This is a genomic window from Rahnella inusitata, from assembly GCF_003263515.1.
Taxonomy (GTDB): domain Bacteria; phylum Pseudomonadota; class Gammaproteobacteria; order Enterobacterales; family Enterobacteriaceae; genus Rahnella; species Rahnella inusitata.
The window spans coordinates 1-40,543 of the sequence record NZ_JYDE01000030.1 but is presented as its reverse complement, the minus strand read 5'-3'; the positions used below and the strand labels follow the sequence as shown (position 1 = coordinate 40,543).

Annotated in this window: 29 protein-coding genes and 1 pseudogene; 17 read left to right on the top strand and 13 right to left on the bottom strand. The window is 52.1% G+C overall.

Going from position 1 to position 40,543, the window contains the following annotated elements; genetic code table 11:
• Nucleotides 1-22 precede the first annotated feature (22 nt).
• Both TU92_RS22555 and TU92_RS16980 read right to left on the bottom strand, forming a co-directional pair.
• Entirely contained in the window at nt 23-157 is a 135-nt protein-coding gene (locus TU92_RS22555; RefSeq protein ID WP_274611815.1) for a hypothetical protein, read from the bottom strand.
• Between the two features lie 49 nt (nt 158-206).
• Complete coding sequence (locus TU92_RS16980; protein WP_112168369.1) at nt 207-488, bottom strand: DUF1435 domain-containing protein; 282 nt, start codon at nt 486-488, stop codon at nt 207-209.
• 279 nt (nt 489-767) lie between these two features.
• Between TU92_RS16980 and TU92_RS16975 the strand changes: the two genes are divergently transcribed.
• Complete coding sequence (locus TU92_RS16975; RefSeq protein ID WP_112168368.1) at nt 768-1,862, top strand: GGDEF domain-containing protein; 1,095 nt, start codon at nt 768-770, stop codon at nt 1,860-1,862.
• Between the two features lie 382 nt (nt 1,863-2,244).
• Here TU92_RS16975 and rhaR read toward each other — a convergent pair whose 3' ends face one another.
• Both rhaR and rhaS read right to left on the bottom strand, forming a co-directional pair.
• Nucleotides 2,245-3,096: an HTH-type transcriptional activator RhaR gene (gene rhaR / locus TU92_RS16970; RefSeq protein WP_112168367.1), complete on the bottom strand. Its 852-nt coding sequence runs from the start codon at nt 3,094-3,096 to the stop codon at nt 2,245-2,247.
• Nucleotides 3,097-3,178: 82 nt separating this feature from the next.
• Complete coding sequence (rhaS, locus tag TU92_RS16965) at nt 3,179-4,006, bottom strand: HTH-type transcriptional activator RhaS (protein WP_112168366.1); 828 nt, start codon at nt 4,004-4,006, stop codon at nt 3,179-3,181.
• Nucleotides 4,007-4,349: 343 nt separating this feature from the next.
• Between rhaS and rhaB the strand changes: the two genes are divergently transcribed.
• From rhaB to rhaM, 5 genes are all read left to right on the top strand, one after another.
• Nucleotides 4,350-5,834, top strand: coding sequence for a rhamnulokinase (gene rhaB, locus TU92_RS16960; protein WP_112168365.1), 1,485 nt, complete (start codon nt 4,350-4,352; stop codon nt 5,832-5,834).
• Nucleotides 5,831-7,087, top strand: coding sequence for an L-rhamnose isomerase (locus tag TU92_RS16955; protein ID WP_112168364.1), 1,257 nt, complete (start codon nt 5,831-5,833; stop codon nt 7,085-7,087). The genes rhaB and TU92_RS16955 overlap by 4 nt, the downstream gene beginning before the upstream one ends.
• 55 nt (nt 7,088-7,142) lie before the next feature.
• The gene (rhaD, locus tag TU92_RS16950) at nt 7,143-7,967 is read left to right on the top strand and encodes a rhamnulose-1-phosphate aldolase (protein ID WP_112168363.1); all 825 of its coding nucleotides are present in this window, start codon (nt 7,143-7,145) and stop codon (nt 7,965-7,967) included.
• Between the two features lie 134 nt (nt 7,968-8,101).
• On the top strand, nt 8,102-9,250 hold the full coding sequence (gene fucO / locus TU92_RS16945) for a lactaldehyde reductase (protein WP_112168362.1): 1,149 nt from the start codon (nt 8,102-8,104) through the stop codon (nt 9,248-9,250).
• A 53-nt stretch (nt 9,251-9,303) separates the two neighbouring features.
• Complete coding sequence (rhaM, locus tag TU92_RS16940) at nt 9,304-9,618, top strand: L-rhamnose mutarotase (protein ID WP_112168361.1); 315 nt, start codon at nt 9,304-9,306, stop codon at nt 9,616-9,618.
• Here the strand turns inward: rhaM and TU92_RS16935 are convergent.
• Nucleotides 9,593-11,812, bottom strand: coding sequence for a YgiQ family radical SAM protein (locus tag TU92_RS16935; RefSeq protein ID WP_112168360.1), 2,220 nt, complete (start codon nt 11,810-11,812; stop codon nt 9,593-9,595). The two genes, rhaM and TU92_RS16935, sit on opposite strands and share 26 nt — an antisense overlap.
• A 345-nt stretch (nt 11,813-12,157) precedes the next feature.
• On the opposite strand from TU92_RS16935, the gene TU92_RS16930 reads away from it, so the two are divergent.
• Together TU92_RS16930 and TU92_RS16925 are read left to right on the top strand one after the other, a co-directional pair.
• A complete protein-coding gene (locus TU92_RS16930) occupies nt 12,158-12,787 on the top strand; it encodes a carbonic anhydrase (protein WP_112168359.1) in 630 nt (209 codons plus the stop codon).
• A gap of 20 nt (nt 12,788-12,807) precedes the next feature.
• Nucleotides 12,808-14,283 (top strand): SulP family inorganic anion transporter, encoded by a 1,476-nt coding sequence (locus tag TU92_RS16925; RefSeq protein ID WP_112168370.1) that lies wholly within the window; start codon nt 12,808-12,810, stop codon nt 14,281-14,283.
• Between the two features lie 85 nt (nt 14,284-14,368).
• Here TU92_RS16925 and TU92_RS16920 read toward each other — a convergent pair whose 3' ends face one another.
• The 3 genes from TU92_RS16920 to TU92_RS16910 all read right to left on the bottom strand — a co-directional run bounded on the left by TU92_RS16920 (nt 14,369) and on the right by TU92_RS16910 (nt 18,921).
• Entirely contained in the window at nt 14,369-16,021 is a 1,653-nt protein-coding gene (locus TU92_RS16920; RefSeq protein ID WP_112168358.1) for a glycerone kinase, read from the bottom strand.
• 144 nt (nt 16,022-16,165) lie between these two features.
• Nucleotides 16,166-17,533 (bottom strand): L-serine ammonia-lyase, encoded by a 1,368-nt coding sequence (locus TU92_RS16915; RefSeq protein WP_112168357.1) that lies wholly within the window; start codon nt 17,531-17,533, stop codon nt 16,166-16,168.
• Nucleotides 17,534-17,637: 104 nt separating this feature from the next.
• Entirely contained in the window at nt 17,638-18,921 is a 1,284-nt protein-coding gene (locus TU92_RS16910; protein WP_112168356.1) for an HAAAP family serine/threonine permease, read from the bottom strand.
• 663 nt (nt 18,922-19,584) lie between these two features.
• Here TU92_RS16910 and yfiR point away from each other — a divergent pair.
• From yfiR to yfiB, 3 genes are read left to right on the top strand one after another with little or no spacing between them, the layout of a single operon-like run.
• Nucleotides 19,585-20,097, top strand: coding sequence for a regulatory sequestration protein YfiR (yfiR, locus tag TU92_RS16905; protein WP_244207755.1), 513 nt, complete (start codon nt 19,585-19,587; stop codon nt 20,095-20,097).
• A gap of 2 nt (nt 20,098-20,099) precedes the next feature.
• The gene (dgcN, locus tag TU92_RS16900) at nt 20,100-21,380 is read left to right on the top strand and encodes a diguanylate cyclase DgcN/YfiN (RefSeq protein ID WP_112168354.1); all 1,281 of its coding nucleotides are present in this window, start codon (nt 20,100-20,102) and stop codon (nt 21,378-21,380) included.
• A gap of 14 nt (nt 21,381-21,394) precedes the next feature.
• Nucleotides 21,395-21,892 (top strand): outer membrane lipoprotein YfiB, encoded by a 498-nt coding sequence (gene yfiB / locus TU92_RS16895; protein ID WP_112168353.1) that lies wholly within the window; start codon nt 21,395-21,397, stop codon nt 21,890-21,892.
• A 48-nt stretch (nt 21,893-21,940) separates the two neighbouring features.
• Here the strand turns inward: yfiB and TU92_RS16890 are convergent, their stop codons facing one another.
• Nucleotides 21,941-22,813, bottom strand: coding sequence for a LysR family transcriptional regulator (locus TU92_RS16890; RefSeq protein WP_112168352.1), 873 nt, complete (start codon nt 22,811-22,813; stop codon nt 21,941-21,943).
• 103 nt (nt 22,814-22,916) lie between these two features.
• On the opposite strand from TU92_RS16890, the gene budA reads away from it, so the two are divergent.
• The 5 genes from budA (at nt 22,917) to TU92_RS16865 (ending at nt 28,967) form a co-directional block, all read left to right on the top strand.
• Nucleotides 22,917-23,699: an acetolactate decarboxylase gene (budA, locus tag TU92_RS16885; RefSeq protein WP_112168351.1), complete on the top strand. Its 783-nt coding sequence runs from the start codon at nt 22,917-22,919 to the stop codon at nt 23,697-23,699.
• Between the two features lie 27 nt (nt 23,700-23,726).
• Nucleotides 23,727-25,403, top strand: coding sequence for an acetolactate synthase AlsS (gene alsS, locus TU92_RS16880; RefSeq protein WP_112168350.1), 1,677 nt, complete (start codon nt 23,727-23,729; stop codon nt 25,401-25,403).
• A 194-nt stretch (nt 25,404-25,597) separates the two neighbouring features.
• Nucleotides 25,598-27,022 carry a DNA cytosine methyltransferase gene (locus TU92_RS16875; protein WP_112168349.1) on the top strand — a complete coding sequence of 475 codons (1,425 nt, stop codon included), beginning with the start codon at nt 25,598-25,600 and terminating at the stop codon, nt 27,020-27,022.
• Nucleotides 27,023-27,027: 5 nt separating this feature from the next.
• Nucleotides 27,028-27,495: a very short patch repair endonuclease gene (locus tag TU92_RS16870; RefSeq protein WP_112168348.1), complete on the top strand. Its 468-nt coding sequence runs from the start codon at nt 27,028-27,030 to the stop codon at nt 27,493-27,495.
• Between the two features lie 155 nt (nt 27,496-27,650).
• On the top strand, nt 27,651-28,967 hold the full coding sequence (locus TU92_RS16865) for an MvaI/BcnI family restriction endonuclease (RefSeq protein WP_112168347.1): 1,317 nt from the start codon (nt 27,651-27,653) through the stop codon (nt 28,965-28,967).
• A 91-nt stretch (nt 28,968-29,058) separates the two neighbouring features.
• On the opposite strand, the gene TU92_RS16860 is transcribed toward TU92_RS16865, so the two are convergent.
• Nucleotides 29,059-30,195, bottom strand: a complete 1,137-nt coding sequence (locus TU92_RS16860; RefSeq protein ID WP_112168346.1) for a porin — start codon at nt 30,193-30,195, stop codon at nt 29,059-29,061.
• Nucleotides 30,196-30,823: 628 nt separating this feature from the next.
• Here TU92_RS16860 and TU92_RS16855 point away from each other — a divergent pair.
• Nucleotides 30,824-31,156: a hypothetical protein gene (locus TU92_RS16855; RefSeq protein ID WP_112168345.1), complete on the top strand. Its 333-nt coding sequence runs from the start codon at nt 30,824-30,826 to the stop codon at nt 31,154-31,156.
• A 381-nt stretch (nt 31,157-31,537) separates the two neighbouring features.
• On the opposite strand, the gene TU92_RS16850 is transcribed toward TU92_RS16855, so the two are convergent.
• From TU92_RS16850 to TU92_RS16840, 3 genes and pseudogenes are all read right to left on the bottom strand, one after another.
• On the bottom strand, nt 31,538-38,242 hold the full coding sequence (locus TU92_RS16850) for an Ig-like domain-containing protein (RefSeq protein ID WP_168990328.1): 6,705 nt from the start codon (nt 38,240-38,242) through the stop codon (nt 31,538-31,540).
• Between the two features lie 1,012 nt (nt 38,243-39,254).
• Nucleotides 39,255-39,671, bottom strand: coding sequence for a DUF6088 family protein (locus tag TU92_RS16845; RefSeq protein ID WP_112168343.1), 417 nt, complete (start codon nt 39,669-39,671; stop codon nt 39,255-39,257).
• Between the two features lie 51 nt (nt 39,672-39,722).
• A pseudogene (locus TU92_RS16840) lies at nt 39,723-40,498 on the bottom strand (DUF4942 domain-containing protein).
• Nucleotides 40,499-40,543 lie beyond the last annotated feature (45 nt).

Here is a 40,543-nt window from a genome sequence, read left to right as displayed (position 1 = left end):
CTAGCTTCAGGTGTTAGTGTTCTTACGGACGTGAGGGTTCAAGTCCCTCTCTTCGCACCACATGAATCTGTTCTTCCGCTTTCCCTTCCTGCATCAACTCTCTTGTTTTCAAAAAGTAAAAAATCCCTGCGGCTTTGTTGTGTTTTCTGTTTTTCATTTCGCTCATTCCTTCTAAATAACAATCACTTATTGTTTGTCTCACTCCACTATAGACTAAAATTCAATGTCACAGCGGCCAGACCGCCAGCCAGCGCCATAAAAGAAGGCAAAAGCATATAGTGGCGCAACGTGCGGTGGAACAGCATACCCAGCGTGACCAGCATTGCTACCACCACCAGCACGCGCAGCTGATCGAGCGTCATATGCGTCATCGCCAGCAGCGGCATCAGCGCACAAGGCAACAGCACGCCCCAACCACTGGTCAGACGCTTACCCAGCATCCACACAACTGCCCAGATCCCACACGCCATGACAATCGCCGGTATCATAACCCTGCTCCAAACAATGATAATGAGAACCAATATCATATAGGATTTTTTCTCATTTACCACCTATTTGCGGCCTGCCACCTCGTTGAGGTGACACTTACAGATAAAAGTGCTAATTTTAAGGCCGTCAAAAAGATATTCGTTGCATACAAAATTTATACAAATCTAATAATTACGCGTAAAAACCATTAGCCTGCCGCAGGAAATTAATAGCGGCATAGGGCGAGAAGATTTTTTATCTTTTCAGACCAACGACACACGAAAAATAGAGTAAATTTGATGATATCTCATTCCTATGATGAGTTGCTAAAAAGCAAACATCGACTGGCTATGTTGTTATTCTTTTTTTTAAATAGTGCCACTGCGCTATTTTCTATGGTTTATCCTCCGGAGAAAGCGACGTCGACACCTGCTCCGCTGGTGATTATTTTTGTGCTTTGCTGTGCCGGATTAGTATTCTCTTTTTTCTCAAAGAAAAATTACTCGGCCCATCTGAATGTGTGCTCGATAATTATCGGATTATTTTGGGCGTGGCTCATTGCATTAAGGTTTCAGGAAATTGGCGAAGTCGATAAAAACTATCTCCTGGTCAGTTTGCTCAGTATTTTCTTTATCAGCGCTATTGCGCTGTCAGATAATTTCCTCGCTTTTTGCCTCCACGCAGTACCAGCGACGCTTTGCGTCGTGTTTTTGGATGATTTTCAGCACGTTGGCCGTATTTTATTCACCGTTTCGCTGCCGCTGATTGGCCTGTGGTTGCATCACCTGATGCTGCGCCGCAGTGATGAATTCACCCGCAGGATGCTGGCGAATCTCTACAGTGAACGGGAAAAGTTTAGCGATCTCAGCATGCTGGATCCGCTCACCGGACTGTACAACCGGCGCGGGCTGCAGAACAAGCTGGAGACGCTGTTCAGTCAGGCCTCGGGCCATTACGTGATGCTGCTCGATATCGATCACTTCAAGGCCTATAACGACAACTACGGCCACAGCATGGGCGATCAGGCGCTGGTGCGGGTGTCAGCGGCGATACGCGACGCCGTGCGATCACGGGATGTCGTCGTGCGCTACGGTGGCGAGGAGTTTCTGGTGCTAATGTCCAACGTGCAACAGGAACACGCCGTACGCATGGCCGAACGTATTCAGAATAAAGTGTTGGGGCTGAATATCCCGCATCTTTTTAATGCCGAAGTCTCGACGCATGTCACGGTAAGCGCCGGGCTGGCGGCGCTTGAAGACGGTAACTTTATTCATGCATTAGGTCAGGCCGATGTTTCACTGTATAACGCCAAAAACAGTGGCCGTAATAAAATATTCTATGCGTGGGAAGCAACTGAAAAACCACAAACATTGAGCGAAGAAAAATTGGCCTAAAAAGTAACATTAATAACAATGCGTTTATTGTTATTAATGTTATTCCTCTGACATTCTTGCTCATCCCTATTTATCCGTAACGGTAAAAAATTCATATTTTCTGCATAAACATTCAAACGATAACCGGAAAAAAGGGGAGGCTGAGGGATAAGCATCCCGTTTAATGTCACGGGCAAAAGCCACTTTTCTTTTTTCTTGTTTTATAGCCCGCTGACCCGCCGTAAATAATGCCAAATAAAGATATTCCTAAAGCATTAAAAATTCGACTAACTCCATCTGATCAGACCCTTTTTTTTAATTTGCGCACAGCATGGCGATACACCCTAATTTATTGTTTTAAATAGATATTAGGATGCCGTATCAAACAGTGAAGTGCCTCGCCCTATCTTGCGATGCCTGCCTGAGAGGTAAAACGCTGCCGGTAATCGCGCGGTGATACGCCACAGGCGCGGTTAAATACCACTGAGAAGTAATTACTGTCATCGAAGCCGCACTCCGCCGCAACATCACTGATCGTCATATTGCCGTAGCGCAGTAAACTCATTGCCCGGCAAATCCGCAGTTGCCGCAGATAGTGCGTCACGCTCATGCCGGTGTGTTGCTTGAACAGCGCCCTTAAAGCACGGGGGTTGAGCTTATGCTGGCGACAAAACGTCTCCAGATGGAAAGGCTCGGCGATCCCCGCACGCAGCGCCATGAGCAATAAATCCAGCTGATGGGCATCGGGCAGTACGCCGCTGTCTGGCTGATGACGAAAGCGCAGCAGCAAAAGTGAAAGCTGCATCAGCAGGGCTTCGCTCAGCTGTACCGACAGTGCTTCAGACTTCATGCACTCTTTCGCCAGCTCATCGACTTTATCTCTCAATACCGACATCCCGAGCGTACTCAGGCGCCAGTAACGCTGACCTTGTGGGGTATCTTCACCGGGCAGCAGTTGCTCCCAGTCAGCCGCCAGCCGGAAGCGTTCGCGGCAGTACAGCACGTTATCCAGTGCCAGCATATTGGCAGATTCGTAGCTGTGACGATCTTTGGCGTTGATATAAAACAGGTCGCCGCAGGTGATGGGATAAGGAATGTCGTTCCAGATATGTACGCCGTTGCCGCGCCAGACAATGACCAGCTCGTCGAAATCATGATCGTGACTGGGAAAATCCGCCTGCGGATGGCGTTCGGCCACCACGACAGAGTTCATGCCGGTCAGAAAGAAGTCATTTTTATTCAATTTCAGCGACATAGCAGCAATCTCAAACCCGTTTGACAACAAGATAAACGAGGCGGCTCAGGCACGCATTGCCGTGAGCCGCGAGAGGTGTCGCTTAACGTAACTGGTCACGCATGAGTTTTGGCGACACCGAAAATTCCCGACGGAACTGCGTCGAAAAGTGGTTACTGTCACTGAACCCGCAGGCATAGGCAATATCGGTAATACTTTGATCGCTATGGTGTAAACGGCGGCGCGCCTCAAGCAGGCGCAGACGGTTCAGATAGCGCTGCGGCGTCAGACCGGTGTAATGCTTCATCTGCCGGTGCAGGGTGCGCAGCGCCAGAGAAAAACGTTCGGCGGCCTCAGTCCAGTTAACTTCTTCACTGTAATGTGACTGGAGCCATTGCAACAGTTGATTGACCTTGTTTTCAGAGGTGTCTCGCAATTGTGGCTGGAAACAGTCCTGATACAGCAGGATCAGCAGCTGTAAAAACAAGCTTTCGCGCGTGGCGATGTGTTCCATCTCAATGCTGTCTGGCAGCGCTTCCAGCTGCGCGATGCACTCCAGCACCTGCGCCAGAACATGCGGGCTGAGCTGCCAGTGAATTTGCGACTGATAATGGTGTTCCTGTGGCAGAAAATGGCCGACGTCCTGGATAAACCGGAATGCTTTAGGTGAGCGGAACAACACGTTGGTGAGGCGCAGATTCTCCACGTTTTCAAACAAGTGGTGATCGCTGGCACGCACAAAACAGACGGTGCCAGCGGTCAGGGTATGGGGATGGTCATTAAAGATGTGCACGCCTGAGCCGCTTTCCACCAGCATAATCTCGTGGAAATCGTGGTAGTGCTCCGGGAATACGCTTTGCGGAAGACGTCGCTCGACCGTCACAGTCAGCTCAGGTGCCGCAAAATAATCATCACCCTTCAGTAACGTCATTTATCGCCTCCGGTTCGGGGGATTCATTATTCATCGTGAAACAACCCTACCCTGCGCCCGGCGTTCATACCTTCAAACCACGGCGTTAAAAACGGCTTAAACAGTCATTTTTTTAAGATTAACCCCGCTGTGTTGCGGATCTGCGGCAAAGATCACACAGGCCGCTTGCGTGTTTCCGACGTTTTCATCGCCTTGTCCGGCAGGGCTTTGAGCGGAAGTGTGATCTGCCTCGCATCTACCTTTTTAATGCTGCCATCCCGCTAAAACCAGTGGCAATCACCGGAAGGTGAGCCTTAAACGCCTCCCCTACACTGGGCAGCATATTCAATAAGGAATGGCTGCTATGAGAACCCACCATCTTGCCGCTATTGATCTCGGCGCTTCCAGCGGCCGCGTCATGCTGGCCACGTTTACCCGCCAGGAACCTGATTCAGCGGCGACGCTGACGCTGAAAGAAATTCACCGTTTCCCGAATAACCTGACGCACACTGATGGCATGGATACGTGGGATCTGGATGATCTCGAGAAGCACATTCTGGAAGGATTAAACCGTCTGGACGCTTCAGGCATTCCGCTCGACGGTATAGGCATCGATACCTGGGGCGTGGATTTCGTGTTGCTCGATGAACAGGGTCAGCGGGTGGGTCCGGCCGTGGCGTATCGCGACAGCCGCACCGACGGCGTCATGGCGCGGATGGAAAAGCAGATTGGCCGCCATGTTATTTACCAGAAAACCGGCATCCAGTTTATGCCGTTTAATACGCTGTATCAGCTGCGGGCGCTGACGGAACAACAGCCTGAAATCGCAAGCAAAGCCGCACATCTGCTGATGATCCCGGACTATTTTCTCTTCCGTCTCACCGGCCAGCTCAACTGGGAATTCACCAACGCCAGCACCACGCAAATGCTCAATATCACCACCGGCGACTGGGATGAAGACCTGTTGAAACTGGCGGGCGTACCGCGCCGCTGGCTGCAAAAACCTACTCAGCCGGGCAACTCTCCCGGCCTCTGGCACAGTCCGCGCGGGCGCAGCGTACCCGTTTTCAGCGTCGCCACGCATGACACCGCCAGCGCCGTCGTTGCGGCACCGCTCACCAGTTCGCACAGCGCCTACCTCAGCTCCGGCACCTGGTCGTTGATGGGCATCGAAAGCCCGAAAGCGTTCAATCACGCGGGTGCGTTACACGATAACGTCACGAATGAAGGCGGCATCAATGACAGTTTTCGCGTGCTGCGTAACATCATGGGATTGTGGCTTTTTCAACGCGTTTGCCGCGAACTGAACATTCAGGATTTACCTTCGCTGATCACGCTGGCGAAGAACGTCCCGCCGTTTACCTATCTTATCAACCCGAACGAAGACCGCTTTATAAATCCGCCGTCGATGGTCAGCGCCATTCGCGAAGCCTGTCATCAGGCGGGAGAAGCGGTACCGGAATCACCGGCCGAACTGGCGCGCTGTATTTTCGACAGCCTCGCCATGCTCTATCGCAAAATTGCGTTGCAGCTGGCGGATTTACAGGGCGCACCGCTGGAAGACATTCACATTGTCGGCGGCGGCAGTCAGAACCAGTTCCTTAATCAGCTGTGCGCCGATGTCTGTCAGGTCAACGTCAGCGCCGGGCCGGTGGAAGCCTCCACGCTTGGCAACATCGGCTGCCAGCTGATGGCGCTCAGCGCTGTCAAAGACACCGCTGAATTTCGCCGCATCGTCGCCATGAACTTTGAGCAACACCATTATCTTCCCCGTATTCACGCGGATTTCGCTATTCACTGGCGCCGTTTTGAGGCGCTCTGTCACGTCAATGAGGAGCTCGCAGTATGACTTCATCAATCGATCACGCATGGACGCTTGCTAAAGAACGCTTTGCGCAGCTGGGCATTGATGCCGAAGCCGCAATCAAAAAACTCGATACTCTGCCGGTTTCCATCCATTGCTGGCAGGGAGATGACGTCGCGGGATTTGAGAACCCGGAAGGCGGGCTGACCGGCGGGATCCAGGCCACCGGCAACTATCCCGGCAAAGCGCGAAATGCGCAGCAGCTGCGCGCCGATTTAGAACTGGCGATCTCGATGATCCCCGGGCCTAATCGCCTGAACCTGCACGCCATTTATCTGGAATCTGACAAACCCGTTGCGCGCAATGAAATCGAACCGAAGCACTTTACCGGCTGGGTGGACTGGGCGAAAAAGAACAAGCTGGGTCTGGACTTCAACCCTTCGTGCTTCTCGCACCCGATGAGCGCAGACGGCTTTACGCTGTCGAGCGCCAATCCGCAAGTACGCCAGTTCTGGATCGAGCATTGTCAGGCCAGCCGCCGCGTCTCCGCTTCGTTTGGCCGCGCGCTGGGCACGCCGTCGGTGATGAACATTTGGGTGCCGGACGGCATGAAAGACGTCACCGTCGACCGTCTGGCTCCGCGCCAGCGCCTGATGAGCGCGCTGGATGAAGTGATTGCCGAGAAGTTTGATCTCAGCGAACACATCGACGCCGTCGAAAGCAAGCTGTTCGGCATCGGTTCGGAAAGCTACACCGTCGGCTCCAACGAATTCTATCTTGGCTACGCCGCCAGCCGTGGCACCGCGCTGTGCCTCGATGCAGGCCATTTCCATCCGACCGAAGTCATTTCCGATAAAATTTCTGCCGCGATGCTGTATGTGCCGCGTCTGTTGCTGCACGTCAGCCGTCCGGTGCGCTGGGACAGCGATCACGTAGTGCTGCTGGATGACGAAACACAGGCTATCGCCAGCGAAATCGTGCGCCATAACCTGTTCGACCGCGTTCACATCGGGCTGGATTTCTTCGACGCCTCGATCAACCGCATCGCCGCGTGGGTGATCGGCACGCGCAACATGAAAAAAGCGCTGCTCAAAGCCCTGCTTGAGCCGACTGATTTACTGAAAAAGCTGGAAGTGGAAGGCGACTACACCGCACGTCTGGCGCTTCTGGAAGAACAAAAATCGCTGCCGTGGCAGGCAGTCTGGGACATGTACTGCCAGCGCCACGACGTGCCGGTCGGCGGTCAGTGGCTGGATGCCGTCCGCCATTATGAAACCAGCGTGCTGTCAAAACGCTGATCCATGCCTTATCGCACCGCCGAAATGCATTCACCTTATTTGCAGGAAAGTTCTAATGAAAACATTATTTAGCTCGTGGTTTGTACAAGGCATGGTCAAAGCGACCACCGATATGTGGCTGAAAGGCTGGGATGAGCGCAACGGCGGTAACGTCAGCATGCGTCTGCTGCCGGAAGACGTAGTCCCGTACAAAAATGATTTTTATACCCAGCCGCGCCGCGTTGAACTGACGCAGCACGCGCCGGATCTGGCGAACGAATACTTTATCGTGACCGGTTCCGGTAAGTTCTTTCGCAACGTGCAACTCGCCCCTTCCGAAGCGCTGACAGTTATCCAGCTTGATGACAAAGGCGCCAGCTACAACATCCTCTGGGGGCTGACAGCGGGCGGATTACCCACGTCCGAACTGGCGTCACATCTGCAATCTCACGCGGTACGTAAACGCGTCACTCACGGGCAGGATCGCGTGATCATGCACTGCCACGCCACCAACCTGATCGCACTGACCTACGTGCTGGAACTCGACAGCGCCAAGATCACACGCAAGCTGTGGGAATGCAGCACCGAATGTCTGGTGGTATTCCCGGACGGCGTCGGCATTGTGCCGTGGATGGTGCCGGGCACCGACGGCATCGGTGCGGCGACTTCCGATCAGATGCAGCATCACAGTCTGGTGCTGTGGGCGTTCCACGGCATCTTCGGCTGCGGTCCGACGCTCGACGATGCTTTTGGCCTGATCGACACCGCCGAAAAATCCGCGGAGATTCTGGTCAAAGTGATCTCCATGGGCGGCATGAAACAAAGCATCCAGACCGACGAACTGATTGCCCTCGGCAAACGTTTTGACGTCACGCCTTTCGAGGCCGCATTAAAAGCCTGATCCGGCGGTTCCTGCTCCGGAAAATATAAATCCTGCACGGGGAACAGAGGATGTTCCCCGTAGCAAGAACTGGCAAAGACCCTGGAGCATCGCCACACAGAACATCAGTTCTATTTACTCACAGAGGGATTTTTATGAGTTTTATGTTGGCACTTCCTAAAATCAGCCTTCACGGCCAGGGCGCAATCGACGATATGGTGGCGATGCTGGCGAACAAGGATCACGGCAAAGCGCTGATCGTCACCGACGGTCAGTTAGTCGAACTCGGTCTGCTCGATGGCTTATTCTCCGCACTCAACAATGCCGGATTACCTTACGCGCTCTACGGCGGCGTCGTTCCCAATCCAACCTCAGAAATTGTCGATGAAGGCTTCCGCCTGTACCGCGAAAATCACTGTGATTATCTGATCGCCTTCGGCGGCGGCAGCCCGATTGATACCGCCAAAGGTATCAAAATCCTGACCGCCAATCCGGGGCCGGTGACACGTTACTCCGGCGTCGGCAAGGTCACTAAACCGGGCGTATTTTTGGTGGCGATCAACACCACCGCAGGAACCGCCGCCGAGCTCACCAGCAATGCGGTGATCATCGACAGTCAGCGTCAGGTGAAAGAAGTCATTATCGACACCAATCTGATCCCGGATATCGCGGTGGACGATCCGTCGATTATGCTCAAGATCCCGGCAGGCGTGACAGCCGCGACGGGCATGGATGCGTTAACCCACGCTATCGAGGCGTATATCTCCGTCGGCGCACATCCGCTGACCGACCCGACGGCGCTGGCGGCGATTTCGACCATCACCCAATGGCTGCCGAAAGCGGTCGAACACGGTGATGACATTGAAGCACGCGAAAAAATGGCGCAGGGACAATATCTGGCGGGCATGGCATTTAACAGCGCCGGTCTGGGGTTAGTTCACGCGATGGCACATCAGCCGGGCGCGACGCACAACCTGCCGCACGGCGTCTGCAATGCCATTTTGCTGCCGGTTGTGGAAGAATTTAACCGTGCTTGCTCACCGCAGCGTTTTGCCGATATCGCCCGCGCAATGGGCGTACATACGCAAAGTATCAGCGAAATGCAGGCCAGCATCGCGGCGGTCGAGGCTATCCGTGCATTGTCGAAACGCGTGGGGATCCCCTGCGGTTTCCGGGAGCTGGGAATTGTGGAAGCAGATATCGAAAACTGGCTTGATAAAGCGCTGGCCGACCCATGCCTGCCGTGCAATCCGAGAACACCCACGCGGGAAGAAGTGCGTGAGCTATATTTAAAAGCGATGTAATTTTTTCTCCTCCCCCTGCGAAGGGGGAGGGAGTTATCCAACCAGGAGCCAATATGATCCGTAAATCCTTCGTTATGCAGATCAACCCGAATGCGCATGCTGAATACCAGCGTCGGCATTCTCCTATCTGGCCGGAACTGGCGGAAACGCTGAAAGCCCACGGCGCCCATCACTACAGTATTTTTCTCGATGAAAAACGTAATTTGCTGTTTGGCTATGTCGAAATCGAATCAGAAGAAAGATGGGATGCGGTGGCAAAAACGGATATCTGCCAGCAGTGGTGGAAGCATATGGCAGACGTGATGCCTGCCAATGCCGATAACAGCCCGATAAGCAGCGATCTTAAACCGGTCTTTTACCTCGATTAACGCTGCGATTTGCCCCTTTTCCCTGCGCTGCCGGTTTTTTACCCGCCCGTGACTCCCCTGCTTTACCTTTTCCCGTTCCCGGATTCTGTGCTTTCGACGCAGTAAAGCGCGTGGCCGCAGGCCGTGCGATCCCCGAGCGCGGCGGGGCAAAGCGCGGATCAAAACCGTCCGGCGGCACCAGACAATCCGGGCGAACGCCAATCAGACGGCGCATTCCCATCGCCGTCAGCGCTTCGCGGATCACAGGCCAGTTCACCGGATCGTGATAACGCAGCAGCGCCTTGTGCAACCGGCGCTGACGATCGCCCTTCGGCACCACCACGTCTTCGCTTTTGTAATCCACTTTGTTGAGTGGATTTTTGCCGCTGTAATACATGGTGGTGGCGCTGGCGAGCGGCGACGGATAGAAGTTCTGCACCTGATCCAGACGGAAGCGGTTCTGCTTGAGCCACAGCGCCAGATTGATCATATCTTCGGTCCGCGTGCCCGGATGTGCCGAGATAAAATACGGGATCAGGTACTGCTCTTTGCCCGCCTGTTTCGAATAAGTGTCGAACAGCTCCTTGAAGCGGTAATAGCTGCCCATGCCCGGTTTCATCATCTTCGACAGCGGCCCGGTTTCAGTATGCTCCGGCGCGATCTTCAGATATCCGCCGACGTGATGTTCAGCCAGCTCTTTGATATAACGCGGATCTTCCACCGCCAGATCGTAACGCACACCCGAGGCGATCAGGATTTTCTTGATGCCTTTCAGGCTGCGGGTGCGACGGTAAAGATTGATGGTCGGCTCATGGTTGGTGTCCATGTGCGTACAAATTTCAGGATACACGCAGGAGGCGCGGCGGCAGCTTTGCTCGGCTTTCGGCGACTGACAGCGCAGCATATACATGTTGGCGGTCGGCCCGCCGAGATCGGAAATCACGCCAGTAAATCCCGGCACGTTATCGCGGATCTCTTCGATTTCACGAACGATCGACTCTTCGGATCGGCTCTGAATGATCCGCCCTTCGTGCTCGGTGATCGAGCAGAACGAACAGCCGCCATAACAGCCACGCATGATATTGATCGAAAAACGGATCATGTCATACGCCGGAATGGTCGCCTTGCCGTAAGACGGATGCGGCACGCGCTGGAACGGCAGTGCAAACACTTCGTCCATCTCTTCAGTGGATAACGGGATCGCCGGCGGGTTGATCCACACGTAACGATCGCCGTGTTTTTGCATCAATGCCCGCGCACAGCCGGGGTTGGTTTCATGGTGAAGAATGCGCGAGGTATGCGCGTAAAGCACTTTGTCGGCCTTCACTTTTTCAAATGACGGCAACAGCACGTAGGTTTTCTCCCACGGCTTCGGTTTCGGCGCACGCACGGTCACCGGCTGCGGCGCGTCCGGCGCGGGCAATTCACCTTCTGAGCACGGCAAATCTTCGCCGTACGGATTCATAATGGGTTCGATGCGGCCCGGTTTATCCAGCCGAGTGGAATCCACCCCGCTCCAGCCGACCAGCGCCGTTTTGCGCATCACGGCGGTATTGCGCACGTCGTGAATATCCGTAATAGCTTCGCCTGCCGCCAGACGGTGCGCGACTTCCACCAGCGGGCGCTCGCCGTTGCCGTAAATCAGCATGTCGGCTTTGGAATCCACCAGCACCGAGCGGCGCACGGTATCTGACCAGTAATCGTAATGCGCGATGCGGCGCAGGCTGGCTTCGATGCCGCCCAGCAGCACCGGCACATCGCTGAACGCCTCTTTGCAGCGCTGCGTATAAACCAGCGTGGCGCGATCAGGCCGCTTACCGCCGACGTTGTCTGGTGTATAGGCATCGTCGTGGCGCAGTTTGTGGTCAGCGGTGTAGCGGTTGATCATCGAATCCATGTTTCCCGCGGTCACGCCGTAGAACAGATTCGGTTTCCCCAGACGCATGAAATCGTCTTTGTTGCTCCAGTCCGGCTGCGCGATGATACCCACGCGAAAACCCTGCGCTTCCAGCATGCGGCCAACGATCGCCATCCCGAAACTCGGGTGATCGACATACGCATCGCCGGTCACCACGATAACATCACAGCTGTCCCAGCCGAGCTGATCCATCTCCTCCCGACTCATCGGGAAAAACGGCGCAGTACCGTAGCATTCGGCCCAGTAACGCGGGTAAGAAAACAGGGTGCGATCGGGTTGGATCAGGCTGATTGGCATAGAGAGTTTTCGCTGAAATAAAAGGAAAGTTGCTTAAGCACGGCTTATAAATCGTGATTTCGCAGCCAGAAAATCAAGGCCGGAGATTATACGTGGGCAAAAATTCATCTGCTGCGGGGAATGACTTTGGCATGCGTGAGATCAAGATTTTCAGTCCAGCCATCCGGTTTTCCGTGATCGCCGCCACATCACTCTAAGATTTTCCTTATGCGGAATTGCCGACTACCATGTTAGAAAGTGCATCAAGAAGCTTCAAATCGTAACTAAAGAATTTCTTACTTTAGACGTTGATCGCCACCGGGCCAGCGGAGAAATCTCCGGCCCCCTGACAGAGAGAAGCATATCGTGACCGCATTGATCCCACTCCTTGCCCGTAACCGCAGCTGGGCGCTGAAACAAAGCCAGAGCGATCCGGGCTATTTCGAGCAAACAGCACAACCCCAACAACCACATACGCTGTGGATCGGCTGTTCCGACAGCCGCGTGCCAGCCGAAGTCCTGACCGGTGCACATCCGGGCGAACTGTTCGTGCATCGCAACATCGCCAATATGGTGCTGGACGCAGATGACAATTTTCAAAGCGTGCTGCAATACGCGCTGGAATACCTGAAAGTCTCCAACATTGTGCTGTGCGGTCACTACGGCTGCGGCGGCGTTCAGGCCGCCGTCGCATTGCCGGATATGCCGCTGGCGGAGCAAGACAATGCGCTTTCGCGGCGAATTCACCAGTTACGTTCAGCGCTTCATCCGCACATCGACGACTTTCACACCGGTACAGGCGAGGAGCCAGAACGGCAAAATCAGCTGGTCGAAGCCAACGTCCTGACACAATTTTCCCACCTTATCGCCACCGCCCCGGTTCAGCAAGCCTGGGAAAACGGCGTTTCCCTGCACGTTTATGGCTGTGTGTACGATCTGCACAGCGGGCACTTAAAAGAGCTGGTGCAGCAAAGCGCCGTGGAGGCTGTTTCATGACGATAAGCACGAATAACGGTATCAACATGAATTTCCTGCGTTACGACATTCCGGCTGGGATCGTGGTCTTTCTGGTGGCACTGCCGCTAAGTCTCGGCATCGCGCAGGCCAGCGGATTACCGCCGTTTGTCGGCCTGCTGACCGGTGTCATCGGCGGTATCATCGTCACCCTGCTCAGCCCGTCGCGTTTTGCAGTCAGCGGCCCGGCGGCCGGGCTGGTGACGATCGTCGTCGGCGCGATGGAAACGCTCGGATCCTTCTCATCACTGTTGCTGGCGCTGATGATGGCAGGCGTATTGCAGATCGTCTTCGGTATCATCAAAGCCGGACGCTTTGTCTCGCTGATCCCCGGATCCGTTATTCAGGGCATGCTGGCGGCGATCGGGATATTACTGATCATGCAGCAGATCCCGGTGGCGCTGGGTTATGAAGGGGAAGAGGGTCTGAAAGGCATCTTCAGCGATCCGGCGTTCAGCCTTTCGCCGACCGTGCTGCTGGTTTCCGGCGTGGCGTTGCTTATCCTCTGGCTGTGGACCACTCCGCCGTTCAAACGCATCAAACTGATGACCTACATTCCGGGGCCGCTGGTGGCCGTGCTGTGGGGAAGTCTGGCGATGATCTTCGGCGATCGTCTCGTTCCGGACGCGATGCAATCGTTACCGCGTATCGCCCTGCCGAAATTCGACAGCGTGGACGAAGTCACGTCACAACTGGAGAAGCCCAACTGGAGCGCGTGGAATAATCCGCAGATCTACGTTATCGCCGTCACGCTGGCGCTGGTTGCCAGCCTGGAAACCTTGCTGAGTCAGGAAGCGCTGAAAAAGCTGAAAGAACAAACGCCCGCTCCTTCACCAAATAAGGAAATGCGCGCGCAGGGGATCGGAAATCTGATCAGCGGATTCCTCGGCGGTCTGCCGATCACCGCGGTGATCGTGCGCAGTTCGGTGAACGTTAATACCGGCGCGCGCAGCAAAGTGTCGATCCTGCTGCACGGCGTGTTGCTGCTGCTGTGCGGAATGTTTTTCAGCGACATGCTCAACACCATTCCGCTGGCCTGCCTGGCGGCGGTGCTGCTGTACACCGGCTACAAACTGGCGTCGCCGGAGCTGTTCATCACACAGTGGCGTCTGGGCATGCCGCAGTTTCTGCCGTTTGTCGCCACGCTGATGGGCATTCTGGTGTTCGGCATGCTGGCCGGGATTGGTCTCGGGATACTGGCGCAGCTGCTGTCGAGCACGTACAAAAGCCATCGCAATGCCTTGCAGCTGACGCGCTATGAAAACCATTATGTGATGCGTTTTCATCAGAACCTGACTTTCCTGCACAACCCGCGTTTGCAAAGCCTGCTGGCGGAAATCCCGGATAACAGCGTGGTGCGCGTCGAGCACGACAACGCTGATTACATCGATCCGGATATAAAAGCCGTGCTGTCCGATTTCGGTGCCAAAGCGCCGGAAAGAAATATCACGCTGGATCGCTGGCCGGGCGGGTGCTGATCATTTCGAACTGAAGTAAATAAAAAGGCCTGCCGGTTTCCCCGCAGGCCTTTGATTTATTAAGCAAAGTACTGTCATCCGAACACTATTTTTTCGCCAGCGCCTCGAAGACTTTTTCGACCGCCACGGCGCCCGGATCTTTCACGCCTTTCAGGCTGTCACTGCTCAGGTATGACGAACGTCCGGCATTGGCTTTCTTCATGCTGGCCGTGTCTTTCGCGCCTTTGGCCGCGGCTTTGGCTGCCCCTTTCAGGGCATCTTTTTTGCCCAGCGCTTCCAGAGCCGGTTGCAGCGCGTCGATCATCGTGCGATCGCCGAGATCTGCGCCGCCGTAGTGCTTCATGCGTTCGAGACCAAACAGCAACGCTTTCGGCAATTTTTCGCCTTCTTCGAATTTCTTACCGGCAGCGGTAAAGAAGATCGACATCAGCACGCCGCTCGATCCGCCCATCACTACCGCCAGACGATCGCCAACCACGCCAAGCAGATCCGCTACGTTGTTCAGCGGCAGCTTTTTGGCCTTGTTTTGTTTCTGAATATCGCGCGCGCCGGTGGCAAAGGTCGATCCGGTGTCGCCGTCGCCCACTTTGGCATCGAGCTTGTTCAGCTCATCTTCCAGATCGGAAAGTGTCTGGGTAATGGTCTCGACAATTTTACTGACTTCTGCGTTAGAAGAGGCTTTGGCGGTTTTCTTATCGCTGATTTTCTTGCCTTTCTTCGTTGCCAGTTTTTCCAGTTTGACCAGGGGCTGCCAGCCGGACGCTTCAACGTCTGCCAGCAACGCTTCTTCAATGCCGCCTTTGAGCGCAATCACAGACAGCGAGAAACCTTTCATATCCAGCGCGCTGACCAGCGACGCGGGCCCAATCAGATAACGAATCGAACCGCCCAGCGCCGAATGCACCACTTCTTTGGTCAGCTGGCTCATCTCCAGCGGAGACACGCCGCCGAGGTTGTTGATCAGCACCGCCAGTTTGTCGGATTTCTTCACATGTGCCTGAAGCTTTTCGACCAGCGTATCTACCACTTTTTTGCTGTTCTGGGTTTTCATCTTCGACACGCCCGGCTCGCCGTGAATGCCCAGACCCAGCTCGACGTGGCCCGATTCGATACGCTGTTCTTCTTCATCTTCGCCGCCGCCCGGCAGGCTGCAACCGGACATCGCCACGCCCATGCTGGCAGTGGCATCAATCGCCTGCTGCGCGATTTTGGTAACGTCTTTCAGGGATTTCCCCTGCTCGGCCGCATAACCGGCGATTTTGTGCACCAGCACCGTACCGGCGATACCGCGCGGCTGTTTATTGTCCGGCAGGGAGATATCGTCGGAGACCATGACCAGTTCGACGTTGTACCCCATACCTTTGGCTTTCTCCGCCGCCAGCCCGAAGTTCAGCCGGTCGCCGGTGTAGTTTTTGACGATCAGCAAACAGCCCGCTTTACCGGTCACCGCCACAATCGCGTTCAGCACCGCATCGACGCTCGGCGAGGCAAACACTTCGCCGCAGACCGCGGCGGTGAGCATTCCTTTGCCGACAAATCCGACGTGCGCTGGTTCGTGGCCCGAGCCGCCGCCGGAGATCAGCGCGACCTTTTTCTTATCCCAGTCGCGGCGCACCACAACGCGGATAGCCGGATCGACGTCCAGCTTCGCCAGATTTTTGTAGGGAGAGGTCAGGATCACCCCTTCGATAACATCGTTAATCAGAGTCTTGCGGTCATTCATGAAAAATTTAGACATGCCGGACGTTTCCTTTTAACTGTTTTCCAGGTGTTTTGAGGGACTACATAAATTTTTTGATAACCAAAACATAGCACAGGAGAAAAATCGGGAAGGAGACGAGAAAGGCGGTTTCCCGCCTTTTCGGAAATGAAGAGGAAAGAATCAGTTACAGGCGAGGACTTTAATTGCCAGGCCGCCTGTGGACGTTTCGCGATACTTTGAGTTCATATCTTTGCCGGTTTCGTACATGGTTTCGATGACTTTATCGAGGCACACGCGCGGTTCGCTGGTGCGGCGCAGCGCCATGCGTGAGGCGTTCACCGCTTTCACGGCAGAGATAGCATTGCGTTCGATGCACGGCACCTGAACCTGTCCGGCGAGCGGATCACAGGTCAACCCGAGGTGATGTTCCATGGCAATTTCCGCTGCCATAAACACCTGCGCGGTGCTGCCGCCCAGCAGTTCGGTCAGGCCCGCCGCCGCCATCGAACAGGCGACGCCGACTTCGCCCTGACAACCGACTTCTGCGCCGGAAATCGAGGCGTTCATTTTGAACAGAATGCCGACCGCGCCGGAGGCGAGGAAGAAACGGCTGTAAGAATCAGGGCTTATCGGGCGGATAAACTGATCGTAGTAGGTCAGCACCGCAGGAATAATCCCGCATGCGCCGTTGGTCGGTGCGGTAACCACGCGGCCACCTGCGGCATTTTCTTCGTTCACCGCCATCGCGTACATGTTGATCCAGTCCACGACGCCCATCGGATCGACGTTGTTCTTATCCTGCGTCACCAGAATGCGACGCAGCGCGGCGGCGCGGCGGTTGATTTTCATCGGCCCAGGCAGCAGCCCTTCGGTGTGAATACCGCGCGTAATACCTTCGCTCATCACGTTCCAGATTGCCGCGAAGTGATCGCTGATTTCTGCACGGGAATGGCTCGCCAGTTCGTTTTGCAGCATCAGCGCCGAGAGCGAGAGGCCGGTATCAATGCAATGCTTTTGCAAATCACTGGCGGAGTGGAACGGGTACGGGCGCACTACCGGATTTTCATCCTGCAGGCCGAATTTACTGGCTTCGACGATAAAGCCGCCGCCAATGGAATAATAGGTTTGCGTGTACAGCAGTTCGTCGCCGTTAAAGGCGCTGATCGACATGCCGTTTTCGTGCAGCGGCAAATTGCTGCGGTGGAAATTCATGCCGGAACAGGCCGGGAAATCCACCTCTTTGGCGCCTTTGCCAAGCATCAGACGCCCGGTGGTTTCTACCTGACGTATAAACGCCGGGATCGCATCGATATCAACGTCGTCTGGCATATTGCCGGCCAGCCCCATGATGATGGCCAGATCGGTATGGTGACCTTTACCGGTCAACGATAAAGACCCGTAAACGTCTACCACCACGCGGGTGGTCTGTGCGAGATGACCTAAAGAAATAAGCTCATCAGTAAATATTTTCCCGGCTTTCATCGGGCCAACAGTATGCGAACTGGAAGGACCAATACCAATTTTGAAAATATCGAAGACGCTGATCACGGTGGACTCCATGTCTGAATAGGATGACGGGAAAGAATAAGAAACAGGTAGCAGAAAGCAGTGAGCGAATTATTTTCGCTCACTGTATTAACAGATTTTATTAATTAACCGATCAGGCTGAATACAATCGCTGACATAGCAATCAGACCCATAATTACCACGAAGATATTACTGATGTGGCCGCTGTATTTTCTCATCGCAGGGACTTTGCGAATGGCATACATAGGCATCAGGAATAATAACATCGCAATAATCGGACCACCGAGGGTTTCAATCATACCCAGAATACTTGGATTCAGAGTAGCAACCGCCCAGGCCGTGACTAACATAAAGATACCGGTATAACGGTTCAGCTTAGGTAATGGAATAGTTTTCCCTTTGCTGCGCAGTGATTTAATCACCATACCGTTGAAACCTTCACGCGCACCAAGATAATGGCCGAGGAAAGATTTCGTAATCGCGATGAATGCAATAAACGGCGCGATATATTCAATCACCGGGTTGGAGAAGTGGTTAGCTAAATAAGACAGAATTGAAACGTTCTGCGCTTTGGCTTCCATCAGGTCTGCCGGAGACAGGCTCAGGACGCAGCTGAAGACGAAGAACATCACCGTCAGCACCATCATGATGTGGCTAAATGCCAGAATGCGTGAGCATTTTTTCTCAGCGTCGTCGCCGTACTCTTTGCGTTTCGCGACCGCGAAAGAAGAGATAATTGGCGAGTGGTTGAAGGAGAACACCATCACCGGAATAACCAGCCACAGGGTCATCAGCATGCCGTGCCCTACGCCGTTACCGGACAGGGAGACATTTTCGAAGACCGTCGTGTTCCAGTTTGGGATCAGATACAGCGCCAGCGCCATTAATACGGCAACGAACGGGAAGACCAAAATACTCATGGCTTTGACGATCAGATCCTGACCGAAATGCACCAGCGTCATTAAGCCTAACAACAGCACCAGAGAAAGAATGGCGCGAGGTGGCGCAGTCATATGCATCTGGTGAGTAATAAAGCTCTCAACGGTGTTAGTAATCGCGACGCTATACACCAGAAGAATCGGGTAAATAGCGAAGAAATAAAGCAGCGTAATTAACTTACCGGCGGAAATACCAAAATGCTCTTCCACAACTTCGGTAATATCTTCACCGGCATTTTTCCCGGATAAAACAAATCGGGTTAATCCGCGGTGAGCGAAAAACGTCATTGGGAATGCGAGGATTGTCATAATAATTAACGGAATTAATCCGCCAATACCGGCATTAATAGGTAAGAAAAGAACCCCTGCCCCAATAGCCGTTCCGTACAGACCTAACATCCACATGGTGTCAGTTTTACGCCAGGAACTTACTGACTGTTTAGACAGCGTTCCGATTGTTGTGTTATCCATAATCCCTCATTACTTAATTATAAAATATTTCGTTCCCCAGAATGGTTGATGTTTTTTTCACTGCACCCGTCATCATAAAAACCATCCTGACGGATAAAACATACCATTAATGCGGGCATGATACCTATCCGTAGCATAAAAATCTGGGTAACCGCCTGAGATTGAGATCATGGTCACGAATATCCTAAAATAGCCGCTTAATATTCCTTTAAATTCCAATCTATTAACATTTTCACTAATTTAATTTCATGAAAAAGAGAGACTGGTAACATTATTCTTTAGTAATAAATTGTTATCCCCGTGATTATTATTTAATTAACGGTTGAAATACAAACAGGTTGGTTTTTTTATCCACTTCAGCCCCTGACATTCTTTGCTCAATAAACCAACAGCATAGATTCTTATTACATTAATACTTCTTCAGTGTCCCGCGCTGAGCCTGGATCTGTGTCAACAAAACGCCACAAAACAGTGCTGCGGCAAGGGGGGAAATTTTTTACTGACGCTTTCAGAACTATTGCCGATAAAGTTATTCTTACACCGGTGAAACAATTTCAACCGGATGAAACACAGAGCGTGCCAATGGGAAAAGCCCGACATTCTTTTTGCCTGTCAGTGAAGACGCACACCCGCTCGTTATTTCGGGCTGCGTATGGCTTTGCCATGCTCATGCTTTTGCTGGTTGCCCCGCTGACCCCAAGCGCCGCGCAAACTAATAATGATATGGCGCTGAATTCGAGCGTGGCCCAGACGGTCAACGGCATCCTCAGCTATTCCCGCTGGCCGCCGGGTGAAGTCACCTCCAACACGCTGCGGCTGTGCATCATCACGCCAGTGAAATATGCTGCGCAGCTCACGCCCGACGGCAGCGCCTTCTCCGGCCGATCGCTCAACGTGATGACTTACCCTTTCGACAGCCCGATGCTGGCGACGCAGTGTGACGCCATTTATTCCGGTTACACCACGCCGGAGCAGCAGGCCGATTTACATCAGCGGCTGGACGGCCATGCGGTGCTGACTATTGGAGAACAGGATGACGCCTGTGCATTACTCAATGCATTTTGTCTGGTGATCACCGCCCAACACACCGGATTTAAATTAAATCTGGATACGCTGTCACGCAGCGGCGTGCGGGTAAATCCCGCCGTATTACAACTTGCCAGGGAAAAGGAGTGATGATGGAAAATAATATTCCTGTTCCTGACGTAGAACAGCCACGCCAGCGTAAGACGTTAGGCGCGGCGCTGAACCGCATCCATGTGATTGTGATTTTGACGGCAATCGGACTGGCGGGATTTTTGCTGATAATGCTGGCGCTGCTGGCGCTGCGCTCACACGCAGAAAGCAATTTGCAGCTCACCGCACGGGCGATCAGCTACACCACCGAAGCCGCGCTGGTATTTAACGACGCCTCCGCCGCGCACGATTCACTGGTGTTTATCGCCGACCGTGGCGATTTCGCGCAGGCGAAAATTCTGACCCCAGCGGGGAATACCTTCACCGAATGGCAGCATCCGGTGGCAGGTAACTGGGACAAACTCGGGCAGTTCGTCGGCCATCTCGCCTTCCCCGATCCGGTTACGCTGCCGGTAATCCACTCCGGTTCAGTGATAGGTACTGTCTGGCTCACCGGTAACGGCACCAGCCTACTCGGCTTCCTGCTGGAAACGGTGCTCAGCCTGCTTGGCTGTCTGGTGCTGACTGCGCTGGTCGCGCTCTATTTCTCCCGGCGGATGCAAAAAGGCATCGTCGATGCACTCGGCCATATCACGCGCGTGACGCACGAAGTGAGCGCTAACCGTTCATTCACTTTGCGCGTGCCTTCCGCGCCGATTGCCGAGCTGCACACGCTAAGTCAGGACTTCAACAGCCTGCTGACCGAGCTGGAGGCCTGGGAGAATCACATGAAAAACGAGAACGTGTCGCTGACCAAAAAGGCGTTGCACGACGGCCTGACGGGTCTGCATAATCGCGCGTTCTTTATTGATACCCTGAATCAGTGCTTCAATCCGATGCGTCCGCCGCTGTCACTGGCGCTGCTGTTTATTGATGTCGATAACTTCAAAGAGATCAACGACTCACTCGGCCATGCAGCGGGCGATCGCGTGCTGATGGTGATTGGCGAAAGGCTGTCTAAAACCCTGCGTGAAGGCGACGTGCTGGCGCGCCTGGGCGGCGATGAATTCGCCATTCTGCTCGACCCGATGATCTCTACTGCGGAGTCGGTGGCCTTTGCCGAACGCATTGTCGAGATCATGAAAACGCCGGTGATATTGCTCAACAACAAGACGCTGGATGTTTCACTGAGTATTGGTATCGCGCTGTCGCCATCGCAGGCAAACAGCGCTAAAGAGTTACTCGAAAAGGCCGATGAGGCTATGTACCGCTCGAAAAAAATATCCGGCAGTTGCTGGCATGTCTCAACCGGTATGCCGCTGACCGTCGTGACGAAAGACTAAAAGGAGTTTCCCCCATGCACCCGTATAAAACGTTTAAAACCTGGTACCAGTTCGCCACGATGGGACTGTGCATTTTGCTGCTGGCCGCCTGTCAGACCAAACCCGCCGGACTGACTCCGGAACAGATCGCCGTGCTGCAAAAAAATGGCTTCACCCAGACCGCTTCCGGCTGGGAACTGGGTCTGGATGCGAAAGTGCTGTTCGGGAACAATCAGGCCAAACTGTCACCTGAAAGTGAACAGACAGTTGAAAAACTGGCGAACGAGCTGCTGCACGTCGGCCTGAGCAAAGTGAACCTCGACGGCCATACCGATAACTACGGCGACGCCAGCTACAACAACGATCTTTCATTGCGCCGCGCCAACACCGTCGCCGACGCCTTTGCGAAGGCAGGCATGCCACGCGCCAATATTCACACCCGTGGATTAGGCCAGAGCCAGCCGGTCGCCAGCAATAAAACGCAGGAAGGCCGCGCGCAGAATCGCCGCGTGTCTGTGATTATCGTCGTATAAGTATTGTCGCGTGAAAATGGCCGGGTGATAAAACGCTTATCGCCCCTTTTATAACAATCCCACCAGATGCAGCGCGGCCTTGCAGTTATCCGTCCGACGCCACGCCAGCGCGATTTGCGTCGTCAATGTCTGCCCGGCAATGGGCAGACAGCGCACATTATTCTCATCGATCTTACCCAATGAAGCAGGCACCAGCGCGTAGCCAAATCCTGTCGCCACCATGCTCAGCGATGAGGTAATTTGCGGACACTGCTGACCGAAGCGCGGCGAGAACCCGGCCTCTTCGCAGGCATGGGTGACGGCGTCATACAGCCCCGGCGACAGGTCGCGCGGGAAGGTAATCAGATTGTCATGCCGCAGCGCCGCCAGCCTGACGTCTTTCCCCTGACTGAGCGGATGCGTTTTCGGCAGTGCCACCATCATCTCTTCGATATCCATCACCTTAAAACTGAACGCTTTGCTGCGCTCGCACGGCAGGCGGATAAACGCCACGTCGAGTACGCCTTCGCCCAACGCCGTCATCAGCCCGGCCATGTCCTTTTCCTGCGGCTCCATCACCATGCCCGGATATTTCTCCCGAAAGCGGTGCAGCAGCGCAAAGACTTGCGGGTTAAACGCGGTCGAGTTCGCAAAGCCGATGCGCAGCGTGCCGTTCATGCCGCGCGCCACCGCACGGGTACGCTCAAGGGCGGCATCGGTCAGTTTGATGATGTTCAGGGCGTCGTCGTACAGCACTTTGCCGGCTTCGGTCAGTTCGACGCCGCGGGTCAGGCGTTTGAGTAAAGGGGTACCAATTTCATGTTCAAGCCGCTGTATTTGCTGGCTAAGAGGAGGCTGGGAGATCCCCAACTGTTCGGCAGCACGGGTGAAGTGTCCCGTCTCTGCCACCGCGACAAAATAGCGCAGATGACGAAGTTCCATATCAAAAACGTCTCAAAGTGAACACCTCCTCATATTGGAACTCAGGGCGGAATGGCGTCAACCTTTAGTTAGCTAAGTTAACCATTCCACTGCGGAGCTCTGCATGAAAAACCATTCTGATTCCTGTTCCTGCGTCGCCGACATCGCCCGTACGGCCACGGCGTTTAAGCAACAGCATCCTGACCGCGTGCTCTATCAGTCTTCGCTGATGAGCGCCCTGCTGAGCGGCGTGTACGAAGGTGAGACCACCATGGCTGATCTCCTCAAACACGGCGATTTTGGCCTCGGCACTTTTAACCGTCTCGACGGCGAGCTGATTGCGTTCAACAACAACATCTTCCAGCTGCGCGGCGACGGCACCGCACGACGCGCCAGCCCGGACCAAAAAACGCCGTTCGCCGTGATGACATTTTTCAATCCCACGAATGAGTACCGCATCGAGCGCCCGCACAGCCGCGAGCAGATCCACAAGGTGATCGACGACGTGGTCGCCAGCCAGAACACCTTCTGTGCGCTGCGCATCGACGGGACGTTCAGCCGGGTCGAGACGCGTACCGTGCCCGAACAACACCCCCCTTATAAACCGATGATCGAAGCCATCGAAGCCCAGCCGACCTACCACATCGAACACAGTCAGGGCGTGCTGATTGGCTTTCTGACCCCGGCGTATATGCAGGGCATCAACGTCGCGGGATATCACGAACACTTTATTAATCAGGAACGCAGCAGCGGCGGGCACGTGCTGGATTATCAGGTCGAGAGCGGCACGCTGACGTTTGGTACTGTCGAAAAACTGCTGATCGACTTCCCGCAGGACAGCGATTTTCTGCATGCAAATTTATGCCCGGACGATTTGAACGACGCCATCCAGTCTGTTGAAAGTTAATCACCGCAAACACGAAGGAGTGACTCCATGAAAAATTCAGACAGTAAAACCGAGTGGAACTGCGGTGCAGATTTGGTGGTCGCACAGCTGGAAGCGCAGGGCGTTAAACACGTCTTCGGCATCCCCGGCGCTAAAATCGACCGCGTTTTCGACTCCCTGCTCGACTCCAGCATCACACTGGTCCCGGTGCGCCACGAAGCCAACGCCGCCTTTATGGCCGGTGCCGTCGGCCGCCTGACCGGCAAAGCGGGCGTCGCACTGGTCACCTCCGGCCCCGGTTGTTCGAACCTGATCACAGGCGTCGCCACTGCGACCTCAGAAGGCGATCCGCTGGTCGCACTCGGCGGCGCGGTAAAACGCGCTGATCATGTGAAACAGGTTCACCAGACCATGGACACCGTGGCGATGTTCCGCCCGGTCACCAAGTATTCCGCCGAAGTCACCTCTCCTTCCGCGCTGGCTGAAGTGCTGGCAAACGGCTTTCGCGCCGCCGAGTTTGGTCGCCCCGGCGCAGCTTTCATCAGCCTGCCGATGGACATCGTCAACGAACCGGCCAGCGGTAAACTCCTGACCTCACAGGCGCCGGTACTGGGGAGCGCGCCGCACGACGCAATCTTGCAGGTCGCAAGCCTTTTGCGGCAGGCCAAAAATCCGGTACTGCTGCTCGGCCTGATGGCCAGCCAGCCGCGTAACGCCGAGGCCATCCGCCGGTTACTGCACAAAAGCGATCTGCCGGTCACCAGCACCTATCAGGCCGCCGGGGTTATAGACCAGGCGTCATTCCACCGTTTCGCTGGCCGCGTCGGACTGTTCAACAATCAGGCCGGTGACCGCCTGCTGCGCAACGCCGATCTGGTGATCACCATCGGTTACAGCCCGGTCGAGTACGAACCGGCGCAGTGGAGCAACGACAATGCCGAACTGGTTCACATCGACGTGGTGCCCGCCGAGACCGACAGCGACTATCTGCCGGACGTCGAGCTGGTGGGCGACATCGCCGACACGCTGGATTTGCTGACCGAACAGATTCATCAACGCATCGATCTCAGCCCGGCCTCCATCGATATTCTGGAAGACCGCCGCCAGCAGCGCGCGCTGTTAGACCAAAAAGGCCGCAGTCTGAACCAGTTTGCGATCCACCCGCTGCGTCTGGTGCGCGCGATGCAGGACATCGTCAACAGCGACGTCACGCTGTGCGTCGATATGGGCAGTTTCCACATCTGGATCGCCCGCTACCTTTACAGCTTCCGCGCGCGTCAGGTGCTGATTTCCAACGGCCAGCAGACCATGGGCGTCGCCCTGCCGTGGGCGATTGGCGCGGCGCTGGTCGATCCTGGCCGCAAAGTGGTGTCAGTTTCCGGCGACGGCGGCTTTATGCAATCGAGCATGGAGCTGGAAACCGCCGTCCGTCTCGGCGTGAATCTGCTGCACATCATCTGGGTCGATGAGGCCTACAACATGGTGGCGATTCAGGAACAGAAAAAATACCAGCGCACCTCCGGCATCCAGTTCGGCCCGATAGATTTCAAAGCCTACGCCGACGCCTTCGGCGCGAAAGGTTTTGCCGTCACCTCCGCCGACACGCTGGAAAGCACCCTGCGCGCCGCCATGGAAGTCCAGGGCCCCGCCGTCGTCGCCGTGCCGGTGGACTACAGTGATAATGCGTTGCTGATGGGACAGTTGAATTTGGGGGAGATGTTTTAGGGGGGAGTTACATTCTGAATTTGTGTGAAATCACTTAAAGGGATTGAGTGTCTGGCAGAGACAAAAGAACTCCGGGTTGTTAAATTTTAATAGCCTGGAGAAATACTGTACACATATACAGATTTGTTTTTTGCCTCTGGGTCAAACGAGTGATAAAGTGTCACTCATTCGTCCCATAAATTGGCACAATCTAAATGACCGAATCTGAAGCTTCAACTGTAGAACAAATCAAAAAAGCAGCAGAAGACATGCGGCTCCAGCTAGAAAACGATAAAGCTTTGGTTCGTCGTTTGCTGGAAATCTATGACCAAAAAGCGATTGCGGAAACACTACGCGAATACAATAACGACTGGTCGCGCGAATCTCTTAACCGCTGGTTAAATGGAAAAGCAACTCAGCGCTCACTCACAGAGTGCGAAATTATCACTCTCAAAAGTATGCTTCCGAAACCACCCAAAACTCACCCTGACTATAAATTTCGCTTTATTGACCTGTTCGCAGGGATCGGTGGGATCCGTAAAGGGTTTGAAGACATTGGTGGTAAGTGCGTGTTCACAAGCGAATGGAATAAGGATGCCGTTCGCACTTATAAAGCGAACTGGTACAGCGATCCCAATGAGCACGTTTTCAATTCCGATATCAGAGAAATTACGCTGAGTGATAACGTGGACATTGATGTTGAAGAAGCTTATCAAAACATCGATAAAGAAATTCCAGACCATGATGTGCTGCTGGCTGGTTTCCCATGCCAGCCTTTCTCACTTGCTGGTGTTTCTAAGAAGAACTCGTTAGGTAAAGCTCATGGTTTCGAATGCGAAGCTCAGGGCACATTATTCTTTGATGTTGCTCGAATTATTGTCGCAAAAAAACCTTCCATATTTGTGCTTGAGAACGTTAAAAACCTTAAAAGTCATGATAAAGGCAAAACGTTTAAAGTCATTATGGAAACACTTGATGAACTCGGTTATGACGTTGCGGATGCAGATATCACGGGTTCTGGCGATCCTAAAATTATTGATGGGAAACATTTCCTCCCTCAGCACCGTGAACGTATCGTTCTGGTCGGCTTTCGTCGCTCACTGAACATACATCAAGATTTCACGTTAAAAAATATCAGCCAATATTTCCCTAAAGAACGCACCAGCTTCAAGGAGTTGCTTCAGGATGAATACGATAAAAAATATATTCTGACTCCGCTTCTCTGGAAATATTTATACAATTATGCCAAAAAGCACCAGGCCAAGGGCAATGGCTTCGGGTTTGGCTTAGTTGATCCTGAAAATCCGGCGGTTGTTGCAAGAACACTTTCAGCCAGATATCACAAAGATGGTTCTGAAATTTTGATTGACCGGGGATGGAATAAAGAACTGGGTGAAACTGAATTCGATAATCCTGAGAATCAAACCAACAGGCCTCGTCGTCTGACGCCAAGGGAATGTGCCCGACTCATGGGCTTCGAACAACCCGGCAAAGAGTCTTTCCGTATCCCTGTTTCTGACACACAAGCATACCGCCAGTTTGGTAACTCAGTGGTGGTTCCAGTCTTCGCGGCGGTCGCAAAGTTACTTGCCCCCTATATTGCGAAAGCTGTTGAACGTAAATCTGATAAGGCTGCGTAAACTCAATGGCTGATGTCCACGATCCCCAAACGCGAAGCAAGAATATGCGAGCGATTAAGAACCGTGGCACAGCCATTGAGAAGAAGGTCGGTGAATTGCTTTTGCAGTCTGGTTTCACCTACAGAGAACAAGTTCAGGATCTGCCGGGTAAACCAGACTTTGTGATAGATGATTACAAAGCAATTGTCTTTGTACATGGGTGTTTTTGGCATCATCACGATTGTCATCTCTTCAAAGTCCCCGCAACCAGAACAGACTTTTGGATAGAGAAGATTCAAAAAAATGTGCTAAATGATCAAAGAGTCATGCAGAATCTTTCATCAAGTGGATGGCGCATTCTGATAGTCTGGGAATGTTGTTTGAAGGGGCGGTTGAAACTGTCTGAGGTTGAAATCGCAGCGAGACTTGAGGAATGGCTCTGTGCAAGTAGTTATCATGCAGAAATAGATTCAGCTGGCATAAATATACTTTAACGTGTAACTGATATAGATATACCGTTTTATTCTTTATAATATAAAATTTTTATCCATAGTTTGTTTTCTTCTGCTATCAAAAAAATTTATTCATTTTTCATATCATTAGCGCTACTCTGGATCCCAGATTGATTTTCTGTTCATGGAGAAACGTTGTGAGTGACGAAATTGTTAATATGGATAAAATCACCTCAGTAATGAGGAAGTTTGGGGCCAAAAGAATAGTCATAAAAAAACTTTCTAACAATGACAATTCCAAAAACCAAATTTATTTAGGTTCAGATTTCTCAGTCATTCAAGATCTTCCTGTAAAGGATATTTTAAGCTCAGGAATATCCTCTAAAGGAGCAATATTTAAAGCAGCAATAGATTTTTTTTGGATCACACCTGAAAGCAATAAAGAGCAAGCTTTGAATGCTCAAGTAATTTTATATCCAAAATATCCTGAAATTAGACTTTCCGGAGTCCTTAAAGGTTGCTCTATATCCCCTTCTCATTTGATGCAACCTCCTAGCATTTCTGAAAGAGAAGAAAGAAAAAATAAAAGTCGTTATATGATACTTGGCATATGCGACGATCATGTCCTTTCATATATGAGTGACTGGGATAGTGTTCTATCCATAGAAATCAGTAACATGATTGAATCTCAATCATTACAACTTATCTTCTCAATTTTTTATGAAGACAAGAATGATATCTATGACAGTAGAAAAATTCTTCTCGATAAACTCAGAGGAATATTTTCACTGGGTTTCATTCCGTCAAGAAGGTTGGACCGCAATGGTAATATCATTCCATACCATGCAATGAATGGTGCAGGATTCACTTTAGAAAGTTTTTTTGGGATTATTCCAAACGGTAGATCTGAACCTGATTTTATAGATTGGGAATTAAAGGCTCATTCATCCGGTCCAGTAACACTTATGACCCCAGAGCCGAACTCTGGCCTTTATACAGATGACATACATAACTTTATGGATAACTATGCTACGAGTAAAAAAGAAAATCGCGTAGATTTTGCCAGCATACATAAAGTCGGCATAGAAAATATAAAAACAAAGTTATCATTAAATCTCGAGGGTTATGATTTACGTAAAGAGGAGATAGTAGATCCAAGTGGTGGGCTAAATCTCCGAAACGAAAACGGTGACTTATTGGCCGGATGGAGCTTTGAAAAACTTCTCAATCATTGGAAAAGAAAGCATGCTAAAACTTGCTTCGTTTCTTATATCGCTAACAAAGAAGATTTAAAAATATCGTACAGTTACGGACCAACTGTAACCCTGGCAACAGGAGCTGAATTAAAGAAATTTTTCACATCTTTGGCAACCTCTGTTATTTACTATGATCCCGGCATCAATGTTAAATACTCAGATGGAACAATAAAACTCAAAAGAAGAAATCAACTCAGGATAAAATGGAAGGATATAAATAGTATTTATACCGCTACAGAAGAACTTGAAATAAAATAGCGGACTTAAATAAACAACCAGAATAGTCATTCAGCCTCTGTTTTAAGCCAGCGCAAACGCGCTGGCTTAATGACTCACGAAGCGTGTGAGATTAGAAATCGTAGAACACCGTAACCCAGGTGGCGTCGGCTTCGTCATCTGATGAGTGCGCCAGCGTGCGCTCCACGTAAACAGATAATCCGTAACCGATGGTTGTACCCGCGCCCAGATAAACGTGGTTGGCGTGATACTCTTCCCCGCCTTTCAGTTGCAGGGAGTCCGCTGCGACATATGGCTGAACGGATTTCAGGAACGGCGCATCGATATTAAAGGTATAACCGACGAACCCTTCTACACCATAACCACTGCCCGCGAAGTAATGATCGACAGGATTTTCACGTGTGCTCGGCACAAAATCTTTGTAATAACTTCCGGTGCCAACGATATACCAGTTATTAGGCTGCCAGGTTAATGCCGTCCCCGACAGCTGCTGGTGATAATCTTTTTCATTATATTGATTATCTTTGACAGTCGCGTCCGTCAGGCTGTATGCCGCACTCCAGACTAAATCTTTGGTGAGTTTATAATCAAAACCTACACCACCGCCATTATTACGGCGATAATGCTGATCCTCACCCGCCTGAATTTCATCTTCAGGCAATAAGTAGTTGGCATACAGCGTCACAGGACCAAAATCATTGGTATATTTAATACTGTTTTTGGGCTTATTTGCGCCATCGTAGTTGCCGTTAATACCAATGCCCGTACCGCCCGCGTGACCATCGTTATCCCAGACATCGCTTTTAATCCCGACAACTGAATAATAGATCCCGTACTGGTGGCCGTAGGTTAATGTCCCGTAACGGTCATCTTTAATACCGGCGTATAACTGACGTTGCGTATCGCGCTGAGCACCTTCTGCGTAATGGTTGTCCATTCCCAGCAGGTGCGCCATGTCCACACCCAGTTCGTAGTAACCGATGATCGAGGTGTCTTCAGTGAGTTTATAATCGCCACGGAAGCGGAAGCGGGTGCCGCCATCATGACCATTTTTATAATAGCCCGGCTCCGGACCGTTATTGAATATCCATTCAGGACGGATACTTCCGCCCACCTGTAAACTTAACGGTGCCAGCAAAGAGTTACTCTGCGGGTTTTTATCTAAAACAGTAATCTCGGCCTGCGCGCTCGCCGATAATGCCGACAGCACGACGCCGCCAATTAAGATTGACGCTTTAAAATTGTTCATTATTACCCTGTCATTATTATTTATGTGATGTGTGTGCGGTCTTACGCCGCGTATAAATAATTAACATAGGTAGTTCGCACGACAAAGTGATAAATCAGAAAGTTCCCTATAAGAAAATGCGATATAGAGACCAATAAACAAACAAGTTAATTTGTATATGTAAGACAATGAAATAAAATGTATATTTATGGATAAATAAAATACGATGTGGTGATAATAAAGTCAATTGCAAACCATCAGGCTTGCATGATTGACATATTTCATAACAATTACATCAGTAAAATAGCACCTATAATTAAATTACGCCACCGTGATAATTACATAACGTGACAGACGCTACATGTTAAAATTTAACAGACCCCGCACCATGGCTTAATCAGAATAATATTTCGATTACTGAGATAATTATTAACCATTTTAATTTTATTATTCTCCAATTCGGTTTTGATGAGGAATTTCCCCTGCCCGCTGCGCCAATTTTGCGAGATACCTTCCATTTATCGCAACAAGATACTGTAAATACATACAGGTTATTTATTTGGTGCATCAACAGGGATAGAGTCATTTCGCAGCGGCAACATCCCTGCCGAAAATGGGATTTCAACTCACTGACAATGGAATGACCATCATGACTGATACCGACAACACCGCTTTTACCGCCAACTCCATCACCGTATTCCGCTCACTCATTGCCGAGCTGGATTTGGGCAACTTCGCCGAAGCGCAACTTTACGATCTCGGTGCGCTGGCCACTGAATCCGCCGAAGGACTGTGTCAGGGATTGCTCTGCCTGAGCGAAGGGCTGGAGAACTGCGAGATGCTGCCGCCGGAGGGCATCGCGCAGGTTAGTGGCTATCTGAAGGCATCAGCCCACCTCATTCCTGCGCTGTTTGAATTGTGTGAGAAGGCCAATAATGGTCTGGCGAAAACCAGGAAGATTACGGCTTATCCGATGTATTAATGCCCCAGGCAAGATCCTGCATCAGATTGTACGCCGTCGTCCGAACATGAGAAGTCAACATATGTTCTTGCACCGCGTTCGGCGAGTTGCTTTCCACTTCGAAGTAGAAATCGCAACCTCCATAGTGAAGTGGCTGGATCAGGATAAATCGCTTATTAAATATGATAAGGCGCACGGATTCATGCAGCCATAACCATCAGACACAGTGCTGATTTTCAGCAATTTTTTGATGTGAAGGGGTTTTTCTGGGGAGGTATTGAAAAAGCTTACAGGTGGATAAAATAGGGCGAAACGCTATTCCGTTAGGGTCGAGAGTTTCCGTACAGGTTTTTCAGTTAACAAAAAAAGGCGGGATCGCTCCCGCCTCTCAGGCATTACTACTTATTTCACCGTCAGGAGAACATTAACCTCATATTTAGAGGTGTCCACGCTACTATCAAATGTCCTGGCAGAAAAGTGGATCGTCCCGTGGTATACCCCAGCAGGCAAATCTTTGTTATCGGCCACTGTAAAAGATAAATCAGCTCTAGTATCATCCGAGTTGCGACATAAATTTGATGCGTTAAATATTTCCTTAGTGCACACTGTCTCACGCTGTCCGCCAAAAGTAACCGTCACCTCGTTTCCTTTTTCATCGGTCATTGGTATGGTCAAAGTGGACACTCCATCATCGCCATCCGGAAGAATAGAAGTCGGACCGGTTGTCGGTGCGTTGGCAATGAACCCCAGGTTAGGATGACCCTTGACATAGTCAGTAGAGTATTTTCCTGAGTACCCGGCAATCACCCAGTCTACATTAAACTTTGTGACAAAGGTCACATCGCTGTTAGTTTGACTGGCATCCCCAAGGCTCACCGTGACCGTTGCATTACCCTCCGCGGTCCCCGAAATACCCACCGTCGCCACGCCGCTGCTGTCGGTCACACTGCTGCTCGCTGTTAACTTATTCAACGTGGTAGCCCAGTTAACCGTGGTATTGGTGATCGGGTTGTCATTGGCATCCATCGCTGTCGCTTTATAGGTCGCAAAATCCTGACCATCCGCAGAAACACTTGGGCGGTCGACCGTCAGATTTAATTTCGCCGTGCTCACATCAGCAATGTACGTCACCGCCGTGGCTTGCGCGCTACTTTGTTGCTCCGTCAGGGTGGCCGTCGCAATAGCGGTACCCGTTTTTAACGAGGTGCCGGTCATGGTGGCCTTGCCGTTTGCCTGTGTCTGGCTGGTGCTGCCCGCCAGCGTCACATTCGCATTATCACGGCTCCAGTCTACGCTAGCGCCATTCACCGGGTTATTATTGGCATCCAGAACCGTTGCGCTCCAGGTCACCGCATCCGTCCCGTTCGCCACAACCTGTGTTTTATCTGCAACAATCGTCACCTTAGCGCTGCTGGCATCAGCAATAAACTCAACCGGCAGCGTTTTCTGGCTACTTCCTGCACTGGCTGTCACCACTGTACTTTGTGCAAGTGTTGAGGTCAGAGTTGCACTGACTACCCCGCTGGCATTGGTCACTCCAGACACCGGCGTGATAATGCCGCTGGCATTATCGCTGCTCCAGTTGACGGTGGCCCCTTGCACCGGATGGTTATTCGCATCCAGTAACGTTGCGGTCAACGTGACAATATCTTTCCCTGCCACGACTCCCGTCGTTTTATCCGCCGTCAGCGTTGAAATCTTCGCTGTCGCGGCATCTGCGGCAAAGACCAGAGAAGAGGACTTCGCGCTCACACCGTTTGTCGAAGCCGTCACGATGTAATCGCTGACGCTGGTGGAGGACAGCGTCACCGTGGCAATACCCTGCGCGTTGGTTTTCGTACTGCTGCCTGACAGCGTGCCGGTTGCCGGGTTCGTACTCCAGTTCACGTCCGTATTGGCTAAGATATTCCCCTGAGCGTCGGTCACTTTGGTGCTCAACGTAATCAGGTCGGTACCGTTCGCCAGCGCCTGGGTTTTGTCTGCCGTCACGGCGCTAAGCTGCGTCGTGCTGGCATCCGCGATATAACTCACTTTGCTGGCACTGGCGCTGCCTGCCGGTGTGGTGAGTGCTGCCGTCATGATGGCATCGGCGGTTTTCACCGAGGTTGCCGTGATAGTAGCCACACCGCCTGAGTTGGTCTGCGAGCTGCTGCCTGATAATTTCAGGCTGGCATTATCGCTGCTCCAGTTGACCGCCATATTATTGACCGGGTTCTGATTGGCATCTTTCACCGTTGCCGTCCAGGTCACTGTGTCGGCGCCGTTGGCCAGCGCCTGCGATTTACTCGCAACCACGTTGCTTACCGTTGCCGTAGCGGCGTCAGCAATAAGGTCAATCGACAGTGTTTTGCTGTCATCGCCCGCCCTGACCGTAATGATTGTCGTCTGCACCTTAGTCGCAATGAACTGAGCCGTCGCCACACCCTCAGCATCTGTCGAACCAGACACCATAGTGAAAGTACCGTCATTGTTATCGCTGCTCCAGGTGACCATCATATTCGGTACCGGATGATCACCGGCATCCACGACGATCGCGGTGAGCGTCACCGTATCTTTACCTGCCACGACTCCCGTCGTTTTATCCGCCGTCAGCGTAGAAATCTTCGCTGTCGCGGCATCTGCGGCAAAGACCAGAGAAGAGGACTTCGCGCTCACACCGTTTGTCGAAGCCGTCACGACGTAATCGCTGACATTGGTGGAGGACAGCGTCACCGTGGCAATACCCTGCTCGTTGGTTTTCGTACTGCTGCCTGACAGCGTGCCGGTTGCCGGGTTCGTGCTCCAGTTCACGTCCGTATTGGCTAAGATATTCCCCTGAGCGTCGGTCACTTTGGTGCTCAACGTAATCAGATCGGTACCGTTCGCCAGGGCCTGGGTTTTGTCTGCCGTCACGGCGCTAAGCTGCGTCGTGCTGGCATCCGCGATATAACTCACTTTGCTCGCACTGGCGCTGCCTGCCGGTGTGGTGAGTGCTGCCGTCATGATGGCATCGGCGGTTTTCACCGAGGTTGCCGTGATAGTCGCCACACCGCCTGTATTGGTCTGCGAGCTGCTGCCTGATAACGTCAGGCTGGCATTATCGCTGCTCCACTTGACCGCCATATTATTGACCGGGTTCTGGTTGGCATCTTTCACCGTTGCCGTCCAGGTCACTGTGTCGGCACCGTTGGCCAGCGCCTGCGATTTACTCGCAACCACGTTGCTTACCGTTGCCGTGGCGGCGTTAGCAATAACGTCAATCGACAGTGTTTTACTCCCACCGACGGAGGTTGCGGTAATCAGCGTCGGATCGGCTTTCGTTTCGCTGAACTTAGCAGTAGCGACCCCCTCAGCATTCGTGACACTGGAAGCCGGAGTGAACTGGCCTGTGCTGTTATCACTGCTCCAGTTGACGGTGGCCCCTTGCACCGGATGGTTATTCGCATCCAGTAACGTTGCGGTCAACGTGACAATATCTTTCCCTGCCACGACTCCCGTCGTTTTATCCGCCGTCAGCGTTGAAATCTTCGCTGTCGCGGCATCTGCGGCAAAGACCAGAGAAGAGGACTTCGCGCTCACACCGTTTGTCGAAGCCGTCACGACGTAATCGCTGACGCTGGTGGAGGACAGCGTCACCGTGGCAATACCCTGCGCGTTGGTTTTCGTACTGCTGCCTGACAGCGTGCCGGTTGCCGGGTTCGTACTCCAGTTCACGTCCGTATTGGCTAAGATATTCCCCTGAGCGTCGGTCACTTTGGTGCTCAACGTAATCAGATCGGTACCGTTCGCCAGCGCCTGGGTTTTGTCTGCCGTCACGGCGCTAAGCTGCGTCGTGCTGGCATCTGCGATATAACTCACTTTGCTGGCACTGGCGCTGCCTGCCGGTGTGGTGAGTGCTGCCGTCATGATGGCATCGGCGGTTTTCACCGAGGTTGCCGTGATAGTAGCCACACCGCCTGAGTTGGTCTGCGAGCTGCTGCCTGATAATTTCAGGCTGGCATTATCGCTGCTCCAGTTGACCGCCATATTATTGAGCGGGTTCTGGTTGGCATCTTTCACCGTTGCCGTCCAGGTCACTGTGTCGGCGCCGTTGGCCAGCGCCTGCGATTTACTCGCAACCACGTTGCTTACCGTTGCCGTAGCGGCGTCAGCAATAAGGTCAATCGACTGCGTTTTGCTGCTGCCTGACATGGCGGCAGTAATCGTCGTGGTTTGCACCTGAGTTCCACTGAACTGCGTCGTCGCCACACCCTCAGCATTCGTGACACTGGAGGCCGACGTGAACTGGCCTGTGCTGTTATCACTGCTCCAGTTGACGGTGGCCCCTTGCACCGGATGGTTATTCGCATCCACGACGATCGCGGTGAGCGTCACCTTATCTTTACCTGCCACGACTCCCGTCGTTTTATCCGCCGTCAGCGTAGAAATTTTCGCTGTGGCGGCATCTGCGGCAAAGACCAGAGAAGAGGACTCCGCGCTCACACCGTTTGCCGAAGCCGTCACGACGTAATCGCTGACATTGTTGGAGGCCAGCGTCACCGTAGCAATACCCTGCACGTTGGTTTTGGTACTGCTGCCTGACAGCGTGCCGGTTGCCGGGTTCGTGCTCCAGTTCACGTCCGTATTGGCTAAGATATTCCCCTGAGCGTCGGTCACTTTGGTGCTCAACGTAATCAGATCGGCGCCGTTCGCCAGAGCCTGGGTTTTGTCTGCCGTCACGGCGCTAAGCTGCGTCGTGCTGGCATCTGCGGTAAAGGTGACAGAAGGTGCCGGGCTGGCAGAGCCTACCGCTAACTTAGCGGAGACAATCACATTGCTCGCGGTCGTCGTGGTGACCTGAATACTCGCCTCCCCCTGCGCATCCGTGGTGACGTTGCTGGCCGACAGTTTCGCCGTCGTGACGTCACTGCTCCAGCTCACCGGAGCACCTTGAACTTTATTACCATTCGCATCGGTGACCGTAACCCGATAAGTAATAGCATCGGTGCCATTCGCCAGGGCCTGGGCCTTATCCGTCGTCAGACTGGTGATAGCCATGCTGGCATTGTCAGCGGCAAAGTTTATCGCCTCCGTTTTTTTAGCCTCCGTCGTACCGGAACGTGCAGAGACCACGACGTCACCCGCAACGCCTGATGTCATCGTCAACTGGGCGTTGCCCTTCTCGTCTGTCGTACTTTGTTCTGCGCTTAACGTCGCCGAACCTTGTTCGACCATCCAGTCAACTTTTGCCCCCGTCAGCGGCTGGTTTTGCGCATTGACGACATTCGCGACCAGCGTCACTTTATCGGTGTTATTCGCAGTCGCCTGTATTTTGTCTGCGCCGAGACTCATGACCTGCGCAGTTGCCGTGTCAGCACCAAAACTCAGCACATCACTTTTTAGTGACTCGCCCTGTTCGAGATGTGCCGAAACCGTGGTGTTCAGTACGCTCATGCTGCTGACACTGAGAGTGGCCAGCCCGTTATCATCACTGACGCTTTGAGCCGATGAGAGCTGAGCACTGGCATTGTCTGCACTCCAGGATACCTTGACGCCTTTAGCAGGTAATCCTTCCGGTGTTAACACTTTTGCCGTGAGTTGTACGGCATCGACGCCATTCGCCAGTGCGCTGGTTTTCGAAGCACTCAGCGTGCTGAGCACCGGTGTGGTGTCTGCATTTTGCAGCACAATACGCGCGGCGGGCAGCTGCGTGGTGCCATTCGCGACAGGGGTAACATCTGCGGTTCCCGCCACATTACCGCTGGTAAAGGTGCTGGTATAGACGCCCGGAGCGTTTTCGGTAAAGCCTGAAATCTTGGCGTTCTGGACCGGTGCGGTGGTGGTCTGTGCACTGCCCGATGTGGCTGAAGGGGTGAGTTTGAGGGTTGCACTCAGTTGGTTAGCGACGCCCGTGACAGGTTGCTGGCCATTCGCCGCAATCCTGACCGTGACCACCGAAGTGCTGGTGCCATCGGCAATGAGCGTGGTTGGCGTTGCCGTCGTGGAAGCCTGCCAGACGGAAGCATCATAACCCGTCACATAGACGTTCATCTGACTGATATTTGAGCCATTACCTTTCGCATCGTAAGCCTTACCACTCACGATATAGTGGTTATTTTCCCCACCATACTGGTACGCCGGTAACGTGATACTGTACTGGCCAGAATTTTTATCCTGCGTAATTTTCCCACCGTGTTGAGTCAGTTCTGCTGCCTGCCAGTCGATATGTTCCAGACCGTATTTACTGTTCACCACCGCATGGACAGGCAACGTGACGCCTTCTGTCCCCTGCATCTTATCCGGCAAACCCAGTGAAATCAGATCCTGCTTGCGATAATCCAGCACAATGGTGTTATTACGGTTCACTAAATCCTGACGGCTTCCGAGCAGTGAGCGTCGCACCGCCACCTGTGAAGGATCGAGTTGTTTATCCAGACTGACGGAAGGGGCGTAGCTAAAGGACAGATTTACCTGAATATCCTGGGTATCCCCTTTCCCCATCTTCTGGCTCATACCCGCAGTCATCAGAGGGAATGGCGTGTAATTTAGACCGACAGTGACCGCATAAGGATCTTTCTGACGGTTATCATCGTCATTAAACAGATCGACGTTATTACCAAAATATTGTTCATAAACAATGCTCGCACCCAGTTGCGGCCAGGCCGGTAAATAACCTTCGGTGCGAATATCAAAACCATTTGCCGCGCGTTCGTCATAATCTTCATAGCGTGAAGAGGCCATCCACTCACTCAAACGTAAATAGCCATTGGCAGATACTTTTAAATAATCCCAGCCTAATTCACTGCCAATACCCAGCCGCTGGTGATGATTTTCTGAAATCTGTCGGTCATAAAAGGTATTCGCCCCCCACATCCACTTATCAGAGAAATGGCGGTAGCCCAGACCTGTATTAATAATATTACGGTCATCCACCCGGCGCGAACCAAGCTGGGTGAAAAATAAATTCGTTTTATCATCATAAAAAGGTAACAAAAGATCCAGCTCTGCTTCCTCTAAAGAGAAGTTATTATCGGTAGATACTTTCACCTGCGCCGTACCGAACTGATTAAGCCAGTCCTCCACGCTTTGCGCCGCTTTCCCGGTAGCTCCGGAGACAATCGTGCTACTCAGGTCATCGTTCTGCAGCATGTCGCCAGCCTGAGCAGCCATACCAGCAACATCAGCGTCCACATCTGTTTTTTGTATGTCCGAAGAGGGGGAAGCGGAGGCCGGTTCACCGGTCGACACCGCTTTCTGTTGTGCAGATGGCTTTTCAGACGTGGGGCTTGCTATGGCCTCAAACGAAAAGGAGTAGACGCACAAAGAGGAATAAAAGAACTGTACGCCTATTTGCAACAGGCATATTGATTTGGAAATTCGCATAAGATCTTTCGCTCAAAGGGATGTAGTGGAATAAGCCTCGCGAAATAACATAAATCCAATAAAAATAATTTCCGCAGGGTCAACTTAAAATACATTAACAAAGAAAAACTAGCTACTTAATGCATTATTAAGAAAATCTTAATTAAATAATAAAAACTAATTTGAACAATCAATCATAAGAACTTAATCAGCGATTTTTTCAGCTTTTATATTAAAGGCGTTGATCTGACGCATGCTGGAAATAATAAAAACAGATAACTATTTATATACATTTAATCATATTCCGAAAGATACCTCGCAATCTAATAACCCCCTGCCGTCGCCATCGGTAAGCTTATATGCTTTAGGTTCAGGCTTAGCTGTACGCACCTTCACATCACTGAGAGCCATGTTGAGTAACCTTTCAAAGGTTCTGTGTGGGTACAAACATTATCGAAGCGGGATATACCCACAATTGTATCCACATCAGTAAGTTGATATAGATTGAATCAGGTTGACTTATGTTGACTGAAAAGCGGGGCAAAGCCTTGCGGGGACTGGATTTTAGGCATAAAAAAAGACCTCAGTTGAGGTCTATTTACATACTAATGGTGCGAAGGCCGGACTCGAATAATTCACTCAACCAACTGATTTCAATATTATTTATTTTTAACGATTAGGGATTATACCCGCACTTGTACCCACAAACGAAAATCAGTACAAAAAGCGAGTAGATCAATTGAGCCGTTTCAGAAGCTATTCGGCACCGATTATACCAAACTCTCGTTTCCGTAATGCGTCATTGGATAGCTTTTTTAGAGCGCCCGTTTAATTGACTATTCCCTACCGAAAAACTTCTCTTGAAGCGCGACGACACTTTAACGTCAAGTGAAATGGGGGTCTGCTTAGATTTCGCACTGTTATAAGCACTCGTTGCTCCTACCAGACAGTAATCTACTTTCAAGAGTTCCAATGCCTCTATCACTACCGCTGCGGAACCACCAGGAGCAGCAGGCATTAGCATGCCAGTAATTATATTTTTTCGTGCTTTAGTGTAGACGCCATAGCCTACTTTCAGCAATAGTCCTTCCTTCACCAGTTCATGCAGTGCTCTGCCAATTTGGTCGTAGCCAGCAAGATCTTTGAAATCGTCACGAGTGAAAACATAACACTTTGAGCGTTTCAGTCGTGACTGAATACGAGCTTTTGTAGTCATGTTATCATCCGTTGGTCATTTCTTCATCATGGCAAACATACGACACTTAACTTATCTTGTAGCGAGTATTCCCGGATAGTGTTTCGCAATAATGTCATTCATTCGGTCAATCAACTCTGGGCGCTTAAACGTGATATGCGCACTTCCCTTCTGAAAATAGCGGATAGAAAAATACGCATCGTCAAAATTTTCGGGGTACTTTGCTGGTTAATGTGCTCACTCAATCTGACCGTCACATCGTTGCGGTTTTCCGGAATGGGTTTTCCATCTAACAGAAACAACATACGTTCAAGGTCAGCCAGTTGATCCCGCCGCCATCCCCAGTTGAGCCGAAAACCCCAGCGGTTGTGATCCACCAAGCTATTGACGATGATCTTTTTGCCGAACTGACACGGGTTGTTGGATTTGTAGTCCCAGCTCAATCCTTTGAACACGTTGATGATGCCACGTTCAAACACATCTGCTTTGCTACTATGCAGTTGTTCAAAGGTACTGAGAATATTGGCTTCGCTGATCTCAGGAATATCGTCACCTTCAAGATTATTATCCCACTGCTTACGCGCCTGAGCGTCCATCAGTGCCAGCATCCCAGATTTTTGCATCAGGTCACGCCAGATGCTGCGATCAAGATTGCGGGTTATCGTACTCATTGCGGTTTTCACATTTTCCATGAGCCAACAGCCACAACGAAACTCCTGACGCATCGCCCAGTCACGGGCTGTTTTACCTCCAATACTGCTGGTCAGCGTAGAGATCGCATCAAGTTGCTGGATCAGTTCCTCAATCTGTTTCAGTGCGGAATTGCGGCTCGTTACGGTGCGTTCAATGCTGGTTTGTAGTGGTCAACAAAAACTGGCCACAGCTTTAGAGTT

Excerpts from the sequence above, each read along its gene's own strand:
- TU92_RS22555 (WP_274611815.1), bottom strand. The coding sequence starts at position 157 with ATGAAAAACAGAAAACACAACAAAGCCGCAGGGATTTTTTACTTTTTG.
- TU92_RS16980 (WP_112168369.1), bottom strand. The coding sequence starts at position 488 with ATGATACCGGCGATTGTCATGGCGTGTGGGATCTGGGCAGTTGTGTGG.
- TU92_RS16975 (WP_112168368.1), top strand. The coding sequence starts at position 768 with ATGATATCTCATTCCTATGATGAGTTGCTAAAAAGCAAACATCGACTG.
- rhaR (WP_112168367.1), bottom strand. The coding sequence starts at position 3,096 with ATGTCGCTGAAATTGAATAAAAATGACTTCTTTCTGACCGGCATGAAC.
- rhaS (WP_112168366.1), bottom strand. The coding sequence starts at position 4,006 with ATGACGTTACTGAAGGGTGATGATTATTTTGCGGCACCTGAGCTGACT.
- rhaB (WP_112168365.1), top strand. The coding sequence starts at position 4,350 with ATGAGAACCCACCATCTTGCCGCTATTGATCTCGGCGCTTCCAGCGGC.
- TU92_RS16955 (WP_112168364.1), top strand. The coding sequence starts at position 5,831 with ATGACTTCATCAATCGATCACGCATGGACGCTTGCTAAAGAACGCTTT.
- rhaD (WP_112168363.1), top strand. The coding sequence starts at position 7,143 with ATGAAAACATTATTTAGCTCGTGGTTTGTACAAGGCATGGTCAAAGCG.
- fucO (WP_112168362.1), top strand. The coding sequence starts at position 8,102 with ATGAGTTTTATGTTGGCACTTCCTAAAATCAGCCTTCACGGCCAGGGC.
- rhaM (WP_112168361.1), top strand. The coding sequence starts at position 9,304 with ATGATCCGTAAATCCTTCGTTATGCAGATCAACCCGAATGCGCATGCT.
- TU92_RS16935 (WP_112168360.1), bottom strand. The coding sequence starts at position 11,812 with ATGCCAATCAGCCTGATCCAACCCGATCGCACCCTGTTTTCTTACCCG.
- TU92_RS16920 (WP_112168358.1), bottom strand. The coding sequence starts at position 16,021 with ATGTCTAAATTTTTCATGAATGACCGCAAGACTCTGATTAACGATGTT.
- TU92_RS16910 (WP_112168356.1), bottom strand. The coding sequence starts at position 18,921 with ATGGATAACACAACAATCGGAACGCTGTCTAAACAGTCAGTAAGTTCC.
- yfiR (WP_244207755.1), top strand. The coding sequence starts at position 19,585 with ATGCTCATGCTTTTGCTGGTTGCCCCGCTGACCCCAAGCGCCGCGCAA.
- dgcN (WP_112168354.1), top strand. The coding sequence starts at position 20,100 with ATGGAAAATAATATTCCTGTTCCTGACGTAGAACAGCCACGCCAGCGT.
- yfiB (WP_112168353.1), top strand. The coding sequence starts at position 21,395 with ATGCACCCGTATAAAACGTTTAAAACCTGGTACCAGTTCGCCACGATG.
- TU92_RS16890 (WP_112168352.1), bottom strand. The coding sequence starts at position 22,813 with ATGGAACTTCGTCATCTGCGCTATTTTGTCGCGGTGGCAGAGACGGGA.
- budA (WP_112168351.1), top strand. The coding sequence starts at position 22,917 with ATGAAAAACCATTCTGATTCCTGTTCCTGCGTCGCCGACATCGCCCGT.
- alsS (WP_112168350.1), top strand. The coding sequence starts at position 23,727 with ATGAAAAATTCAGACAGTAAAACCGAGTGGAACTGCGGTGCAGATTTG.
- TU92_RS16875 (WP_112168349.1), top strand. The coding sequence starts at position 25,598 with ATGACCGAATCTGAAGCTTCAACTGTAGAACAAATCAAAAAAGCAGCA.
- TU92_RS16870 (WP_112168348.1), top strand. The coding sequence starts at position 27,028 with ATGGCTGATGTCCACGATCCCCAAACGCGAAGCAAGAATATGCGAGCG.
- TU92_RS16860 (WP_112168346.1), bottom strand. The coding sequence starts at position 30,195 with ATGAACAATTTTAAAGCGTCAATCTTAATTGGCGGCGTCGTGCTGTCG.
- TU92_RS16855 (WP_112168345.1), top strand. The coding sequence starts at position 30,824 with ATGACTGATACCGACAACACCGCTTTTACCGCCAACTCCATCACCGTA.
- TU92_RS16850 (WP_168990328.1), bottom strand. The coding sequence starts at position 38,242 with ATGCTGCAGAACGATGACCTGAGTAGCACGATTGTCTCCGGAGCTACC.
- TU92_RS16845 (WP_112168343.1), bottom strand. The coding sequence starts at position 39,671 with ATGACTACAAAAGCTCGTATTCAGTCACGACTGAAACGCTCAAAGTGT.